Here is a 57,671-nt window from a genome sequence, read left to right on the forward strand (position 1 = left end):
CCTTCTAGATAAGCCAGGACTGCTTCTAGTTTCTCCTCGGTTGAGTATTTAGCCAAAAAAACTGCACCTCCAATTGTTAGACTGTGTCTAACAATTGGGGTGCAGTTCACGATGCAAGCTCCACCTCTATCGTTCTTACATTAGTTTAAACTTTTACAACTCTATATTTTTTCAATTGGGAAGAATAATGACAATACTCCTTTATTATTTTTAGGATTGTAATATTCTTGAATTGCTCCAACGATTTTGTAATTATTAGAAGGTAAATAATCCGAAATTATCTGTTTTAAAGTTTCGTTATACGAGTCTTGAGTACATTTGACCACGACATATTTAAACGCAGGTATGACCCATTTTGTCCATCCATTCGGTGCGATTGCATCATCAACAACTTCGCATCCTGCTAAATATTTCCCTTCATCCTTCCATCTTTCAAAGTTATCATCAACATCGCTCATAGCACCCCAAATCCCGATAATATTGCCTTCAGCATCCAATTTCGCCAAGTTGCTTATCTCAATAAAGTTACTATTTGCTTCTTGCCATAATGGCAGTATCCATTTTGGTCCTTCATTAGCAAGTCCCTTCCCTGCTTTACCAATAACCGAAAATTGCTGTTTTTCAACGATTTCAATCACTTTTTCTCCTCCTATATCCGTAGGAAAATTATAACATCATGCAAACGTGTGTTCCTGCGATATTTTACCATTACCTACATTAAAAAAACAAGAGCTACTGAAGAAATCTGCCCGTTACTTTAACGAGGCTGCCTATTTATGCCGGCAGCCTCGTTCTGATTTCTTATTGAACAAACGTTCCCGGACTCGTAAAAATCATGGTCCAGTTCCATCCGCAATCACACGATAACCTAACCTATTTTTCTTCACCCAAATATAAGATCTGGATACATCACCTAAATAGTACAATTTTGCTCCCCCAAAAGAAGTACTTCCCGCCCCTTTAATTTGAGCACTGAAAACCTTAATAGGATGGAGAGAGAAGAATAAATGCTTCCTAACCGCTAATTCCGCTGTTGGAGTGGGAAAGAAAAACAAATAAATCACTAACAATGTCGTGATAGATATAACCCAATTCTGCTTTCTCTTCGACATCGACATTGTATCATCCTCTCGTACATTATTATCCTGGTTTTAAAGCCTGTGCAAAGGTCTGCACGAGACAGTCCTATTGATATTGAACTATTGTTCATCGTTAGTTGAGCGACTAGACGGAGTCATTAGGTGCGGATTTGTCTTCGCTATATTTACTACTCCTCCCCAAAAAATCCTCTTTTGAAAAGTGTACATGAAAACTTAATATAATTTATCTGAAGTTGGTATTGAAGTCGTTTCATATTCATCTTTTACATCCCCTGTTAGTTAGGTTATATAGCTGCCTTCAAGTCTTTATCAAATGTTGTGATGTTTTTGACGACGAACATGTTTCCTGCATATCCTAAGAAAAAACTCATCCTGGGTCTTAAAGGAGAAATACATTTGGATATTGTAGGTAAAAGAAATGAAAGCTGATATTGCATCTAACGTATTTTATGATTTGTTTCCTCAGATCACCTGTCTCGAACAGGCGGCCACCGGATTTATTTTTACCGAGGGTCCAGCTTGGGATAAAACGGACGGCTCGCTTGTATTCAGCGATATTAAGGCAAACACGATTTATCGCTTGAAGGAGCAGGACCATCGCTCCGTAGTGCGGCGTCCAAGTGGAATGTCGAACGGACTGGCGTTTGACGCCGAACAGCGGCTCATTGCTTGCGAACATGCTGGTCGAAGGCTCTCTTTATATTCCCTGTATGATCCGATTGGACCGATCGTTACGCTGGTTGACCGCTATGAGGGAAAACGCTTGAACAGTCCGAACGATGTGATTGTAGCTTCGGACCGCTCCATTTACTTCACAGACCCCAATTACGGTTTAGTGAATGAATTGCAAGCACCGAAAGCGCAAGAGCAGTTTTTTCAGGGAGTCTACAGGTTATCTCCGTCAGGCAAACTGACACTACTGATCAATGACTTTGCTGGTCCTAACGGTTTAGCGTTATCGCCTGATGAACGAAAGCTGTATGTCAGCGACACGGAACGTCAGCATATCAGAGTGTTCGATCTTGATGAGCAAGGCCGAATGGTGTACGGCAGACTGTTCGCCAAGCTGGACGTGAGCAAGGGAGAGGGCGTCGCCGACGGCTTGAAGGTGGACGCAGAGGGGCACGTGTATTGCGCAGGACCGGGAGGAGTATGGGTGTTTGAACCAGACGGAAGCGTTATCGGATTGTTGAAGATTCCTGAAATAACTACCAATTTAACGTGGGGAGGAGTATCAGGACGGACCATGTATATTACCGCCACTTCCTCCGTATACAAGATACCCGTTGGGGTCACTAAAGCAGGATTTTGATCCGAAGCGAATAAGGAGAAGCTAGTACCCTTTCGAACCTGACGAATCCGTTAGTTGAGCTTTGACTGCACAGGAAAGCGTTACTGCATCTTCCCATTGTTCCGCCGCTACAATAATTACCTATCCAATCCATAAAATGGTATCATCTGTTTTAGAAGCTAATGGTAATTCTTTAATAAGCAAATCAATCCTAGTGCCCTTATATTCCAAATCATTATTCTTAAGATTAGATTGTGCCCATATTCTCAAATTTTCTAGCTCCCGAAGTGCAGATTCCAACTGCTCTTTTCTTAATTCTATTCCATTCTGAATCTCAGAAATTTTTGACTCTTTCATAGCTGGTTGCCAAAACTTTGTAAAGAATTCTTCGCGAGATATTGGTATTTCAAAACCTATTTCAATCCCAGGCGTCATAAGCAAATGCGTGTATGCGAATCAAATGAGGATATAGGCTTTTTATTGCATTACTGAAGTTTAGTAGTCTTGCAGTATCCGAAATCTCTTCCAATCCCTTTTCAACCGCATGATCGAAATCCTTCGAATTTCTTTGATCAATCATTCACTCAGTCCCCCCTTTTTCCTCTAAGTAATTCGATTGTTGAACTCTTGTTTCGCGTTAGCGAATGACTTGTGATGCGTTATAACGGATCACAAGTTTCAACTAATCTCGTTTTATAAATTCTTATACCTTTGAAAGGAGTGATTTAAGTGATTGTTATAAGTGGTGTTAAAACGTAAGATTGAGTTTGATCTGTGTTAATTTGTTTTGGTATAACACATTGTTCTCATAACTATCTCTCAGAGTAATGGGACTCAAAATATAGTGGGCGTTCGCCCCAACTCCCCATAAAGTTCCGTCCTGCATGAGAATCAAGGATTGCCGTCTGCCAGCTTCCACTAACTTAACTGAGGATAGGTTAGGCACCTTTGCAGGTTGTGCTATGTGATCCCCGAACACCGTGCTTCCGAGTTGTCCATACTCGTTATCACCCCACGAAAACAGATTGCCGTCTCGATCCACTGCTAGAGCATGGTCATGACCCGCATCAACCTGAATGATATTCGTAAGACCTTCGACACGTATCGGTTCAGGATTGTCGACGTTTCCGACACCGAACATGCTCTTAACACCCCATGTCCATACGGTGCCGTCATTCTTGAGAGCCACTGCAAAATTATTGTAGTTTGAAACAGCAATGATATCATGTAAGGTACTCAATTGCTTTAGTTCAGATTTGGTTTGTTGTGTTTGCCAGACAGTACCGTCATTTTTGAGCACCACCGTGAATTCAAAGCCTGGGCTAACAGATCGGACATTTGCCCAGGGCGTCTGATAAGGTTTCTTATAGATGATCTCGCTAATCTTGTACGTTTTCCCCAGTTTACCGTTGAAGTTCGATCCCCATGCGAATACGTGGCCTTCGCCATCAACAGCAAAAATACCTGAGTGCTTTATTTCTACAGAAACGATGTCTTGGAGTCCCTCTACTTGTCTAGGTAAGACGGTTGTTTCATATTTTTGTTCTCCGTTGCCCCATAAGCTCGCGTTGTTGAAGCCCCAGACCCAAACTGTACCATCCTTCTTTAAAGCAATACCAGCATCGCTATCCACTTGGGCGTCAACGACATCCTGAAGAATACGGGTCGGCTTCTCGTAAAACTGCCCCCACGTCCATAAATCACCTTCGGCGGTCACCAACACAAGGTCGGTGGTAATGATGTTCATTTTTTGTATTGAGACGGGGCGAATAGTTGCTTGCTTTGCCCAGAGACCCTTGTTTTTCTGTATTGCATCGGCCTGTAACGGGTCTAGTATGCTAGCTAACCCATCTTTTTGAAGATCCAGACTTTTCGCCGCATATCCCTCTTCTACAAGCTTTGCATTTAAAAGGGTGCCATCCTTCAAGTACACATTTACATGTAGGTGCTTGTTCCGATCGCGTTCACCCCGAATTTCAATTGACACCGCGACACTATTCGGGAGCAGCGACCTAATATATTCTGTTACCTCTTGACCGTTATGAATAGGGGAAATGCCAGCAAAGCGCACGGTATCTTCGGTTCCTTCTTTGGCCCCGTCGGTGTAGCGGATTGTAAGATACATCCCGTCTAAAACTTGCTCGACTCGGATATTACGCCTCACGGAATAATCTATGGATACGGTACGACTAGCCTCATTCCATTCAACCTTCGCTCCCATGGCTTCCGCAATAAAGCGAACTGGCACCAAGGTAGAGCCCTCGACAATTCGCCCTGGTGTTTCCAGTCTGAGTTCGGCATTATTCTTATAAGCGACCTTTTTTCCGATTGCATAAATGAGTTTGATATCACCAAGTTGAGCCACCACAGTCTGAATCTCCGGGCTCCATTCGATTACTGCCCCCATTCCCTCCAAAATGCCTCGCATGGGTACCAAAATGCTACCGTTGTCCTCAATTGGTGGGGTTTCAAAGCTAAGGGTCTTTCCGTTTAATAAGACTGATAGGGGGCGTGGTATTTCGGAAGCCTGTGATTTCGGGAATGGAGATCCTCCGATCAGAAGAATCAAAACGAAAATGAAGATTCGAGTTTTCATTGTAGCACTCCTAAGATATTTTGGGTAAAAATGTATTATAGTATAAAATACTTCTATGAATTCTTGGAAATACCTTTCCTCTCTACGTCAATATAATTTTATCTATCCTGCCGTTCTATGTGCTGTCGGCAGCCTTCTCCTGATGTCTATTGAGCTATAGTTTCCGTTAGCTTAATGAAACGACTGTATTCGTGAAACGATGACCAAGATCCAAGGGTTAATGATAGTGGCAAAAAACTAGACAAAGGGGTGAGCATGTATGAGGGGTTTGCTCGATGCTGCATTACAAATATTGAACATAGATAAGAATGATATCGAAATTTTAGGTGAGGGATTTGGGAGTATCGTTATTGAACAGAAAGACGGAACTGTCTTTAGAATTGCTAAAACCATAGAAACCGCACGTCAATACACAAAAGAGGTTCAGATGCTACCTCAGATCCGTGCATTTCTAAATATTGAAATACCATTGCCTATTTCGTATATGTTTGATCCGTCTATCACTCCTTCGGGAATCATGGGATATAAAAAAATGAAGGGAACCCCTCTTAATCCGGATGTGCTCATCTTCAAAAATCCAAGTGTTATTGCCAAACAACTAGCGAAATTTATTATTAAGTTACATCAAATACCAATCAATATGTTAGATAGCAGTTGTCCGCAAGAATCAAACAACAAACTCTTTATAAAGATATTACGTGAAGATACACAAGAAATATTAAACCAGGTTTTAACCGTAAAAGAGCAACAGAAAATGGATAAATGGTGGGAGGAAGCATTAGAAGATAGTACGTTTTTTTTCCATCGCTTCGTTTTGTGCCACGGAGATTTATGGTATGGAAACATTTTGGTTGATGATTTATGTTCAGGTATAACGGGAATTATCGACTTTAGTGATATGACTATAGGTGACCCTGCAAAAGATTTGGCAACGCAAGTTTATCTGGGAGTGGACTTTTATAATCAGATATTAAGTGAATATAAACATTCATTTCCAGAAGACACGACCATTGAACATAGAGTAAAAAAACATCAAGGACTGCGGGAATTAGGTGGATTACGGTACGCGATTAAACATGATATTTCCGAACTCGAAGATTCATTATCAAAAATAAGAACTGTAATATTTGCATCAAGTGACGGTTAGAGCACGATTTCCGAGATCACCCCTTTTATCATATCATGGTTTGTTTCGTTTATTTGAATATTGCTGCATAAGATATATGTTCTTAGCACAAATTTTTTTTTGTTTATCCTTAGATGCTCATCGTTTTTTTAGTATGCCTTTCAGGTATTACAGAGTGTTGTCGGCACTGTAAAAACAAAAAACGCCTGATTACTCAGGCATTCTCTTATAATTCATAATCAACCAATCTCCTCAAGCTCATATAGCGATGCTTCCCTGTTGCGAATAATTCGCCGTAGCAAGGATGCCATATCACGCGTGATGTCTCCTCGCTCGAAAAACACTTGCACCGCATCGCGCTCCGCCTGTATGGCAATCCAGTGGAGCTCGCGTCGGCAATCGTTGAATGACGCATCCTTGCGCCGCGAGCCGAAGGTGAATCTGCGCAGCCTATCCAGCATTTGCTGGTAATAGTCCAGCACGCCTTCGGTTGCATCATCGCTTTGGATGGCGCAGCGTTTGGAGAATTCATCGACGACGGCTTGGCTGCATTGCATTTTCAGCGTGCGAATCGCAGTGATATCAGGTTCGATGTAACTAGTCACCAGATGAGGCTGGGAGATGGACGTCATCAGCATTTTTAAGCGTCGCCAGATGTTCTTGACGATGACTTTGCCTAGATCCAGTTTATTGGCTAGAATGAGCTCTACTTGCTCCAGCATTTTCAAATAATAATTTGCCTGTTCACGGCTAACTTGCCCGTTCTCCAAACGTTCGTTCACATATTTGCGCTCTATATCCAGCGCCAGCAGGCGTATTCCTGCTTCTTCCTGCTGAAAACGCGGGAGTCGTTTCCATTTGCCATCCTTTTGTCCAAGCTGCTGCATCATGAGTTTATAGTCGCCAATCACAGTGTCTACAGCGACCTCGTTCTTCTCGGTGCTGGTCTTCTGGAGTGCCCGCACAGCGGCAGCCATGACCTCGATTTGCCACTCGCGCTCCATACGTTCTCTCTCGGCATCACCCGCTGTGCTTTTCTTCTTTGCAAGAAGCGGCAGAACGATACTCGCCGTCAACAGTGAGAATAGAATGACGGTCGCCGCAAGAAAAATAATGAGATCTCTCTGAGGAAAGGGAGCGCCATTTTGAAGGACAAGCGGAATGGAGAACGCACCGGCCAACGTCACCGCTCCACGCACACCGGAAATAGCTGTTAATGTTAGCATACGCAAGCTGGGCACCTCTTGATTCTGATTCCCAAACCAGCGCCCTCCTCTAGCGAACAGAAGCGTCCACACAAAACGCAGCAGTAACAACAGTACAAAAATGAGAATTGCATAACCGATGACTTTGAAATTATCGAAATTCGGGTCGCTTAGAATCGTCCGGGATACGCCCGGGATTTGCAGACCCAGAAGGACAAAGACCAATCCATTTAGGACAAACAAAATGACAGACCATGTTGCATTAGATACATTTTGGAGAGTCGGCATCGTAAACGCCATACGTTCGTTCTCGATCGCATGCACCAGACCTCCCGCTACAGCCGCCAAAATTCCTGATACTCCAAGCTCCTCGGCAATCAAATAGAGCAGAAAAGGCGTCAAAATTTGCAGCAGCATGTGCATCGTCTCATCCTCAAGTCCTGCTCGGCGCAGCAGCTGACGAATGCCGATAATAAGAAAAGCGACCAGAGCTCCGATCACTAAGCCCCCAATGGAGATGACGAGAAAGCTTAGACTTGCCTTCGGTAGAGAAAAAACACCGGTGACCGCCGCGGCTATGGCGAACTTGAAGGCAACGAGACCCGATGCATCGTTCATCAAGGCTTCTCCTTCTAACAGCCGCTTCAAGCTTTTAGGCAAATGAATCCGCCCGGCTAAAGAGCTGACTGCTACGGCATCTGTTGGAGACAGGATGGCGGCTAACCCGAATGCGGCTGCAAGAGGGATCGAAGGAATCAACCAGTGAACGACATATCCGACGACGCACACCGTTATGAAAACTAGACCCACCGACAAAAGAAGAATCGGAGCGCGCAATTTCCAAAGCTCATCTCGCGGCGTATGCTTTCCATCGTTATACAACAACGGGGCAATAAATAAAAGGAAGAACAATTCCGGTTCCAGGTGCAAGTGAATGCCAAGAGGAACGACCACCAGTATGGCACCTAATGTAATCTGGATAAGGGGGATGGGAATGAATGGAACGAAGCGGTTCACGACATTCGATACGCCGATCAGAACCAATAGAATGAGAATAATAATAAAAACGTTCAAGCGGTTATCTCCTTCCCCGAATAATTCAATAGATTTCTAAGAAATCACTATGGACATATTTTCCATCAGAATACGATGTACTTTTGTAATATTTCAATATTTCCCAAAAGAATCCTTCTCCATCCATGCAACAACGACAATCGATCAATAGACCAACTGCTGTTCGGGAAGGTGTTGGACAAATATTTGAAATTCATCCTGCATTTTGGTGAAAGTGTAGCCCAACTGAGTTTACGATTATCTTTTGAGTGCCAACTACTTTGCGAAGTTTTCCTAAATACGAATCATGCCAACTACCGCCATATTTATCACCATTTGGATTACTCTATATGATATTATTATAACGCTTTAAACTTATCTACAAAATAATTAAATTTAGATGGGTTAGTTCTAATATACTTACACGGACCTCCCTCGGGAATGAGATAGTGTTCTTGTCAAAATCGGGAATGAATAAAGTTCTTGTCAGCTGACAATAAAAAACAAACACTGCCATTTTTTCGTTTGGCCGTGTTTGTTTACAGTAACATAACGCTCTGCTAACATCGACGTTAAATTTAAAACCGCTTGTGGTAGACCCCCAAGCGGCAACTATACTATATTGTTTCATCTTTTCGCTCATCAGATGGTTAATGATTACATATGGATAACTTGACCTCCGTTAGCTGCGCTCTTCCAAGCCGCTTCCGTCAAACGCGCAATTCTTAAACCGCAGCTGGACGGTGCAGCGGCTTCGTTCACTATGCCGAGGATGAGATCAACAAAATCGCGATTTGGATCACTGGATGCCGGAAGCTCTTCCGATACTTCGACAAGTTCACTTTGCCCTTCCTTGGCAACGAATATTTTATTATTACGGTACAATACGGTTCCCTGATCGCCGTGAATAGATACATCCTCATGCCAACCGATGCTGGCGCTGCCGACAACATTGAAAGTCGCAATTGCGCCTTCCCGAAAGCGAACGGTGACGGCCGAGTCGATATCGACTTGCGATCCACGGTTGTCGATGAAAGCAGACACGTTTGCCGGTTCGAGACCGGTAACCCAAAGGACAACGTCAAGAAGATGGCTTCCGGAATCATTCAGCTGCCCCCCACAGGATAATACAGGGTTTTGCCTCCAGGAACCTGTCGTACCTTTCAGCCAACTTTGTGCCTGATAAGCGCAAATGTAATTGATTTTTCCCAGTTTTCCACTTTGGATCAACTCGCGAATATAGATGTACGGGCCCATCAAGTGACGCTGGTAGGCAACAGCGAGATGCTTGTTTACACTTGCCGCATGGGCAATGATGCGTTCCGCGTTCTCGGATCCGTCAACAAACGGCTTCTCCATCAGTACGTGTAAGCCGCCGTCCAAGCATGCCATTCCTTGCTCAAAATGCATGCTGTGCGGCGAGACAATAATGGCTGCATCTGCTTTTGCCTGTGAGATAGCCTCCCGATAGTCCGTATAAACCGCTACAGTCTTCAACTCGGTAAAATGCTCAGTCACTTGTTCAATTGCTGCAGCGGAAGGATCCGCCAACGCTACAATTTCTGCTTCGGGAACTTGCAGCAATCTTCGAACGTGCTCTCTTCCCATTCCACCAACGCCAATTATTAAGAAACGAACTTTTCCCATGTAATTTCCCTCCACAAAAGTACTGAAATGTTTATTCGAAATACTAAATTTCGATATGGCAAAAGCTAGGTTTGTATGGGCTCCAGCCGTTATTTGAAATACAGAGCCAAATGCTCCGCTGCCTTGACGATTCCTTCCCGCTCCTTCTCCAGCGTTCCCCAGAACCTGTGATCCTCTAGCTCTATGCTGACTGCTCCTTGATAGCCCAGACGGTCAAGTCTCACGGCGACTTTACTCCATTCCACCGCGCCGTGTCCAGGAATCGTATACCGCCACGAGCCTTCGGAGAATCCGTATTTCGCGCCGAATGTCGCTGGCAAGACGCCGCATTCGTACAACTCGTCATGCAGAATCTCCGTATCTTTCCCGTGGCAGTGGTTGATACGCTCACCGAATTCTGTCAAAGCTCTTAAATAATCGATACCGAGCCGCACCAAATGGGAAGGATCGTAATTGAGGCCGAAATGCTTTGAAGGTATCGCTTCAAACATAGACCGCCACATCTCCGGCGTACATCCTATTGTCGAATAGTGGGGAGCAGGTCCCGGCCAGCCCTCGATGGCGATGTAGACCCCTTGGCGTTCAGCGTGACGAACCAGCTCCGGGAAAGTGTCCTTCCAGATGGCGAAGCTCTCCTGACGAGGAGTCGTATGATCTTCAGGCACAAGACACATGAACATCACCTTTGCACCGAGCGCTGCTATGTCGGTCATCTGCTGCTTGACCGCTTCCGCTGCTGTCTCCCGTCGGGCTTCATGTTTACTCAACAGCGCGGCAGTCTGTGCCGCATCGACGGAGCCGATGCCAATTCCCACTTTGTCGCACACTTGCTTGACTTCCAGATTCAGTTTCGGAACGTCAAGCACGTCCAGGCCTGAACTTATTGCCCATGCGGCAACTTGTTCCATTCCTTCAGCACCGATCTTAGGCGGAATGCGCATTCCGATTTGTACGTTCATATTGTTCTCTCCTTTTGTCGGTTCATCCTTCTATTCAATAAGGTTTATACCCAGCCGCTTGATAGATCATTTCAGTGAACTTCACGACTTTCAGAGCTATTTAATTTATTTAATACCTGAGAAAGTAATTCCACGGATAAATGCTCTTTGCACTAAGAAGTAAAGGACGATTATCGGCAAAGTAATCATGACAAGCGTAGCCATCATCATCTGCCATTCTGCCCCGTGTTGGGACTTGAACCCCTGCATACCGAGCATTAGTGTATATTGGCTCTCATCCGACAGGTATATCAGCGGTCCCTGATAGTCCGTCCAACTGCCCATGAACTGGAATAGTGCAATTGTCAATAAAGCGGGACGACATAGCGGAAGCATGATTTGCCAATAAATTCGAATTTCAGAGGCACCGTCAATGCGGGAGGCGTCTTCTAGCTCCCTAGGTAACCCCATGAAAAACTGACGGAGCAGAAAGATGAAGAACGGAGCACCGAAAAAGGCCGGCAACCATAGCGGAATATTGGTCCCTACCCAGCCGAATTTTTTGAATGCGATAAAAATAGGAATCATCGTCACCTGGTAGGGCAGCATCATAACGATGAGCGTAATGGCAAAAAGCGGTTTGGCCCCCTTCCATGGAATTCTGGCTAAGCTATAGGCGACAAGCGGGCAGGAAAATAATACGGCCAAAGTCGATAGACCTGCAATGGTAAGTGTGTTCGACAAATATTTGAAAAAGGGAATATAATCTAGTGCGGCAGGATAATTGCTCCATTCCATAACGCTTGGTATCCACACTGGCGGCCAGAGAAACAATTCGCTGTTTGCTTTAAGTGAGGTGGAAACCATCCATAGAAACGGCGACAGAAAAAAGGCGCCAATTACAATTAACACGACATGAGCAAATACTTTTTGAACAGTTCCAAGTCCAGTGCTTCCCATGACGATTCCTCCTCCCTATTCTTTTCCTTGATAATGAACCCAGCGTTTCTGAGAGACAAAGATTAACGCCGTTAAAATGACCACGAGTAAGAAAAGAATCCAGGCCATAGCAGAAGCATATCCCATCTTTAAATAGCCGAAACCGTTCGTGTATAAATACATCACATAAAACATCATTGAATTAGCCGGTGTACCCTGTCCGTTCGAGAGTGTGTAAGGCAGAACGAAATTTTGCAGAGCGCCGATCGTGCCCATAATCAAGTTAAAAAAAATGACGGGTGTTAACAGGGGCACTGTAATGGTCTTCGTCCGCTGCCATGCGTTAGCTCCATCCACTTGGGCGGCATCATAGTAATCTTGGGGGATATCCTGCAGACCCGCTAAATAAATAACGACCGCTTGCCCTGTCCCCCACAAGCTCATTAGAATTAAGGATGGCTTAGACCAAGCTTCACTTCCGATCCATGGCGGTCCGGAGATGCCGATCTGATCCAGCCAATAGTTCACAAGCCCAAATTGCGGGTTTAACAACCAGAGCCAAATGATCGTCGTCGCTACGGGCGGCACCAAGCTGGGGATAAAAAATAACGTTCTGTAAATGCCTTGACCGCGTATTTTCAAATTCAGAAGGAGGGCTAGTCCTACACCCATCACTATGCTCAGCGGGACAAAAATCACCGTATAGTACAAGGTATTATAAATACTGATCCAGAAGACCTTATCTTGAAAAAGTGTCGCGTAGTTATTGAATCCTACGAATTCCCCCGGCTCCAGGATGCTGTAGGAGGTTAAACTATAGTAAGCTGACATGAATAACGGAAAGGCGTGAAAAAGAAGCAAACCGACAATCCAGGGCAACGCGAAGATGAGACCGAACAAGCTGATCTTTTTTTCGAATCGGGTTTTCCTTTTCTTGTCCACATCAACTAAAACAGTCATTTTTTTTTCGGAAGTTTCAATCGCAGGCAATTCTATTACCTCCTTTTTGCATGTCTATTCTATGAGATAAACTTCTTTCGAGGTCTTTTGAACATGTAGTAAAAGAGGGAGGGCAAAGCTATCCACCCTACCCTCTATATGTTCGCTTTCATGCTTGTTATCGGAATCAGTTTTTCTGCTTAGCCAATTCCGCATCTACATTCTTTTTCACTTCATCGAGAAGCGCTTGTGCGTCCCCTTTACCATGAATCGCCAAATCTTGTACGCGCATCGTTTCGTTCCAAAGAAAGGCACCTGCCGGTGAAACCGGTCTGGTGAAAGCTGTCGGCATTAGATCCAAGAAAACTTTCAGATTTGCATTGTCGGCAAGTTTCAACTGTTCGTTAACGGCCGGCAAAGCCGTAATATCGTTACCAGCATTCGGTCGTTTCGCCCAGAGCAATGTGCCTTCTTTATGAGCTACGAATTTAACGAATTCCCAAGCTTCTTTCTCATGCTTGGAGCCCTTCGGAACGACATATGACCAACCGCCCGCCCATGTCACCGATTTATTGCCTTCAGCCGCCGGCATCGGAGCTACGCCCCAATCGAAGTTTAGCTTGTACTTCGCCAAATCGTTCAGGATCCAGTTGCCGTCGAACTCGAAGCCAACTTTTCCCGTCCAGAATGGATTCATCCCCGTTTGTCCCATAGCGTCAGAGAAGCTAGTCAAGTTGCCAATATCATACTTCTTGGCGTAACCGGCCATCCAAGCAAGTGCCTTCACATTCTGCGGATCGTTGGGAGTCAAATTATGACTGCCATCCTCCCATTTGCCTCCCCAGTTCCAAGCTTGCGTATAGAGAAATCCCTGGTTCATCCATGGAATGAATCCTATTTGCGAGTACTTGTTGTTGCTTCCTTTTTTGAAAATTTTCTCGGCCATTTGATCCAATTCTTGAATGGTTTGTGGCGGCTTGTTCGGATCAAGTCCCGCTTCTTTCATCAACGTCTTGTTGTAAAACATACCACGATTGTCGGTACCCCAAGGCAAAGCGTATACCTTGTCTTTATAGACAGTTTCGGCCCAAAGTCCTTTATAATAATCATCCGTAGAAATGCCGCTGCTCTTCACATAGGCCGTCAAATCCGTCAGGGAGCCTTTCGCCGCCCAGGAACCGATCAAGAATCGGTCGAACAAAGCGACGTCGGGAGGATTGCCGCCTGCGATTGCTGTAAGCAATTTATCGGAGGCCTGTGTCTGGCCTGTCGTCTCCACGAATGTCATTTTCACTTTTATGTCAGGATGCTGCTTTTCGAATACGTCGACAACATTAGCTTTGAAATCTTTTTGGTAGTCTCCGCCCCACGGAAACCAGAAATCGATCGTAACGGGCCCGCCCGAATTGGTAGAACCTTTAGTGCTGTTGTTATCCGTACTTTTGGCATCCGTTCCTTTGCTGTTAGTGCTGCTGGTTGTGGTTGCGGTGTTAGTCGAACTGCAGCCGGCTGCCGTTAAAGCCATTGCAAGTGTTGCCGCCAAAGGTAGTACAACAAGCTTTTTGCTTTGCCAGCCTATCCGTATCTTTTCATTGTTCATATTTTAACCTCCTCTTTTAATATACTCTTTCTGAGCACACCCTTATTGTATCCGTTTTCATTTGTCTCCCGAAACGAGGGGATTTTTGTTTTTAGTGTGTTATTTTTGTGTGTTTATCTGATAACAGCAAAAAACACCTCTCTTATTTGGTAATAGGAAGTGACGAGCAACCATCTAGCCAAAGAAAGGTGTTTAATTTCGTTATCTAAGTGGAATGACCAACGTGACTTTAGTACCGACACCAAGAGTGCTGTCTATGAAGAGCCCGTACTCCTTGCCGTAGGCTAATTTGATTTGTGTATTAATATTTCTCAGCGCAAAATTTTGTTCCCCGACTACCTCGTCGATTTCCAACACTTCCGTCAGCTCCGCCAATTTTTCGGATTCAATCCCAATGCCGTCGTCCTTAACTTCAAAATAAAGGATTTGCCCTTCCATTCTCCAACTAATGTCCAACCTGCCGCTCCCTCGCTTATTTTCCAAACCGTGATAAATCGCGTTCTCCACCAGCGGCTGAAAGACGAATTTCAATACCCGATAGTGCAGAATCGACGGATCCATCTTCATATTGACCATGAATTTGTCCTGATACCTCACCTTTTGTATGGACAAATAACTTTCCAGCAATTCGGCACTTTCCTTGACGGTAACAAAATCGTTTCCCTCACTTAAACTGATCCGGAGATATTTGGACAAACCGAAGATCATCGTACTGATCTCATCAACTTTATAAATACGGGAAATCCAGTGAATCGAATCCAGCGTATTGTACAAAAAATGAGCGTTAATTTGAGACGCCATCATCTTCAATTGGGTTTCTTTTTTTAATAGCTTCTGAATGTACACTTCATCGATTAAATCTTTGATTCTCGTGACCATCGTATTAAAACTGTGAAATAACATGCCAAATTCGTCGCTTCTCACATCCGTAATTTGTACGTCGAAGTCGCCTTCTCTCGCTCTGCGCATGGACCAGAACAGCGTCCTGACAGGCTTGTGCATTTGCTTGGCAAACACTAAGGCAAGCGCGATGGCCACAACGCTAAATCCAATGACAAGATAGACGGTATAGTAACCTATTTCTCTCGAATCGCTGACCAGGTTTTGAATTGGTGCCATTCCGACAAACTTCCAATCGGTTATCTTCGATTTATCGAAGACCACCATCATTTCTTTGCCATCCACCAAGTCGGTTAAAAAACCACTTTGTTCGGAAGGAAGATTCAGCCCGGAAGGCTGCATGAGACGGGAAGCATTCGAATCGGCTACAACCGTGTTGTTTTGATCGACGATAAACGTAGTGCCTTGCGCTTGAAAATCGACCTCGGACATAAAAAGCTGTATCGGTTCAGGATCAAACTCCATGATTAGCACACCTATGTTCTGATTTATATGGTCGAAATTTTTGAGCGCCCTACCAAGCACAAAAACCGGTTTATTATCTTCGTTGTTATTTTGTTTTATAAAAGTCGGACGAATTCCGTACCATACCACCTGACCGTCCGCAGCTATAATTTGCTTGTACCATTCTTGAGCTTGATCATCTTTACCAACCATTGGAAGCTCCGCAAAGCCATTGCTTGACAACCGATAGGAAGCGTTGCCTTCACCCATCAAATAAATATTCAAAGTGTCGTTTTTCACGTTAACCAAGTTGGATAAAAACTTAGCGATTTGCTGATTGTTGTAGCTTTGATCGTAGCTTTCCCGATATTCTCCGAGAATGCCTTTCTGGATTTCCCTATTACCGAAAACGATTAGAGACCGGTTAGCATACTCGTTCATTAACAATTCAAGACGTCTGTTAGCCTGCTGAACGGTTTGCAAAGCAACCTGCGATACTTTGGAACTAATAATGTCATTGGCTTTATGATAGGACAGATAACCCATGATCATAATGGAAATTGACATGCTGACAAAAAATATAATAAACAATTTGTAGCCTACTGAACGCCATTTTAAATGTGCATGAAGATTCAAACCGGCTCCCCCTCGGTCAGGTTACAGTACGCCCAAATCCCTGTACTGGGCAGGGGTCATCCCCTCCTGGTCCTTAAACAGCTTGGCAAAATGCCGGAAATCCTGGTAACCTACCTGTTCAGCGACCTCGTATATTTTAAGCGTCGAAACTTTAAGAAGGTTCTTGGCCTTTTCCATCCTGAGGCGAATTAAATATTTGCTGAAAGTTTCACCTGTTTTCTCATGGAATATTTTACTGAAATAAGAAGGATTCAAAAATAGATGTCCGGCAACCTGGTTCATGGTAATCGCTTCCGTACAATGCACTTCCAAATACTTGATTGCCAGTTCGATGGACTTTTTTCGATTTCCGTAGGCGTTGTGGACTTGTTGGTATTGGCGGACAACCATCAACAGTTCGTCTTTCATTTCCGACAAAGTACAGTAAGGAATGAAGAGTCTATTTCTGCTTGAGGATTTCTCTGAGGGGTGACTTGACTCCAGCTTTTTTTCAATTTCATTAAGCAGAGCTACTAATCCGTCTCGCAACTGATGAGGTGGATATTTCTGTCGACACGTTTGTAAATGTGCAATCAGCTCATCAATCAATTCACTAAGCGCCGCATCATCGCCCAGTTTCACCACATGCACGAACCGATTATCCCAACCGTTAGGCCCTGTAAATTCCTGAGCCTGCAAAGATTGAAGCTGCTCCAATCGCTCTGCTTCGTAAACCTTCCCGTAACCGTCATATAATGCGTAAGCGCCTGCGTGAACAGCCTCTTGGAAAGATGCATGAAGGTTTACGCTTTCGCTCAATTTGCTTATCCCAATATTGATCCCGATCCCCAAGTGCCGTCGGCAAGCTTCAACGAAGGATTCCATACCTTGTTTGCTTCCGTCGTCCCCCTCATAGAATGGGGACTGTAATATAACGAGATCCGTATCTTCATGATGATCCAAAGGGCACGTTATCAGTTTTCCCGCTGCATTTCCAATTCCTTTAGCTATATTACCTATGGCATAACGAAGTAAATAGTGCTCCTTCGGATTATTTGAATGCGGTCCCCAATCATATACTTTTACACATATCACTTTCAGCCGATTGGGATCCAAATGGATGTTAAGCCGATCCCAAAGAGTCCTCATATACTGATTCGAAGCGCTTTCATTCATTAACAGCGTTTCAAGATATCTCTGTCGGGCCAGAGGTAAGCTTTCTCGAATACGTTCTGACATCTGAACAAATTGACGATGATCTTCATTCTCGCGCTTGATTTGTGTGATACATTTACGCACAACATCCAGCATCTGCGTTTCTTCAATTGGTTTAAGCACGTAGTCGGACGCCCCGTATCTCAGGGCCTTCTGGGCGGAACTAAAATCACTGTATCCACTAATAATAATAATCTTCGATGGCAGATTGCGATTCTTGACCGCTTCAATTAAAACAAGACCGTCCATTCGGGGCATTTTGATATCCGTGATGATTATATCCGGTGTCCGGGTTTGAATTAATTTTAAAGCCTCTTCTCCATCCTCCGCTTCACCAAGCACTTCGATACCTTCTGCTTCCCAATCAATGGTTGAACGTAAACCTTGACGAACCCATCTTTCATCGTCAACGATCAATAAAGAATACATAAGCACTCTCCTCTTGTTTAATACATAAGAGTTTGATTCCATATGCATATCTTGTCTTCTACCATACTTAATAAGTATATTATACTGGATTTGAAAGAAACAGAATCTTGCATATCGTCTAAGATTAATCGTCAAAAGTCAACATAAAATGGTAGGCTTCGAGGGATGCTTAACATGCATCTTAATTGAGGAACTTGGCGGAAAGCTGGATTGGCTGGATAGCGAGAGAAAAATCATGATTCAAGTGAACGGTACGAAAATCGAGTTATACTTCCTATAACTCAACACTGGTCCTTTATTTCCCTCTGAATTCCACGTTAAATTAATTTTTTAGTCATAATGATTTCCATCGGCTCATTTTCGAGTAATAAACATCCCGCATCCTTATATCCTAAATTTCTGTAGAAGTGCTGTGCCTCTTCGTTAGCCTGAGTAGACGTCATAACCAATTTAAAACCGTTTTGTTTCATTTCTTCTTCCCATAAGAGGACAACTTTCATCTTGGTTCCGTAGTATGTATATTTCTTTTTTCTTTATTTTTGGCAATATTAAGTTCTCTAAAATATGATGGTCACGTTCTCGTATGTATCCATAGTCTGAATCAGTTGCAACAACTATCTTCATCTTTCCTCCCCATATGCCTACCCCGAGCTTCATATTTCCACATAAAATGGTTCTGATTGCGGCTTTATCCCTTATTGGCTTATAGGGTTTTATTATCAGGGTTTGCACTGACATACTCCCTTTCGATATTGGAGACATGTATCACTGGAAATATTTTACCACATTTCTGTGCACACGTATTGCACTATCCTCCCGTTAACTTAATGAAGGCCACAGATCAAATCGGCAGCCTTGTCCTGGGTTTTCATTCAACTATAGTTTTTCGTTATTGAACGAATTGGCAGAAAAAGTTATATAGAAACCCAGAGAAATCCGAAATCCGTCTCTATCGCAATACGATGCGAACAGAGCCGTCTTTTTATCATTGTTCCAAAGTAGCTAAATTGCTGCCACGACGGAATTTGGGAGAATATCAGACTTGAAATGTTGTGGATATTAACATTTTCTTATTATCGAAGGAGCGAAAATAAAAGGAATACATGTCGATTTGCGTCGAATTATGAATGAATAACAGTGAAAAGGGGTTGTGACAATGAGAATATCAAAGATGAGAATTTCTATGATCTTAAAGCTGATGTGTGTTATTTTTCTTTTGCTGTCTGTCTTAAATGGCATTAGCGTGTATTTTCTGCAAAAAGACATTAAACAAGAACGGCTGTCCTTGCAAAGACAATCAGAATTTAAACAACTGGGTACAGATCTGGCTAATGCTTCAGATTATTTGACGAATGAAGCCAGAAGATACGTGCAATTCGGGGAAAAAGAGTATTTTAATAATTATTGGAAAGAAGTTAATGAGACTAAGACACGAGATCATGTTGTCATGAAATTAAAGGAATTAAATGCTCCACAGGCAGAATTGGATCTCATAGAAAAAGCAAAGCAAAACTCGGATGCATTAATAAAAACAGAAGATGAAGCCATGAAAGCAGTTGCGAGTAAAGACTTCGATAGAGCCAGGAAGCTAATGTTTGACAAAAATTATGATGATAACAAGAAGATCATTAGGGATCCGATTGATGAATTTCAGACAAAAATGAATGCAAGGGCTGAAAAAGAAGTAATTCAAGCAAGACAACAGGCAAGCAGCATGTTGAACCTTGCAGTTATATTGTTAATTATCACATTCCTAACATTCTTCGCTATGCTTTATTTCATCATTGTTAAGCTGAAACCTTTAAAAACGGTGAATGAAAAAATAGCGGAATTAGCAAGTCAGGGTGGAGATCTTACGACAAGACTATCCGTATCTTCTAAGGATGAAATCGGAGAAATCGCTTCCTCATTAAACGCTATGCTGGATAGTTTGTTGGCTATGGTCCTAGATATATCGCAAGCTTCTAAGAATGTGTTTCAATCCACAGAAAATTTAACTTGCAATACCAAAGAAACTGCAACTGCAACAGTGGAAATTGCCAGAAGTATAGAAGGAATCCAACAAGGAGCAACAACTTCCGTACAAAATACATTAGACGGTGCGCGAGCAATAGAAGAAATGGCCAAAGGTGTACAGAGAATAGCAGAATCTGCTAATGAGCTATCTGAATCTGCTGGAGACACTGAAAGTGAAGCTGTAGAAGGTTTTGGACATATGGAACAAGCACAGCAGCAAATGCATTCGATTGATGATTCCCTTAAATCTTCCCTAAACATTGTCACCAAGCTTAGTGAACGGTCATCACATATTGAAAAAATCGTTGGAGCTATTATGGAGATAGCCAATCAAACCAACTTGCTTTCCTTAAATGCTTCAATTGAAGCTGCGCGGGCAGGCGAGCATGGAAAAGGTTTTTCAGTTGTCGCATCGGAAATTAGAAAGTTAGCTGAAGGATCAGCTTCTTCGGCATCGGAGATATCAGATTTATTAAAACAAATTAGAAGCGATTCTACGGAAACTGTAAAAGCTATGCATAGAGTATCTGAAGAAGTGGTGCTTGGAAATCAAAAAGTCCTATACGCGAGAGACTCCTTTCAAAAAATCTTACATTCCGCAAAAGGTATTGCTGTCCAAATCCAGGAGTTGTCAGCCGTTTCAGAACAGATGGCTGCTGGCTCCGAAGAAATTTCAGCCTCCGTATCTGAGATGGCACATGTATCTCAAGAATCGCTAAATGGGGTGAAAATAGTGAATGATAAAACAATCATACAGACTAATTTGGTAAAAGAAGTATCTTCACTGTCAGATTCACTTAGTAAAGAAGCGGAAAAAATGGAGAGAATCATTCAGAAGTTTAAAGTTATGTAAGTTTGACTAAGAAATCTCCGACTTTATTATCTACGGAGAGATTCAAGTTAGGTATACTTAAACCTCGAAGCAAAGCGGATTGACCCAATCATAACAAACAGCGGTAGCCTTAGGCGAAAGAATAGAAGCTTAGACTACCGCTGTTTTATTGAACTATAGTTCCTCGTTAATGACCCTTCTCAATCATTGACTCGTCATAACTGAGTTTACAACCTACTAAAATAAATCTGTAACGGCCCCTTTGGAAGCAGATGAAACTAATCTCGCGTATTTACTAAGAACACCTGTGGTAAATTTCAATTGTGGTTCAACCCATTCATTCTTGCGTTTCGCTAACTCTACTTCCGAAATTTCAAAGCTAATTTCTTGCGTTTCACTATCAATGGTAATGTTATCACCCTCTTGCAGAAGAGCTATGGGTCCACCTACTTGTGCTTCTGGTGCAACATGACCAACTACAAAACCATGTGAGCCACCTGAAAATCTACCATCAGTAATGAGAGCAACTTCTCCACCAAACCCTTTCCCAACGATTAAAGCGGTAACTGAAAGCATTTCTGGCATGCCTGGTCCGCCCTTCGGTCCACAATACCGAATAACTAACACATCTCCTTTGCGGATCTGGTTTTGTAATATTGCCTCAGTAGCTGCTGCCTCGCTATCATATACGCGTGCAGGACCAGTGAAACGAGACTTTTTCATCCCTGACATTTTGGCAATTGCGCCTTCTGGAGCCAGATTGCCCTTTAGGACGACTAACGGCCCACTCGTCTTTAAGGGATTATTAAACGGGCGAATAATGTCTTGATTTTCAAGCAACGGTTTTGATGCTGCCAAATTTTCTGCTAAAGTTTTACCGGTAATCGTCATACAATCACCATGGAGAAGACCTTGCTCAAGAAGAAGCTTCATCACGCCGGGAACCCCACCAATATCACTTAGATCCTGCATGACATACTTCCCGCTCGGCTTAAGATCTGCAATGTGAGGCACTTTTACACGAATGCGTTCAAAATCATCATAGGTTAACTCTACTTGGACAGAGTGTGCAATCGCAATTAGATGCAGGAAGGCATTGGTAGAGCCCCCCAATGCCATTACAAGTGTAATCGCATTCTCAAATGCTTTCTTTGTCATAATATCGCGCGGATAAATTCCCTTCTCAAGTAGTTCGAGTACTCGCTCACCTGCTTCTTCACATTCCAATGCTTTTTGAGGTGATATCGCTGAGGTAGAGGATGAACCAGGAAGACTCATGCCTAATGCTTCTGCAGCAGATGCCATTGTGTTAGCTGTATACATTCCTCCACAAGCTCCGGCCCCAGGGCAAGCGTTGCACTCTACCTTGTGAAGCTGCTCATCACTTATTTTACCATCATGATACAGCCCTACTGCTTCAAAAGCACTGACAATATCTACGTCTTTACCGTCTAACTTCCCAGGCTGAATTGTTCCGCCATATACATATACCGCAGGCAAATTCAGTCGGCCGATAGCCATTAAACACGCTGGTGTATTTTTATCGCATCCGCCTACAGCAACAAGTGCATCGAAACGCTCTGCGTTCGTAACAATCTCAATGGAGTCTGCTATAGCTTCACGGCTTGGTAATGAGTACAACATCCCGTCATGCCCCATCGAAATTCCATCTGAAACCGTAATGGTGTTAAAAATCAGAGGAGCGCCGCCATGAAGCTGAATTCCCTTTTTCGCTGCAAGCGCTAAGGAATCAATATGCATGTTGCATGGGGTTACTTCACTCCACGTACTCGCCACGCCAATCATCGGCTTCTTGAAATCCTCGTCTTTAAAACCGACAGCCCTCAGCATAGCGCGATTAGGGACGCGATTAACTCCCTCACTTATAACTTTGCTCCGAATTCTTAAATCTTTTTGACCAGACATACTCATTCATCCTTTCACTATTAGATTAGGGCATACAGTTCATGCATAGGTCTTATTAAGTTTTGTTTCATATATGCTGAGGCTTTTTCAGTGTCTTTCTGCTCCAAAGCTAATATGATAGATCCGTGCTCTTCCGCAGAGGTAAGTGTTCCTGTGACTGGTTGCTTAAGAAAGACATATTTAAACCTTCTTATATGAATTTGCAGTGATGTACTAAATGATGCGATGTACGCGTTATCCGATACATCTACAATTAAATTATGAAACTGCTCATCAAGTTCCATAGCTTGGTAAGTCTGTCCACTCTGGATGGCTTGGGCGAATTGCTTATTTATTTCTTTCAAGACCTCGATCTGTTCCAGTGAAATGAGTTTTGCTGCATATTCTGCAGCCAAAGAATAGAGCGCAGCGAGCGTTGGGTACATCTTAAGAATATCTTCTTTTTCTATGCTCGTTACTCTCGTTTCTTTACCAGGAAACATCGAGACAAGTCCTTGCATTTCCAAAAGCTGAAAAGCCTCCCTGATTGGAGTTCTACTAACAGCCAAAGATTCCGCTAGTTCAGCATCAATTAATTTCTCGCCCGGCACGAGTGTACCCTCAATGATCCATCTTTGGATTTGAGTTAATGCTCGTTCTTTAGCTGATATACGAGTTGGTGAAGAAAAATTGGGAGGTACTGGCATAAGCAATCTCCTCTTCAATATTGCATGTATATGCAATATATCGCATTCTAGAGTTCAATGCAATGAGTTTATATAATAATTTATTGTCTCAACTTCAATTGATCTATCACTTTTTTTTCGTATCAGTGTATATTTGCGTCGCTGGACATCTCAGATCACGAATCTACCTACATTAATGAAACAAATTTCACCTTATTTTTACTCCAGCGCCGCCGCTGATTCATTCATTAAAAAAGACCCGCGTCGTAAACGACCGGGTGGATTTAAGTTTCTAACATATCTTCCTTGCGGGTTTTAATATCAATACGTTTTGTTTAAACCCGTTCCCATAAGGACCGGGCGATCCTTGCAAACAGCAGCGCTTGCGTCCAGCGGTCGCTCACCTCGCACTGCTTGTTGTGCAGGCCGCTCACAGTGATCGCATAAGGTGGCGGCCCCAGCTCGCAGACAAACGGCAGCACCTCGCCTTCCTGTGCCACTTGACGCCAGTTACGCATCCCTCCGAGCCACCAACGTTGAAAATGCTTCAACATCGGGTGTTCGAACTCGCGATCAGCAGCACCCTCCTCATCCGCGCTTCCAAGCATGGGTAAGTCGATCTGCACCTGTTCCCCGTTTGATACGCGAGCGTGTATGCTCTTCGTCCGGGGGAGCAGCGCCTGAAGCAGTTTTTCTGCGTCATCCGACACGGTATGCATTTCCCCGGCAACGACATAATGTGAGAAGTCAATTGTCAGCTCAAGCCCAGGCAAGCGGTGAGCATACTCTACCGTTCGCAGCAGATCCTGCGTAATCGTACCGCGGTGCGTTTCGATATATGCCGGGATGCCCGCAGAATGTGATAACTCCGCCATGTCCGCAAGCAGTTGCACTGCTTGCTCTCCGACTAGAAACGGCCTCATCACCTGTACGTTGACAAAATCAACTCTTCCGAACGATTTTGCCTTGCAAAGAAACACGTCCAGCTCCTCCACCGTTTTCGGATAAGCATTTACACTGTATGAAAGGTTGTATTGATCCAGCAACCGGTGCCAACGATCGGCCTCCTTGTCCTCCGGCAGCATGCCGTTAATGCCGTCGTAGCCCGCCTCGGCGATGTGCCGCACCTTCTCCTCCATGCTCCATTCGTCACCGACGCCATTTTGAACTCCTTGTCCGTTCATCCCCCACCAGGACATTAGCACCTCGAGCCGCGGCTCACGCTTAGTGGACATATGGTGTATCATACTCAACGCCGCATGGTCCTCCATTCGGATTGATCGCCAGTTCCACCGGCGTGCCATCGGCACGGAACAGAGGACGATAATGCGCAGCAATTCGTGTGGCCGAGCTGTTGGCATAGTGACAAATGAACGAGCGGCGGAAACGATCTTTTGTCTTATTTCGGTACGAGCCGTGAATCAGATTTCCATTGAAAAAGAGCACATCACCACGCTCCATCACAGCCGGAATTGCCTTCTGATCCTTCGGCGGCTTCACATAGTGCGTAGTAAATGATTCCTTGGAATCCGACAGATCAGGACATACGATATCATACGAACTCGTCTTAGGCACAACTAACAGCCCGCCGTTCTCCTCATCCGCAGGATCAACAGCCGTCCAAGCGGCGATGCAGTTGCCCGGCTCGACCTTTAAGTAGAAGTTATCCTGATGAAGCGCCTGTCCCCGTGCACCCGGAGGCTTGAAATAGAACATGCTTTGGGCCGCCAACGGTTCTTCCTCATACAATTCAGCAAGTACATCCATTATCGGTTGATGCAGCATATAGCGTTTGGCTGTTTCATTAAACCGGTGCGGATGCATGACCCTCGGATAACGTTTTAACGGGTCGGTCGTTTCCTGCTGCAACACTGGCTCAAAATACCCCGGGGTCACCTGATGACTTATGTCCTCAAAGGTTCTGTCAATCTCCGCTAGTTGCTCCTCTGTAAACAATCCTTTGACTATTAAATAACCTTCCGTTTCAAACTGCTGTTTTTGCTCATCCGTTAACAAATGATGCTTATTCACCATGCTTTACCCTCCCCTATTTCTGCTAGAAGTGTTATTTATCACATTTTCATTATACAGTCGGAGTCCTGTTTAGAAGAAGAAAGCATCCTGCTAATTAATCATACGATTCTGCTATTTTACCCTCAAGAACACTTGTGAGCCGCCGCCATTTAGTTTTAATGAGATACTGTTCTTCTCACGTGACAATAGCGATTTCCTCTCTAATCTTTGCATTCGAATGATCTCCATTTAAGTTTTCCTGAGTTATCTCTTAGTCTATTTGCATCTTTATTGGTACATCTAAGCGTTCTCTCGGTTATCACAAGTGTTTGTCTCGAGAAATAAAAAATCCGCAGTTTATGCGGATGCCTTATCGGTCTATATTCATTGAGATTTTTCAATTTTGATAATTAATAAACTTGCGTACCGAAATCAAATTGCTTTGTTCTTTTAAATACGTCTGCCGTTTCTGTACGATATTTTTCATTTACTAGAGTTTGTTATATTCTTCATCGGTTACGGGTTCTAACCAATCTGTTTGTCCTGGTGTAAGAGCTAAGTGTACAAACCAGCTATCTTTCGTTGCTCCATGCCAATGTTTTTTGTTTGGTGGTATATTGACCACGTCACCTGTTTTAAGTAATTGGGCTGGTTTTCCTTCTACTTGATACCAACCCTCACCGGCAGTTACTAACAACACTTGCCCCGCATGATGAGAATGCCAGTAATTACGGGCACCTGGAGCAAAGGTTACATTCCCGATAGCGGTATTGAGTGGAATTGGATCGGTAAACACCATTTGTACGTAGGCGTCACCTATAAAGTATTGTCCTACTTTTTGACCCAACGGAAAGATGGTGCTATTGCTTAAGTGTTCGTTCTTCATTTTTTACTCCCTACTTTCTTTTGTTTTTATTACTAACCAACTGAGCTGTGGGACGAATAATCATCTCATTTATACCCTCGTATCCTTGTCATTACCCATATTCAGCCACATGCGCTTTGACTTGATTTTCACAACCGCCAAGGCTACTTACGATGCAGAGGGTAAGCAGCTCCCGCGTCTTCAAATCAATAAAGGTTTGATTTGTTGTAGCAATGTAGATTTTCCAACTATTGCTCATGTATTCCCCCTATTAAGCAAGGTAACTATACGAATATTCCCAAGTAAATAGACACACCGGTGTAGGCGTGCCCCTTCAATTTTACTAGGATTAATATTTATTCATTTCCCATCGTGCTGATGTCGATTACAAATCGATATCGGACATCTGAAGCTAGCACGCGCTCCCAGGCTTCATCAATAAGATTGGCGGAAATAACTTCGATCTCAGGGGCGATGTGGTGTTCAGCGCAGAAATCAAGCATTTCCTGCGTTTCGCGAATTCCACCGATCATCGACCCAGCAAATGACCGACGATGACCGATAAGGGAGAATACGTTAACGGACAACGGCTCCGCTGGCGCACCGACGTTGACCATTGTACCGTCCAACGCCAGCAGCGAAAGGTAGGCACTGATATCAATCTTCGCGCTCACGGTGTTCACGATGAGGTCAAACGAACCAGCCAGCTTCTTAAACGTCTCCGGATCGCTTGTGGCATAATATTGGTCCGCGCCAAGCCGCAAACCGTCTTCTTTCTTCTTTAGTGACTGTGATAATACCGTTACCTCCGCTCCCATGGCATGAGCGAGCTTCACCGCCATGTGTCCAAGCCCACCAAGTCCGACAACCGCTACCTTCTTGCCAGGGGCCACTCCCCAATGGCGCAGCGGTGAGTATGTTGTGATACCGGCACACAAGAGCGGTGCGGCGGCGTCAAGCTCAATACCGTCAGGAATTCTAACCACGAAATCTTCGGTTACGACGATGTGAGTGGAATAACCACCTTGCGTAAATTGCCCATACCGATCAATAGCACCATAGGTACCCGTCATTCCATTGAGGCAGTACTGCTCCTCTCCCTTATAGCAATTATCACACTCTCTGCAGGAGTCAACCATACAGCCTACTCCTACTCGATCGCCAACTGCATACTTGGTGACTTCCGAACCAACCTGGTTGACAATTCCGGCGATCTCGTGACCTGGAACGAGAGGGTAGTTAACCGGCCCCCACTCGCCACGAGCAGTGTGAATGTCGGAATGGCAAATACCAGCGTACTTTATTTCAATGAGGACATCATGCGGCTGAAGGTCCCTGCGCTCGATCGTGGTTAGTTTGAACGGACCTTCCGGACTGAATGTAGCGCGTGCATGAGCAGTAATCATATATAACCTCCTGTAGTCTATAATTAAAATAAACACAACAAAATTAATCAACACCTGTCTATAATTATAAATTAAATCAAGATGCTATCAATGGTTAAAAGAGCGTAATTCGTTGTTTATTAAACAAATTAATAGATATTGTTTATTATTTTTAAAGGCGCTCTGGTGACAAAAGATGCCAAAAGTAGACAGAAGAATAAAAAAAAGCAAAGAAGCCATAAAAAGCTCTGATCAAACTAATGTCTAAAAAGAGCTTCGATGACATTACCATTCAAGATATTTCTGAAAGGGCAATGGGGAATTTTCCGTGGGTCGGCTACTGAAAAGAATTGTGTCAAGTCGACAGTACACTCTATGAAATACTTTGAGCCTAATCATTTATTCTATTCGACGATGTTAGTAAGTGAAGGGGCCCCTTATGTTGGCAGTTGTTTCCTTAACTTTAATTTCAAAGAGTTTAGAAAGATGTGTGAAGAGTTCATTGTGCAAATTGTTGCAATTGCCCACTTAGAAGCTTGTGGATTGGTGGCTAAAGAATGGAATGCCTTATCCACCTCTTGTTATGGCAGAACAAGATTTGTTGGAGCGGTTTTTATAATTATTACCATCATAAAAAGGCTAGGTAATTTGTATATACCTAGCCTTTTTCATACATTCAATCACTGAGGGAAAACATAACCTTTACATTCCCCCTGCCAAGTGCCGACGCGAGACCGGTGACATCCTCAATATAACCAATCCTGACGTACCCGCTGTACGAATTGGAGAACGTATTATAGAAAAGTACAAGAGAATTAGAAGACCAACACATAATCTCACCCGCACGAATGGTTTCAGGCCGCTCCGTCGATTCGACGGGCAAGTCTTTTGACAAATGATAATATTTTTCTGTGTCATTCAACTCAGTCATATCGACCATTATTGGTAGTTGTAACATGAATGCCTTTGTTGGTTTGTTATCATATAGCTTTGCTATGAACACAGTACTGCCAACCAAAATTTTCAAAGTTTTCATCTTCTCCGCCTGGGATTTAATTGTGTTTCCCTGAAAACTTAAAGCATTGCTGCCACTTAGCCTCGTGTGGCGCAGCCGCTGGGACTTAGCTGGTCTCCACAGCAAGAATAATGCCGCTTGCTGTTGCCAAACATAGGGTATCTATCGAGTAAATTGATCCAGCTTGCGTTAGAATAGACTTCCCAAGCGACTCTGTTTTTTACGACTACTCTTCCTCGAACAGTCTTTCGCCGCGGTACAAACGCCAAGCAATCTTAGCCGTATGCGGCAATTCCCGCGCACTTGGGGCGTGGGCTGCCAAATATCGGGTACAGGCAAGCAGGCAAGTCTCCTTGGCTTGCTTTGCAAATGCATCAGAACGTACATCCCAATGTTCATATTCGGTAACGGCAGCTTCATAAAGCTGAAATGAGTGAAATTCGGCGTCCTCACGAAGCAAACTCATGCCCAGTGTGCCAAGCAGAACCTGAGGGTCTCGCTGTTCGCTAAGATATCCCGCTACCCAACTCGCGGCCTCATCCACCTGCTGCCTGCGGTCTAGAAGCTCGAGCAGCTCCTCCGGTGCGTAGCTGCGGCCATTAGCGGGTTTCGGCTTCGGCGCTCGCGGCACATTAAGAAAACGGTCATGATAAATGGCCATCGCCCCGTAATACAGCGACCGATTGAGAAGCGGCTCCTTGGAGCGGCGCAGCCGTTCGTGTACGGCGTGAGCGTAGGTGAAGGCATGCAATACCGCAACCCAATCGCCGAACTCGTTTTGGGTATGAAACCTAACGATCCGCTCGGCCGCTGCCAGGCAGATCAGTTGGGCTAAGCGTTCAGGCGCAACTCCGTCCAGCAAAAGCCGGGTTAACTGATCGACCGTCTCAATCGCCTTATCACTAAGGAGTTGTTCCACAAAAGCTTGTTCATCAAGCTGGACGGTTTTTATCGAAGGTACGGGATGCTGCAGCTTCTCGAAAGCGTGCTGAATCGGGGTTACGAGATCGACCGGCGCCTGCCAGTGATGAAGTTCTTCGCTGCGGGTAGGCGAGCCGAGGAGCGGGACAAGCGAAGCGAGGATAGGCTCTGTGAGCGAAGCTCCCAAGCTTACCAGCGCCTCAAATGCTTTGTTATGAAAGTCGAAAGTATGGCCGCCATCCAAATAAAAGTGGTCCGTTACCGAAATCAGCATCATGTCGGCGAGTTGTTCGGATGAAGCGCCATTGGCTATTGCAGTCAGCAGTACCTTCTCCGCGCCTTGAGTATCGCGCACCTCGACACAGTTCCGATACCACTCCATCAGTCTTTCCGTAGAAGCCGGCGAGGAAGGCAGAGCCCCGAGCAAGTGACGGGGAGCACGTCCTGAGCTGGCTCTGGATACTTGAACCAATCCGTGGTACAAGGCGAGAATTCGACCGGTTGCATCGAGCTTGGGCAGCACGTTTCTCATCGCGGTTAGGATGGTCAAACCCGCTCCCCAACCATTCCCTTGCGACGTACCGAATGTGACGCCGATACGGACAATTTCATCAGCCGGGACTCCGGATTCGACCAACCCTATCACAGCCTTGGCGATCACAATGCCGATGTTCTGCTCAAGGCCTTCCCGCAAGCGGTGTTTAAGCTTTTCGGCATTGCCAATGTTCCTTGGTTTTGAGCTAACCCAGACTTCCTCACTCTCGACCTTGACGTCGTAAGCGGGCGCGTCGTCCGCCCAGGGATCCAGCGTCCCGCCACTGCAGATGTCGAAGCGAGCATGGTGCCAGTGACATGTCAACACGCCGTTGCAAACGCTTCCCAAATGAAGCGGAAAGCCGAGATGAGGACATCGATTATCTATCGCTCTGACCTCATCCTCGTGGTAAAAAACGGCGATACCACCTTTGATAACCTTAGAGCCTACTTGCTTCAATTCCTCCAAAGTACCCGCATGAATCCATTCCTCCGTGCTCATAACGTCGCCTTCCTCTCCTTGTATATTCCCTTACAGTATATAGTATTTGGGTGACCCTTAGACAATAGATGACTTGCGAGAAGGACTTCATTATCTTTGCTAGCTCCCAGTCTCGCAATTTCTCCAGGTTTATAGATTGAATCTAATCATAGTTTGATTCTGTATAGTTTATCGTCATTATCCTGTGAAGTACCGCGCCCGTCCTTATTATTTCTAATGAAATAAAGGTAATTATCTTCAATCAGCACATCTCGGATTCTGCCAAAGCCGGTTACGATCGCACGTTGTTGACCTGTTTCAATGTCAAATTCTAATACGGCGGATCCCCTAAGTGCCGCAACGTATAGTTTGCCATTATCATAGGCCATTCCTGATGGTGCCCAAGTTGTGCCATCGCCGGAAGTGAATAGCGGTGAAATCATCCCTTCTTGTTTCTGAAGGCCTTGAATGGTTGGCCAACCATAATTTTGGCCGGCACCTATTATATTTATCTCATCATTTGCAGTATTACCGTGTTCACTTGCATATAGTTTGCCGTCGTATGACCAGGTAATTCCTTGAGGATTGCGGTGTCCATAACTATAAGTGTAGGAATTAGGTAGCGGATTATCGCCCGGTATCGATCCATCCAGATTCATTCTAATAATTTTGCCACCTAACGAAAGAGGATCTTGCGCTGTCACCGTTTTATAGGCATCACCGGTTGTTGCATAAAGCTTTCCATCCGGCCCAATCTTAAGTCTTCCCCCCTGATGCCAGGAACCGCTTGGGATATGATCGAGAAGTAAGCGCTCTTCCTTCCAAACATTATCCTCCAAACGGAGCGATACAATTCGATTAAATTGTCCGGAGCTATCTTCATACGTATAATAAGCATAAGCTCGTTCGGTCTCGGATAATTCAGGGGCAGGCACAAATCCTAACAAACCTGCTTCTGAAGCTGTCGATAATTTTTTCTCAAGTTCTACATTTTGTCGGTTTAGTTCTCCATTTTCAATTTTAACGATGGTTCCGGGTCTTTCTGTTATATAAATGATATTCTCATGTTTAACAATCGACCATGGAACCTTTAGATTATTGGCTATCACTTGTTGTTGCTCCATAGAAACGACGGCCATTTGCTGCTGTTCGGCTGCTGAAATTTGTTGTTCATTTGGTGTGCATCCCGCCAGTAGAAGTACTGCCAACAGGGATATTGTTAATAGCTGCATTACTATATTCACCTTTTACCTTTCACCGATCAGGGCAGTACATTTAGTCTATTTTTTGAATGGATACCGTAAAATCATCCTGCATATCTTGAAGCTTTTTTATAAACTCTTCGAGCCCAGATTCGATCTTTCCTAATTTGACAAGTCCGCTCGAATAACTCCAGTCTTTATAATACATATTCACATCTTTCCATGGAGCGAAATAACCGAAATCCCCAACTTCCGGATCGCTTCCTGGCGGCGCATCTTCTGTGGACAATCCTTTTTCCAGGATAGTCAATTTTTCGAAGCCGCCAAACTCCTTAAATGTAAGTGTCAACGGGAGCCTTGACAAAAAGTCCCGGCTTGTCGGATTATCATACATCTTTACAATGAATTCTTTATTATCAATCGTCAATTTTATCCTTACATCTTCAGGGCCTTGATTATCTTTGTTCGGTGAAGCAGAAGGTTGGTTAGCTGGGTTGTTCGTTTCACTAGTTTTGCCAACTTCTGTAAAGGTTGCGTTATTGGTCGCATTATCATCTCTTTTGAAATTGGACGCATCTTTACCGCCACAAGCAGCAAGGGAGAAGGCCATCACCAAAGCGAGAATCAGAGATACTACTTTTTTCATTCTGTTGGCATCCCCCTAATTCAGTTTTTTAATGGTTACCGTAAAATCATCATCCATACCTTGAAGCTTTTTTGTAACTCTTCGAGCCCCGAATCGATCTTCCCTAGTTTGACTAGCCCGCTCGAATAACTCCAGTCTTTATAATACATATCGGTCCCGATTAGTGTATCTGCGCTATTATTACTAGCCGATGCGAATGCCGTTTGTCCGCATATGCCCGCTGCCATGAAGATAACAAGTAGTAACGTAATTAGTTTTGATTTTTTCCCAGCCCCATGGAAATTTCCCTCCAATGTTATTATTCAAATAAGAGTTTTTCATTACCAATCGATTGGTTTTCCATCTCTGAAGAATCCTCCTTGGGGTCCCTCAGGTCCAATCGTCCCTAACCAAAGGAATTGTAATGTCCTTTTCAAAATGATGTTATAGGTACTTAGGAGGCTCCTCCCCTATCTGATTTCCTTGTAATTCCGAGGATATCCGAGGCGCAGCTGTAATTTCTACACCTATTCATTCTTATATGCAAGTGATAACGAGAGCTCACGGTAGGCATCGACTTCGGTCTGGAGTTTTGCGATCTTTTGTTCAGCGACGCCCATGGCATCTGCACCCGCAATAAAGCGGAGAGGTGGTTGGTTCTCGTTAACAATTCTAATCAATGCTCGGGCAAGTTTTGTTTAAAATAGTTTGCGTATTACGGCTTGAAGCGATTACTCTGTGACCGGCAGACAAAGCTGCCTTTGCAATATCCACACCCAAACCACGACCGGCACCTGTAATAAACCAAGTTTTTACGTCCATCACTCTTAAATCCCTCCCAAATTTTTATTACATAATTTTGAAACAAACACCTTTTCTTTAACCAACATGATTTGATTATTCAACTTACGTCTATTATTATATAAGTACGACTTAGATTTTCAATGGTTAAAGAAACGTGATATGTTGATTTCTCAACACAATAATCGAATATGTTAACTATTTATGAAAGCTTGGTGGATATTTACAATGGCAAAAGTGGATCGGAGAATTCTAAAAACACAAGAAGCTATGAAAAAGGCTGTCATTGAGCTGATGACTGAAAAAAATTTCGATGACATTACAATTCAGGATATTGCTGACCGGGCAAACATAAACCGTGGTACCATTTATCTTCATTATCAGGACAAATATGATCTATTGGACAAACTCATAGAAGCACACATTAACGAATTAAGAGAGATGGGTGAATGGGCTTGCAGACTGGATTGGAGCAATGCTCTTTTACCTTTTTTTGAATATTTCGAGAAAAATTATTTATTCTTTTCGACCATGTTAGCGAGTCAAGGGGCCCCTTCTTTTAGAACGCGGCTTTTTGATTTTGTTACGATAGGATTCAAAGGTGAGATTGACAAAGAAAGCGGAAGAAATACGGATTTAAGCGAAGATGTTATGCTTCAGTATACGGGGATCGCTTATGTAGGTGTCATAGAATGGTGGATTAGAAATGGAATGCCATCCCCACCTCAAGCAATGGCCAAACAAGTTGGAGCCTTGTTAGAGAGAAGCCTGTAGTCCATGTAAATCAAGAGCGTCCCGCTAAATGGTCAGGGCGCTCTTGACATCGTGCATGGATTACCCGACATACTTGGACCGAAAAGTAAAGTTCCATTCAGCAAAATTATCCAAAAAAGCCATTAGTTCCTTATCTAGAAAGTTGTTGTATGTGGGGAGACATGTAACTTCTTAATAGAATGATTACTGAACTTAATATCAATGAAAGTAATCCCACGATTACAACGTATTGTGTACCCATTTCTGAAATAAATAACCCGCCTATGGCCGTACCAAAGGTTGTCCCTAAGTTTGCTGATGTTAAAAACAAGCCATTAGCGAAATCAGGTGCTTCTGGAGCTGCAGACATCATTAAATATTGATTGATATTACCTCCAATACCCGCTAATATGCCCCAGATTAAAGTAATGATGGCCACGGGAACGCTAAACTTTCCAAAGAAGAACAACATGATGTAAACAGCTCCCAATACAAAAGGAAAAGCTACGGCAGATCTGATGGCACTATTCATAAGCAGTTTACCTGCGACCACATTTCCAATCAAATTGGCTCCACCGTACATGAATAACATGAAACTAATTGTATTCGAAGACATATTTGTCACTGTTTTCAGATACTCCGCAAGATAACTATAAACTCCAAAAACGGATGAATTTAATAAAATGACGGCCGCAATGGAAAGCCAAGTAATTGTTTTTTTTAATACGGACAATTGAGCCCCGTAAGAAGGTCTATCCTCCACAGGCATAGATGGTATAAATAGTAATGTAGCAAGGAGTACCACAAGATTTACAACAGCAAAGAATACCATCGCCATTTGTAAAGAAGCTGCGCTAGCAATAAAACTTGCGATGGGTACACCGATTACCATACCGGCCGATACGCCAATAAAAACTTTTGAAACTGCTCTTGGAGCTTCTTCCTCGTTAACCGAATCAGCAGCTACTGAAAAGGCCAATGAACAATAAACAGGATGAAAAAAGGCTGGTATTACACGAGCAATTAATACAATGGTAAAATTTGATGCAAAAATAGAGACCACGTTCCCCACAACGAAAACACCAAGTACGAGTAACATGACCTTTTTCCGATTTATCCCCGAAAACAATAACGGCATAGTTGGACCAGCCACTGCTACAGCTATGGCAAATAGACTAACCAACCAACCTGCTTGGGAAATACTTACATTATAGCGTTCCGCAATGGAAGGCAATATCCCGATAACCCCCATTTCGGTATTTAAGATGCCGAAAACTCCAACGGTCAAAATAAAAATAAGCAAATGGTTTCGTTTTTGCAAAATCCCAGCCCCCCCTTCATTTCCATTCAACCAAGACATATCCGAGATACATCCAAGCCAGTATTTCCAAATTTCGTATAATCCATTTCATTTTCCCTCCCTTTAGGCACGTACATAGAGGGAGTCTCCAACCACAACAGACCAAATCCAAGTCAGGGTGCCGTAGGTTACTCCGTCTTCGCGGAACGGCGAGATGTTTAGGTCATCAGCTTCAGCAATCTTGTGCAGTTCTTCTTTCGACCATGTATCCATGAATTGCATCCTCCTTAAAACTCGATATTGATTTAAAGTCGCCAATACTCCTTTTTAAAGGGGCATCAAGCTCTGATATAATATTTCCAATAACCACAAACGAAATGAACATTGATTGTTTAATCAACTCACGTTTATCATTCTAAACGTAAAAAAAATGCTTGCAATAATCAATTCCTCACGATGTGTGGATTACTCAACAAACCATCAAAAATTGTCGATTATCTAAAAGGCTATTGATACAATAACGATGGTCCCTTAATAAGTTTTTTCTTAAGTAGCCACCGATGGATAGAAATGCTGCATTGTTTTCAGAAAGATACTCCTCAAATAGCGGATAGTTAAAATCTTAAAACGATTTGGAAAAAATTAAAAAAACGCCATTAGCGGTTAGGCCAATAGCGTCTTTATGAGATTTCTGAACAACGGTCGGAGATTTCATCTTCTCTTCGTAGATTGTTCCAATTCATCCATCAGAAAGAATAATAAGAATTGCGATGCACATGATCCAATAACGACCCAAGGCAACCAAGGGGCATTCAAATTGCTGGAAAGAGAAATCAGTAGAAAAACCGTCGCAATCCTACCTGCATCCCAGCAAATTTCACGGACGACCATCGACTCTATTCGCAGCTTGCCCTTCAGAGGTAAGGTGCCAATTAACCGATAGAAATAGGAATCAAATGCGTTGGACTTCAGAGGTCCGAACAGCGTTTGCAGGATTATAAAGCTGATTACAACAACTGGCGACAGTTTGAACAACAGAAGAGAAGCCGCAATCATATAGCCAATGACGGACCAAAGTAAATATTTTCGCTCGTGACGTTCCCTTGCCAGTTTGGCGAATAATATATTGATTAAAATAGTCAGCATCGAGAGGAAAGCTCCAAAATAACTGACGAAAGACTCTTTTTGAAAGACGGCTATCAGAAGGATCTGCGGCAGAAACAAAAAGACACCCTGCATAATTCCTGTGATTAAATTGCCATACATCGCTTTACGCCATGTTTTGTTTTTACGCAGCAGCAGCCCCATATGTCCGAGATAGTAAGCTTTGCGGTGGCTTGGAGCTTTCGGCACCAGCAGACTCAAGACAGCCGTCAATAAAAACACAACAAAGGCGATACCAAATACGATTGTGTAGCCGCGCAAGCCTCCTACCGCGTTGAAGATCACCCCCGATAATAGCGGCCCGGACATCGCAGCAGCAGTCGAGAACGCTGAGCTGAGACCCAAGAACCGCATGCGGTTCCCATCGTTCGAAACATCATATAGCAGTGTCCAGTAACCTATCCAATAAAACCCGCCGCCAATCCCGGAGAATACGGCGAAAAGTATATAATATTCGGCTACATGCTCCTTCGCCAGCAGGATACAAAGGTAAAACAAAGCAATGAGTGTGATTCCGATTCTGTACACGACCATACGGTCAAATTTCTTTGCCAATTTCCCCCCGATTACGAAGCATACGGCAATGAAAGCATTGGAAACAATGTTGTAAATCCCGTTAATCCATAAACTTTCCGTCAACCGCCACAGATACAGGTTTAGAAAAATGCTGGACAGTGATGAACCGAAGGTGAATAGCGACTGAAGAACTAAGGTGATCGATGCCTCTCTATCCAGACGTTTATCTGGTGGTATGCGATTGAACAAAATGGGAATCGCCATGTCGGTTTAAACTCCTACTCGAAGGACTTGAGTGTTATGGTCGCACTGGAGAACCGTCGGGAATGCGAGAAAGCGTCCACTCTGGCAGACGATTATGGCAGGGATAAAGCGATGCTTTGCTCTCGTCCAGATCGACGCCCAAACCAGGCTTCTCATTCAGATATACATAGCCGTTTCGGACCACTGGACAGCCCGGAAACACTTCGCGCATTTTGTCGGAAAATTCACTCCACTCCTGAACGCCAAAATTCGGGCTGCTCAAGTCAAGATGAATATTAGCAGCCTGCCCCACCGGAGAGATATCATTCGGTCCATGCCAAGCTGTTCTTATACCAAACGCCTCACATAGCGTCGCCAGCTTCTTGGCGGGCGTCAGGCCGCCGATGGCACTGATGTGGCAGCGAATGAAATCGATCAATCTTTCTGTCACAAGCGGCATCCATTCCGCTGAATGGACGAACAGTTCGCCCATAGCGAGCGGTGTGGCGCACTGACTGCGGATTTGCCGGAACCAATCCAGCTGCTCGGGCGGAAGAGCATCTTCTAAGAAAAATAATCGATATGGCTCAAGCTGTTTGGCCAACCGTACCGCTTCGATAGGTACAAGACGCTCATGAATGTCGTGCAGCAGCTCAATTTCATTACCGAGCTTGCTGCGCAAATGCTCAAACAACCGCGGCACACTTCGTGTGTAAGCATCTGGATCGAAATAGGACCCTAGCTGCGCGTTCTCCGGTGAATGAAACTTATGGCCTTTCCCGCCATACCCACCCATTTGACAGCGCAGGATACGGTAGCCCTGCTCGATATACTTGCGTACATTCTCTTCTACTTCTTGTTCATCCCGACCGTCAGTATGCCGGTAAACGACCGCCGCTTCCCGGAGCTTTCCGCCAAGCATTTCATACACGGGCATGTTCGCGAGCTTCCCCTTAATATCCCACAGCGCCATGTCCACACCTGAAACAGCGTTATTCAACACCGGTCCGTTGCGCCAATAGGCACTGACCATTGAGGTTTGCCAAATGTCCTCGATTCGGAGAGGATCCTTCCCAATGAGGAATGGTTTCAAGTATTGATCTACAGCGGTTGCTACGGCCAAATGACGCTGTGTAAAGGTTGCACAGCCCAAACCGTACAAGCCGGGCTCATTCGTTTCTATTTTAACGACAACTAGGTTAACACCATCTGGTGCAGTCAAAATCGTCCGTACATCTCGGATTTGTAATTGTGACATGTTTGGCGCATCTCCCATTTCTGAAAAATATATATGAGCTGATTGCTGTGGTTTAAATCACCTTTAGCTCCACCCGAGACCTTCCTCTGTTTCTGGCATCCCTGGCAGAATGAGTCCGCCATCGACGCGAATGGTCGTTCCCGTTATATAGGACGCCTCTTCTGAGGTAAGCCATACAGCGGCCTTTCCAATATCTTCTGGTGTACCAGGACGTTCTAGAGGAATTCGCTGACCGAACTTGCGATAATAGTCACTTCGATTGTCATTTGTTTGAATCGCCCCTGGAGCTATGCAGTTCACGCGGATCCCATATGGCGCCAAATCCAGTGCAATTGATGCTGTTACTCGAGTCAGCGCCGCCTTGACACCGCCATATACAGCATCTCCCGGATAGGCCCTCTCTCCCCGAGTTGAGGTGATATTGAGTATGCTTCCACGTACTCCCTGTTCGATCATGTGACTGGACACCGCCTGCATAAGCAGTAATGGAGCACGTAAATCTAGGTGGAGTAATCGATTGATTTTTTCTAGCTCCATAGTGGCCGCATTCTGAAAAATCGTAACTCCGGCATTATTAACGAGAACGTCGATATGACCCAGCGTTCGAATGGCTTCCTTCGCTAGTTTAAGAGGCTCATCCTCCTCCTCTAAGTTCCCTTCAAATACAACGCATTGGCGGTTTAGTTGGTTTTCAATCTCCCTTGCCGTGAGATGAGCGTTATCTGCATCCTTCCAATGACTAATCGCGAGATCATAACCCCTGGCTGCCATGGCCAGCGCAATGCCGCGGCCAATTCCACGACTTCCCCCTGTAACGAGTGCTGTTTTCCCGCTCATCTGCCCGTCCTTCCTTCCATATCGTGCTCGAAAAAATCAAACTGCCTTACCCAACGAATCGTTTGACCCGAAAGCGCGGCAATCTCCATAAATACCTCCGGCGAGATCACATGAGCGTCCCCCCAAAGCGCGATGAATCCAGGGGAAAAATCAACGGATTCACGCATCCCCACACCGGACTTATGCGTCAATTCCCATTGCAAACCTGGAGGAAAAGGTCCACTTAAGCGTGAGTAAAACGGTTGTTCCGGCGTATAAGCCCAGGTCATATCCCCATCCTTGAAATCTAAAGGAGAACTAGGCTCGCTGGATAACGTAGGTGTCTTTGGCAACTTCAACCGATAGTCTGGTCCGAGAGGATTTCCGTTTAATGCTACGAAATTATGGCAGTATTCATGCGTTATAATTGTTTTTTCACCCAAATTGGCTAACTCGTACGCAATGGAAAGCAAGTTATCTTTCACAGATAAGGTTTTAACGAGTTTCGCCGCGTATCCATTGCATGAGTGTTCGTGAACGGTGAACGTCACTTTCGAATCGTCTGCCTTTGTTTCTATGAAGGAAGGTTCAACCATGTACGGACGGGAGAATTTATAGCTCGCTTCATCCGGACGGGTCAAGAGACCGACACCCAGCTTCGGAAACTGCCCACCTGGAAGCGCTTCCTCGTAACCGATTGGCTGAAAAATGCCAAATTCATTGCAGAGTCCAGAACCACCCGTTCCCTCACCTGGCATCAACGATTCATCCGTACAAAAAGTGTGGCGGTTGTGCAACATAATGCTAGAGACCCAACCGGTCCAATCAAATCTCGAACCGTTGTAGTTGGTACCTGGCTTTCGAACCGTGACCTCCAGACTATGGGAGCGCAGCACGATCGGTGCAGCTTCTACCATATCGCGTTTAACATCCAGATCGCCAAGGATTCGAACTGGATGCATCCTCCCTCGGCAAAAACGCTGATTCCTAAGCTTTGTGGATCTGGGTAAATACGGAAGGAAGCCGTCGTTTGACCGTCGTTCGCGAATAGCTCCAAAGAGGAACGATCCAGGAATATTTGCAGCTTCAGCTTTCCATTCGCCGCCGGCATCAACTGAATAGCTCTTATGCCTCCGTCTACAATACCCGATCTCGTTCGATCCACTATCAGTTCACCGTTCGTCAGACAGCAGGTAACAACCGTCTCTTGTGAGCTGTCTGCAGAACACCGCAACCGAAATCCGAAGCGATTGGCATCGCTTTCATTTATATGTATAATGGCTACTATTTCAAGACAATCTCCCTTAACCTCATCGAGCAGATCCGTTTGCTCAGGAGACAAGCGGAAGGCACCAAATTGTTGCTCGTTGCTTCGAAGTTGCTGAAGCTCTGGCGCTGGCGTGAATGCAAGCTTGCCATTCCCGTCAAGTGTAACGACACGCGGAATGGTCATAGCCCCCGTCCATCCGTAGGCTTGTGTCGGCATCGGATTCCACCACATATCCATCCAACCGAACAGGATAACTCTACCGAGGTCGTCAATCAAAGTCTGAGGTGCATAAAAGTCAGGACCGAGATCTATATCCCCATCTGAAACTTGTGTAAATCTTCCCGTCTCATAATCCATTTGGCCAATCATGTAAATATTGGTGCGGATATCCCGCTCTGTTGGCGACACTGCTGGGGAAGCAAGAAGTACATCCACTCCGTCCAGCCGGAAGAAATCTGGGCAGTTCCAAATTCTCCCTTGTCCATCAAGGCCATTGGCCATTATGCCGACATAGGTCCAAGCCGTCAGATCGGCTGACTTGTATAAGAGTGCATTCGCACGCCCATCCTTTCCTGAACCGACAGCCATATACCAGACACCCTCATGCATCCATACCTTTGGATCTCGGAAATCCTTTGAACCCTCCTCGGGAAATTTATCGATAACTGGATTGCCAACATATTTCCGAAAATAAATACCGTCTTCACTAGAGGCGACGCATTGTACTTGTACTTTATCCGGGCCATTCATATTACCGGTATAAATAATCGTCATCGTTCCATTGTTATCAACCGCACTGCCTGAGAAACAACCGTTTCGTTCAAATTCTTCGGTGGGTGCAAGAGCTATAGGCAAATGCTCCCAATGAACAAGATCTCGGCTTTTTGCGTGCCCCCAATGCTTCAACCCATTTTGAGCACTAAACGGATGAATTTGATAGAACAAGTGATATTCTTCGCGAAAATAAATCATTCCGTTGGGGTCGTTTATCCAGCAGGATGGCGAAATAAAGTGATAGGCCAGCCGGTGAGGATCGCGGGATACCCCTACTGCTAGCAAATCGATCGATTCCTGCGCTTTTCGGATCGCTTCCAGGTGACGGGTTTCCAAGTGTTCGGATGTAAGCATCATCAATCTCCTTCCTGTTTTAGAGGGTTTTCGAAAGATTATGAAGGATCTTGGCTGTTGATTTCATTATAACCTACATAATCCCAAAATTAATAGTGGCATTTCGTTGTTTATTGATCAAAAATTTGTGGGAATTCGAACGATTCACTTAATGAGCCAAAAGAAAAGAAACCACGTTCTTCGACTTCCATACATTATTCGATAACACCATCAACACGATTTCTTACTCCTTTTGTTGATCTACCAACAATTATTGAGCTTAATTATGTAAATTTTTGTAATGTCATATGTAAAATGTCGTTATCTTTACAACTAGCCTGCACGTTGAGAAGGCTGCCGTTTAATGCTCTCGGCAGCCTTTTCCTGATTTCTATTCAACTTACTTAACATATACGGCCATTACAATATTTCGATATACCCTTCTGTTCCATGCACACGAATTCGTTGCCCATCTTTAATCAGTTTGGTTGCATTTTCTACCCCGACAACGGCCGGTAAGCCATATTCTCGTGCGATAACAGCTCCATGGGTCATCAGTCCACCAACTTCAGTGATGAGTCCTTTAATGGATACAAACAAGGGTGTCCAACCTGGATCAGTAAAGGATGTGACTAATATGTCCCCCTCTTCTAGATTCGCATCTTCCATGTTTAAAATGACACGTGCACGTCCTTCGATCACTCCTGAAGAAACAGGTAGGCCTACAATAGCTTCAGCTGGGAGATTTTCGCGGTTGTATGCACCTGAAATGATCTCACCATCAGACGTGATTACACGTGGGGGAGTTAGTTTTTCAAAAAATTTGTAATCGTCCTTTCGCTTGCTGATGATCTGGTAATCCAGTTTGTTTGTGCGTATGACTTCGTGAAGCTCTTCAAAAGAGAGATAAAATATATCTTCTTTTTCAAGAATGACACACGCTTGTACGAGCTGTTCAGCTTCTTTCAGTAACGCCTGCTTATACACGAAATAGCGGCTAACCCATCCGTATTTGGGATATTCACGATAACCGATGAAATTCCGAATACGGCGGATCATTCTTTTTGTCTCTTCAGCTTTTTGTTCACCATCTGGCAATTGGATTAATCGAGCTAGTAACTCTTGTTCTTTTTCCAAAGCTTCCTGGCGCCCTTGCTCAAATTTTCGATGGCCTTCATTAGGCTCAAAGGCTTTGATGTTACCCAGAATCATGGGAACCAGTGTAATTGGTTTTTCACTCCAGCGCGTTTTAGAAATATCGATCTCTCCGGCGCATCGCATTCCGTATTTATGGAGATAACCATAGATTGCGTCATGAGCTTCCTGCCCACCCTCGAACTTAACCAGTTCATCCAAAAAGATATCATCTTTTACTTGCTGTAAATAAGCAATGACTTTCGGATAAGGGCGAATTCTATCTGCGACAGCCATTAATGCCAGACCCATTTCTGACGTAATATTGTAGGGTACCGATTGAGAAAGCGTATCTGCTGCGTTTTTTTCACCTAACCACTCGTTCATTTTTTCATTGATCCATAATGAAGCATTGATGGCAGTCATAAACACAGCCGTACTTTTTGGGTCAAATAAGATCTTCTTTAAGTGCTGGATATCTTCCAGAATAAAATCTAATACATGGAATCCTGATTTTCTTTGGATGTTTCGTTGTAACTCTTCTACCGATGCGCGATTACTCGCAATCAAATCTGAAACGATGTTCGGATTTTTTTCAATTTCTTCTAGCATGTCTGTATTACTTCTGCCTGGAATCGGTGCTGTTTGCTCATTGGGTACCAATTTTATAAAATCTCGCTCTATGATGGTCATAAGTGCCCCTTTTATGAGCGGATCAGATCCGATGGTATTTAATAACGTTTCCCGGTCGACAGGTTTAGCCAGCCTAGGAGCAACATCAATAAACAACCTCCCACCAGCTTTACGCATAGGGGCAGGAGTAATTAATAGGTAAAAAGACAATCCCAATGGTTTGATGGGATCTGTCATCATTTGTTGATGACCAACAGATAGATAGACGTGATTTTCTTGATCATTGGCTTCAGGGATCGGGAATAAAGTCGTGATTGGACGACTCTGAACAATATAAAATGTCCCCTCGGCCAAACACCATTCAATATCTTGTGGACTGCCAAAATAAGCTTCAATCTGTCTGCCAATGAGAGCTAGTTGTAGAATTTGTTGGTCAGTAAGTGTTTGAGACTTTTGCTGATCAGGGTCGAGTTGTTTGGTCTCTGTTCCGCCATCTTCTCGCCCATAGATAGCTAATTTTTTGGTTGCAATCACCTTATTGACGATTTTCTCATCCTGTACGGTATAATTATCTGCAGATACCAAACCAGAGACCAACGCTTCTCCAAGGCCAAAACTGGCATCAATGGATAATATTTTTCGGTTGGAAGTTATCGGATCCGCGGTAAATAAAATCCCCGAAGCCTGTGGGAAAACCATCCTTTGAACGATAACAGCCAGATGCACTTGACTGTGATCGAAGCCATTTTGCATACGGTAAATGACCGCGCGATCTGTAAATAAAGAAGCCCAACATAGGCTAATATGCTGCAAGATGCTATCTATGCCAATGAGATTTAAATAGGTGTCTTGTTGACCTGCAAAAGAGGCATGCGGTAAATCTTCTGCGGTCGCACTAGAACGCACGGCATATGCATGTTCATTACCAAACTGGGAGAGATAGTGAGTAACCGCTTTGACAACTTCGGAAGGTATTTCTACGTCCATAATGATTTGTCGTATCTGTTTGGTGATTTCACCGATTTGATCGCGATCATCTGCTTTTAGCATGGTTAGTCGATCCAACAAAGTATGATAGGATTCGTTTTGACCGATTGCTCTTTGATACCCTACTGTTGTGACAGCGAATCCTTCTGGGACTTGGAGACCTTCAATTCTTGAAAGTTCCCCTAAATTCAACCCTTTTCCACCAACGAGCAGCAGCTGCGCTTTATTCATTTCCTGAAACCCGAGAACCAAAGAACTCATTCAATATCTCTCCTATCCATTAAATTGAGAAAAAGCATTTGACAAGAGTTCACCGGCATGGTAAAATCAAATTGTAGGATGAAATATTTATGTCAATTTAACTCGTCAAAGTCGTAATCTGATTATATCATCGTGTCTGTTTATATGCAATATAAAAGAACCTGATAAAGCTAACCAGGTTTTTTTTTGATTCCCCGCTATCATTAATGACATCAAAAACCATGCTTCGAGCCGAACCCCGTCTCTTCATAATTCCCTAACGGTCCTATACAGCTTAACTATTGTTTTTCGTTAGCTTTTTCGCCAATTCAATAACTGATTGAATGAATGGTGCTTTCTGTTGGGTATATGTCGTTCTATCTTCTGTATATAAGGAAGCAAGCTTCTTAAGTTGCGCATACTCTACTACTTTCTCCGGATGACATCTGAGGTAATTCCGGAATAGAAGGTTATTGTTCCATTCGTCACTGCTTAGTTCATAAACGTGAAGGTGATGTGTTCCCTTTCTCCATTCTCCTTTACGAAAAAACCTACGATTGGGAAATTCCACTTTTGGAACATATTCGTAATGCCGCGCAGTTCAGTCTAATCGATAATTCAACCCCTGATATGCTAATGTTGTTCCATCCAAGTTGCTCCCCCATCTGTGGTATATAGGTTGATAAAACGGGAATAAGCCCTTCCTTCATCCGGACTTGAAAAAATTAGCCTCTGAACATTTTGAAAAGATGGAGATGAACCAAGAAACTGCCATTTCTTACTGCCATCTGTAGTACGATACAATTCACCTAAATCATTATCAAGGATCCATATTGTGTTGAGATCATAGGCGAAAATCGAAAGATTCACCCTATTCCGCCCCACTGAAGGCATCTTGGCTGCTATACTTTCATAAGTCGATACCTGACTTGTCCAGCTAATTCCTCCATCCGTGGTTCTGTACCAAATGATCCCTTCCAAATCATTGTCTTTGCTGAATGAAAAGGCAATAAGCCCATTTGTATGATCGGGTCCCCAGAACATCGGACTTGTTAACGGATAAGTGGTTGAGTCTAACGCCTGCACTGGTAATTCCAATTTCACTTGTTCCCAAGAACGACCATTGGTAATGGACTTAAATATTATGGGGTTTCCGTTATCCGTATTGTTGTAAGTGATCCAGGGTTCTTTGAAATCCCGAAGAACCATACCGTAAGGCATAGCATAGCCGAGATCCTCTTGATTCGTAATATCTTCGCTGAGCACAGTCCAATGTCGCCCGCCATCTGTGGTCTTCAAAAATAAACTTTTACGTTCCTTCACCATACCCGGTTCGGCATAAGCATAAAGGTATCCAACATTTTTATCTGCAAATTGTGCCCCGTACGATGTAACCGCAGGGTGAATGCCCCAGTGACCTTTCAGAGGATGCTCTAATTGCTCCCAATTATCCCCACCATCCGTAGTGAGATATACGGTTTGTTGGCTCAGGTCCAATTCAGCGTTATTATTTGTGATCTCCCCTCCTCCAACCTCTTTCGGATGAAAGAGGGTCAACAACGTGTTTTGATCCACAATATCAAGAAAACCAAAGGATCCCCCTACCTTAGGAGGTGTACGATCGACCCATGAAATCCCTCCATCCATCGTTTTCCATACTTTTCTACCAGCTGCCCAACCATAGCTGGTGTCAGTCATATAGCTATTGCCAAAGATATCCCTATGGAATGATGCGGGTGGTTCTTTTGGAGCCCGAGCCCATAATGGCCCAAAAAACTCCCCTGTTACTTCCTCAATTTTGCTTTCTTTATCAGCCCCACGATAAGCTAACCAGAAACTTTCGGCCTTACCATCTTCCCATCGGATTAAGAACTGAGCATGTATGCTACCATCTTGCATGCCTGTTTCATCAGCCCATTCTTGAACATTCTGAGTTGCAATCGGATTAAATCCCTCTTTTACCCCGATATCATATCTCCATAAAGTCTCTGTGTTAGTTTCAGAATGAGTTTGAACTTCTTTGTATTTATTCCCAAGATGTCTCACTACATCCTCCGGAAGCATGCTTGGTCTCATCACTGAACGGATATAGCTAACAGCAAATGGTGGGGCCATGGTTTCAAACTCTGTTTTCACAATAGAAGGATTCGATGTTGTTGGTGTTGGCTCTGTAATCATCGTTTCGTCTGAAGTACAGCCTGTCATACTGAGGATGAACAGGCAGCTAATCAGAGTGGAAGTCCCTTTTTTGGGGATAGAAACAAAGCGGCTTATATTTGAACGAATATCTTTTATTAACAATGGGCCCACAGCGATTACCAACCTTTCAATTATTACTATACATTTCCTCTTCAACTACTCTTCTTTCGAACCAATCTTATACCATATATTTACAATATAAATTCAATTTTAGTTCCATTCTCAATTGCGTAATACTGCCCGTTACTTCAACAGGCTGCCGACTACCGACAACAAATTGGTAGGATATGTGTATATAAACTTGATTTTGTGAAAGCCTATCCATAAAAGGGGGCAACAGAGCTATGTCGGATGAGCAAAAGGAAGCACTCAAGGAGTTGTCAGACCGTATATCATCTGTATCAAATGATTGGTCGACGTACTGGAAAACATACTCAAATATAGATACATGGCAATTTTGGGTAATGATAACATTTTTTATCGTGCCTTTGATTGCCTTAGTATTTATGATTGACAGAAAAAAAGCCTTTCGGATTGGCTTTTATGGTCTAGTCGTTCATGTATTTGCTATTTATAGTGACTTGTACGGCACAACACATAAGCTATGGGATTACCCTTACACATTAACACCTTTTTCACCATCAAGTTTTGGTTTGGACGCTTCTCTAATACCTGTTACTTATATGTTAATGTACCAATGGACGGTTAATCATCGCAAAAACTACTATTTATATATTGGTTTATTAGCTATAGCTTTCGCATTTGGATTTAAGCCCTTTCTTTCCTCCATTGGATTGTTTCATTTAGTGAGAGCAAGTTATGGCTACCTTTTCTTATTTTACCTAGCAGGAGGCTTTATTAGTAAATGGATGACCGACTTATTTAAACTTGCACAAGAGCGTGCTTAAACAACCCTTGGACAGACAAAAATGTTTCCGGACGCAACAGAGATTGATCGGTTATTGTTAGGATGACGGGACGGTCGGGACTGCGTAAAAGACATGAGTCTCCTCCTCATTGCCTCTAGCGATAGACATGGATATGCTTCCATTATATTCTAAATGTTAGCATTTAACGATACAGAACAGGAGTCCAAGTTAAAGTTCGGATTCTAATATCTACTTAGGGACGATACTTCTCATCGCGAAACCATAATTGTCGGACCCCACCCATCATTTCGACTAAAGAAGTGTGCAAACAACGGGAATTATAAATTCAATATCGAGATCCGAAGATTTTTTAGACATTCCAAAACGATATGTTATCAAAAACAAGTCCTACTTTTACTTATGTGTTATTTAACAAAAATTTGAATTTGACTTGGCCCTGTACGCTTCATCACCCGATACCCTTCCCTTGATGGGGTTGCAATTCCCTCATTATTAGGTTTGCAATATCCCTTTGGCTGACATGTTCCATCATCTCGTACAAGAAGTTTCCCAACTATACCAACAGCCACCCATTCCATTCTTTTTAAACGTGGAGTATACTCCTTTGAAGAGTCCCATTCAGGGTTTAATAGGGGTTCAGTTTTTGTAAATGCTGGTTGAACAACTCTTCCTTCGTTATCTTTTATTTCTGGTACAACAACCTCATGGTATTGGACCCTACCCCATTCATCTGTTACGAAAAGGTTGTGCCAACGTAAATCACTGGCATCTGCAATTATTGCTGGGCTTGCACTCACTACCCCGAGGATATAATCATCGTTAGCATTCGCTTTTCGTATTTTGTCACCGTCACCGTCACCGTCTAAAGTTACAAAATATCCTGCGTCAATCTTGTTCCCATCCATCGTTTCAAACATTTCAGCAAAGTCAGCGGCCGCAGGAGAGATGACAGCACCGTCTAGGTAGAGATTTCCCGTAAGTCCTTCAATTACGGCGGAATTTAGTGTCGGTCCCACAACGAGACCGTTGGCCAGATGCCAGGAAAAGGGAAATCTTGTGACGCCGGTCTGTCCCATGATATGGGAACCCATATCAATAACATTTACAACGGTATTTAAACCCTCGGAATGGGAAAAGTCCCCAAAGGCAACGGTATTTTGGCCTTCCGCGTGGGAAGCAAAACCACTTGCACTTGTAAGCCGACCTTCCGCATGCGAAGCAAAACCACCAGCGGTTGTATTTGCTCCTTCTGCATGGGAAGCAACACCTACGGCGAATGTTCTTTCGCCCTCCGCATGGGAGTTATCTGTTAATGCTTTGGTGAAGCTCCCCTCTGCATGGGAGACAAAACCACTCGCTGTTGTGCTCAGTCCTTCCGCATGGGAAAAAAATCCACTTGCAATAGGACCAGGCGCTAATGTTACATCTGCTGCTCCCCCCTCAGCGTGAGAGGCAAATCCGCTTGCAGTTGTGCCGACCCCTTCTGCGTGTGAACTGAGCCCGCTAGCCAAATTAGGAGCAGGGTTACCAAGCGGGTCTATTCCGCCCCCTTCAATATGGGATGCCCTGCCACTCGCCGTGTTTCCTTCTCCTTCTGAATGAGCATAGATACCGGTGATAGTTGTTTGATTGTTAAATCCCTCCGTGTGTGAGCTGTCTCCGGCTGCTGTCGTTTGTGTTCCTTCCGCATGAGAATATAGTCCACTAGCTGAGGTTGCCCCGCCTTCCGCATGAGAACCGATTCCGCTGGCAAGGGAATTATATCCTTCTGCATGTGCTGCATTTCCGCTGGCCGTTGTAGAATCTCCTTCTGCGTGAGCCGTATCTATAGTCGCATTAGTAAGATGTCCTTCGGTGTGTGAGGCATCACCAGAAGCTATTGTTGTATTTCCTTCAGCATGGGCAGTATCTCCACTTGCGTTAGTTAGGTATCCTTCTGAATGAGAAGCCGTACCGCTGGCAGTTGTATTTAATCCTTCAGCATGGGCAGCGAAACCGCTGGCCGTATTACCATTCTGCTCGTCAACCATCATGAATCCTTCTTTCCTCTAAATGTAATATTAATATGTATAAATACAAGACATAGTTACTTCGAATGTTGGGTAGTTGAAGTAATGACCTTACCTCAGAATGCTTTGATAGCGGATATTAAATCCGATAACTCAGCATTAGACTAAGACAGCATAATAAAACAACAGCAGCTTAGAACTTGAAAATAAAGTCCTAGACCGCTGCTGTTTTCCGCTGAATGAGCCAGTCGTACATATCGGGAATGTAAGAATGATTATGACTTCTAACAAAGTCGTGAAAAAGGATTGCCTACTGGGCAGCATTCTTAAATTTATTAATATACTCCAGATAAACTAAAGAATAGAGATAGGACCCGATTTAAAGTTTCGTGATCATATTTTTGTTTTTTTAAATTTGCTTCTAGTATTTTATGTGCCCATGCAAGGCATTTTGAATAATGTACGAAATCATGAACGCGAATCTTAAAGTCAGAGAAATCTAAATGTAACTGGTACTCTTCCTCCGTTGGAAATAAATCAAGTTGATGCAATTGATACATTCTAATGGCATTTGCATTACGATCTTGTACCCCCTTCGAGGCTACAGATACTTGATTGTTATGCTGTCTGAGAATCATTAATACTTCGGGTAAATTAGTAAGCTGGGTAAAATCCGCAAGACGGTTCCAAATATCATAATCCTCCGCGTGTTTATAAGGGAAATACCTTACTCCGTAGGTATCAATAATAGACTTTCGAAGGATAACGCTAGGATGCACAAATGTACAGTGAAAAAGCTGAAAACATCTGATTTCCTCATGACTTAGTGGCGCCCTTGTTATTTGATTCTTCCCCATGAACTGGGCTTGCCCACCACAAACTCCAATATGTTGATTCATGTCCATGAAAGCTACTTGACGCTCTAATCTATGCGGCAAACTAACATCATCGCCATCCATTCGTGCAATATATTCTCCCGTGGATAAGGAAATACCCTGATTTAAAGATTCTACCAATCCCATGTTAGTAGAATGAACGATTAACTTAATTCTGCTATCATGATACTTTTGAATTTTTTCTAAAGTCCCATCCGTTGATCCATCATCAATAATAAGAAATTCAAAATCCCGGAAAGTTTGCTGCAATATACTAGAAATAGATTCATCAATATATAATGACACGTTGTAAACAGGCATTAGTACAGTTACTCTAGCCATAGTCACACCTCCCACTTGTTTATCAATCTATTTATTTTATGTGAGAGAGTTGTAAATCGATATGTATAACTGTCATATCGGACTAAAGAAATTCACGTTTGAGATTTCTGTTTAAATCCATGTATTAAACTATGTTTTTTTTCTCAAACGTGTAACAAAGATGCATCCGTTTAAATTCTTCGTTCAGCTGACAGTCAATCAGACCTGGCTTGGAAAGTTACAGGGAGCTTATGTCGCTATTCTGCCCGTTAATTTGGGGGAGTACCAGCGAAGCTGTTATCACCTGCAAAGCAGATGGATTATTGAAGTATTTCCGATCCCGAAATCAAATACATCCGACATAATATAAAAACAGATCACTTGATTGGCAACTGATACCATGAAGTGATCTGCTTTATGGTGTTGGGACATTTCACTAGCGTACCCATTAATTTAGCATGGGGGAAGGAGATGTTTTAGTACCGAATGCGGTTATTGTTCCAACACCTTTTCAAGCTCGCCGCACCATTTACCCCAGCCATACTTAGCTCCACCCAGTGCTTGAGCATTTGAGATTCCGGTTTGTTCGAGATGAAGGTTAACCTTTGCGTCCCCTAAATCCTGCAGCGTCCAGGTGACCGTGTGCTTCTCTCCTCCACTGGCCCAAGTATAGGACAATCGGTTTGGTGCGTCCACGATAAGTACTTCGCCGTCAACAATTCCATCCCACCATTCGGTCGGCTGAGTACGAAACTGAAAACGATGTCCTACGACGGGCTTAAAGTCATTTTCCATCGCTTGACCGGTGTGGATGTTAACCACCCACTTGCCAAGCTTGCTTGAATCGGTTAAGGCGGACCAAAGCTTCTCAATCGACGTCTTGTACTGAAAATCCAAGGTTAATACTAAACTCATTCTTCTTCCTCCTCTAATAGTTGGTTCAAGCGCAACATATTCGTACGCCAAAAATTGCTGTAGAAAGCCACCCAATCTTGAATTTCTCTGAGTGGAGAGGCGTTTAGCCTAAATCGCGTTTCTCTGCCGACTTTTCGGTCAAGTACCAATCCAGCTTCTTTAAGGATTGTCAAATGCTTGGAAACCGCTGTACGGCCCATTTGAAAATGTGCCGTTAATTCATGAAGCGGAATCTCCTCTGCCTCTGCTAACAGACGAATTAGTCGGCGCCTAGTCGGATCTGCAATCGCGTCAAAAACATCCCGCAATTGGTTGTTCTCGCTCATAACGCCCCCTCCTTCGCTTTTTGTTTATTCCTCAATCATACACTTTAGTAGAAATCTATTGGTGGTACGAAGGGACAGCCGTTAATTTCACCACCTCCTTAAAGTTTACGGCTCTTCGGACGTAGCGCCCACGAGGCGATATTTAGTGCAGCATATGAGAGCGGAAGGATAATATTAAACCCGTAATCACCAAAATCGTTAGCAAACGCATGAGATAAAGCCGCACCGGTCATTAAAAAGAAGATTCCAGCGTGAACCCATTCTTTAAGCCGAGGAAAACCTGGCACGACGAGAGCGATGGCTCCAAGCAATTTCCAAATCCCGAGAATGGTCAAGACGTATAATGGGTAACCAAGATTTTTAACTAACTCGATGTTTCCCCCATATTGCATCAGTTGCCCGATACCACTTAACACAACAGCTACTGCGAGTAGTATGGTAACTGACCAATAAGCAATCATTTTTCCTCGGGACTGGGTTTCTAGTTTCGCGGTTATTTCCGTACGGATAATTTTACTCATTGTTTTCCTCCTCATAATTGTTTCAAGCGAAACCTATTCAGGTTCCAAACTTTCCAATTGGACACCATTTGGTGACTATTTTATTATAGGTCACCATTTGGTGTCATGTCAAGCGGATTTAGCTTAGAAAATTACAAGGAGTTTATGAGAAGCAATACATATTCTTGTCCTATTTCGGAAAACGAGATATGTACTTGTCACTGGCTTTTGACAAGAACATATCTCGTTAAAATGAAAAAAGCCGCAACTGAGCGGCTTCTTATCCATATATATTCTTGTCAGCCTTGCACAACTGTTCGGCTGTCCATCGTTTGGACCTTCAGGCAACGAACGCGCTGAAGCCATTTATGCCATGGTCCTCTTCCTACCCGAGTCTCTCATTCACCATACTCTATCTTCCATCTGATTACTAAGTAGGGGCTATGGACATCTATGATGGTAACTTTCTGTTTACTCAGCTATGTCTCGTATCGATTGTTTGTTTCTGAACTGACGGAATATTGCAGAAATACACATCAAAACTCCTGTTGTAACAAAGACACCTACTGGAAAACCCCAGCTCCCCCATACTGGGAAAATAAGTGGCATCAACGAGACACCAAATGCAACAGGAACAGGTGTTTTAAACAAATTACAAAGAATGAGTGTAAGCAAAACATTAACGACACCAACCCAAATGATCGAACCTGCCAACAATTGATAGACTCCGACTGAAAGAATGGCCGTTATCGTCAATACCGCTAAACGGGGTGGAATCAATTTCCAAGTGAATTTCTCATCATGAAACACCTCGAAAATCAGGGCAAATACAGGTGGAACGACTAAAACTTCTAGTCTTGTTGTGAAAGCCAGCCCAATCCAAAGAGCTAAAACAATGGTTATGATAACCGTATCCGTTTTCTTCCGAAAATTCTCCGGACCACCAGGCAACTTTTCTGGATTTCTCAATCTAAAAGCAGCCAACATAATCACAAACGTAAAGACAGCAGTTGTGATTGCAAAAACATAGTCATGTAGACCTAAAAAGATCGGCAGCAATGTAGCAGGAATCGTTGGTCCAAAATTGACGCGAAATATATGCATTAGAATGACAATAATCACAAGACCAAACCATATTTTCGGTAGAGGCATTAGGGATAAATCGTTCAAAGAGGTGCCAATGAATGCACCTAATGTTGGGGAAAGCCACAGGTGAACCGGCTTCTTCATCCAATGCGGTACAGGAAACACCATAACCCCTATGGCCATACCAGCAATTTCTGGGAAAACTATATCCTTTTGTTGTAGAACTACAGCAGCAACAAGCATGAGAATGACTAAAATGTATGCTGACAAAAAACTTCTGGATTTTAGGATATTCCAAATCATTTCAATCGTTCTCCTTTTCGAGACAAGGCCACTACATGACGGATCATCTCTCTAATTTTTTTATTATTCGTTTAAGGATGCATTTTATACGCCTTTGTATAACAACTCAATCTTTCCGATATTAAGTAGACTCCCGACTGTTATCACTCGATTCTTAAAATCCTTGAATAGATTGTCCATAATTCCTCCATCCTTCGGGAATCTCCTTACTATTTTTACTATAAATGGCCTGTAAATAACGGGACAAGTTCGTTACTTTCTCTTCCACAAGGACCTCGCGTATTTCAGAAGGTTTTGATGGCACATCATTTTCCCGCACAATCTCGAATTGGTCTAGTGGCAAAAACATTTGCAAACTTTTTTTATAGGAACAACGAGTTGGGTAACGAGGTGAGCTTCCCGAATCGTACTTAGACAACTTAACAGTGTCATAGAAGTCACAAAGCAATGAATGTGCATCCAATTGAAGGATAGCAAATTCTTCATCTGGTTCTCTTCTTGAATAAATCTCCAGCATTTTTTGACAATCTCTTTGCGTCGGCCAAAAAAATACGTGCTGATCCAGATAATTATGAAATTGCTGATGAGTTGTTTTTGCATCCATAACTTGATCTGCAATTCGTAAATGTGCGTTTGCTACAAAAACATTTCCGTGAAAATGAATTTCTCTTCTGACTATCCGTCTTTCTTTTGATAAGTTAGGATCAACATGATTACATGAATACAAAGAATTAAGGTGTGCAATTGAAGGCAAGTTGCGGACTCTCGTAAAATGAAATAGTGACTTCCTTTTTGAGCTGTTCGTTATTTTTTTTACAATTGAATCGTTCATACTATGATCTCCCTTTTCCTCTCATTGCCATAAAACGTAGATACGGCAACGCCGTAAAGCGCCCAAAATCAATTAAATTTATAAGTAAGACCAATGTAGAAATAAACAAAAGTCCAAAGATTCAATCAAAAATCTTTGGACTTTTGTTTGGTTTTTCGTCGGTGTAACGATAAGTTTTAGTTTTTACCCACCGTTATTAATACCATCTTCAAAATAAGCCATGTATATCTTCTCAATCAATGGAAAAGACTGATTAAATCTTTCATGAATGCACTACTGCTGGCTTCACAGTTTTAATATGATGAATATAGTCTTTACTGCTCTTTGCTAGTCGCTCTTCCGTGACGTCCGAGGTGTCGTTTAGCGAAAAGTGAGGCAGGTATGTGGCACTAATAAAATGAGCAAGTGCTTCTACTGGTCGCAATATTTCTTGAAGTGTAAAGCGATTAGACCCGGTTGCTTGATACGATGCTTCAGTACCATATGTTGAAATTGCAACACCTATTTCTTTCCCTTTTATCTTAGTAGCGTCCGGTCCATAAGCCCAACCATAAAGTAATACTTGGTCAAACCACTTTTTGAGTAATGGTGGCGTACTGTACCAGTAAAGCGGATATTGAAAAATAATTCGATCATGCGACTCAATCAATTGCTGCTCTTTAGAAACATCTATACTTTCATCAGGGTATGTTTTATAAAGCTCATGAATGGTGATATCATCATGCTTTTGTAACTCCTCCACCCATGCTTTATTCCAGTTAGATGCTTCGATGTTCGGGTGAGTAACAATTACTAAAGTTTTCATTTTGTTCGCTCCATTTCATATCATTTATTTGGGAATATTTTTAAAACTAAGGAGGTCGTAGTTTACCCTATTATTATCTAAAAAGAAGCCCCAAACTATTCAATACCAGCTAGAAATTGATGGGCTTGTACATCAGCGTATTACAGGTTGACGGCATTCAGCGAATGCATGTGGAGCAATTCATGATTATCCTTTAAGCAGACTCCCATTAAATAGCACCTTTATTGTTCGAATAAAGAGAACGACCACAACGATACTGAGCAAAGCCAGAATGATTGCGGAAATGACGATTAACAGCCATGAATCCACGAACATCGCATATTTTAAAGCGGCATTGCTGAGAGCAGCTATTGGAAAGCTTACACCCCACCAAGAAGCGCCAAACGGGATGGACTTTTTGAATACTTTGAAGAACAAGACAGTGAACAAGAACAGACCAAAGTAAAACAAAATGGAGGCGAACTGATCAATTCCCTGCTCAAAGTTCGTATAGCCAAGAAAACCAACCTCAAACGGTGCAATCATGATTATCATGGAAGGCGTTAATCCTGCTGGCATTGGAGCGTGATGAATCAATCTGGATAGGATCAACGTGAAGTATACTAAAGCCACGGTTCCACCGATTGCAAGGGAAAATAAATTAAATTCATGCGCCCATGGGAACGGCATTGTCCCCCCGGCAACCGAAATATCAAGGGTCCCTACCACAGGAACCAGCGAAGCCGGGACCTTGTTAAGCGGCTCGTGATTCCCGTTCAACAAGCGTGCAACGAAAACAAAACAAAGAGCTAATGCCAATACTGCTCCGATGATCCAAATCACTTGCCCCGATATTTGACTGTAGATGCCGATCACGGAGGAAAGCAAGAGTATAGCAATCGTGATCGTACCGAAAAAATTACCCACGATGGGATGCATAAATTCAGTTTTGACTTTCTCCGGGTATAAAACCCATTTTGAAATATAACCTATGCTTAAAGCGATAAAAATTACAAATGCAATAATTCCTATAATATCAGCAATGACGGTGGAAGTGCCGAATAGCTTGCTTGCTTCTCTCCAAGCCAATGATAGACCTGAAATTCCCATTACCGACGCAAATAGGTTAACGGGCAAAAATTGAATTGAACCGATGCTTTTTTGTTTCTGTACGGCAGTTATGCTTTGCATGGATGATAGTCACTACTTTCTTTAATAATTATTTGTCATGCTTTTAAACGTTTTTTACAAATCTCTCCCGAATGCCGCAATAAGCACAACAGAGCCACGTTTTACATTTCAATTGCCGTAGTTTTTCCAATTACGCTGCTTCCACAAGTAATTACTACCACTTTCCCTTGAAAACTCATTTTTATCGCCCCCTAATTTACCTATTAAAAGGTAGTTTAATCTGCTATTATTTGCTTTAATTTTTGGTTAAAGCAGATATTAATTTTTCTTCAAACCGACTTAAATTCTAAAAAACTTCTTGCAAGTAATTGCGTCTCTTGAAGCGATGCAAGAAATTAATGTGCTTGCACTTTGAAGGTATAAGTTGTATAAATGATAAAATCACTCCTTTATCTAACCTAACTATCATTATTCATTAATTGATGAAAAGTATCAATATTCGACTTTCTATTGTTATCATTAATTATATTGATCATTTACTTTTTCTTTTTTACAAATAAGGAGTATTTAGAAATACTATTTTTTTACATAGTACATACTACAATTTGTCTAGATGAACATAAAAGTGAGGTATATCAATGGAGTTTCGTCAACTGGAATATTTTTCGGCAATTTGTGAAGAATTGCATTTCACAAGGGCTTCAGAGAAACTGGGTATGAGTCAGCCGACGTTAAGTCATCAAATCAAGATGCTAGAAGAT

49 protein-coding genes and 3 pseudogenes (1 of these 52 running past the window's edge) are annotated in these 57,671 nt (G+C 43.3%); 7 read left to right on the forward strand and 45 right to left on the reverse strand.

Annotation, left to right across the window (positions count from 1 at the left end; all coding sequences use genetic code 11):
* Positions 1–161: 161 nt before the first annotated feature.
* On the reverse strand, positions 162–638 hold the full coding sequence (locus tag AC58U0_RS22325) for a GyrI-like domain-containing protein (protein WP_497381156.1): 477 nt from the start codon (positions 636–638) through the stop codon (positions 162–164).
* A 195-nt stretch (positions 639–833) separates the two neighbouring features.
* Positions 834–1,118, reverse strand: coding sequence for a YjcN family protein (locus tag AC58U0_RS22330; protein ID WP_497381157.1), 285 nt, complete (start codon positions 1,116–1,118; stop codon positions 834–836).
* 400 nt (positions 1,119–1,518) lie between these two features.
* Between AC58U0_RS22330 and AC58U0_RS22335 the strand changes: the two genes are divergently transcribed.
* Entirely contained in the window at positions 1,519–2,412 is an 894-nt protein-coding gene (locus tag AC58U0_RS22335; RefSeq protein ID WP_497381158.1) for an SMP-30/gluconolactonase/LRE family protein, read from the forward strand.
* Between the two features lie 120 nt (positions 2,413–2,532).
* Here AC58U0_RS22335 and AC58U0_RS22340 read toward each other — a convergent pair whose 3' ends face one another.
* The 3 genes from AC58U0_RS22340 to AC58U0_RS22350 all read right to left on the reverse strand — a co-directional run bounded on the left by AC58U0_RS22340 (position 2,533) and on the right by AC58U0_RS22350 (position 4,987).
* A complete protein-coding gene (locus tag AC58U0_RS22340) occupies positions 2,533–2,826 on the reverse strand; it encodes a hypothetical protein (RefSeq protein ID WP_497381159.1) in 294 nt (97 codons plus the stop codon).
* Positions 2,810–2,971 carry a hypothetical protein gene (locus AC58U0_RS22345; RefSeq protein ID WP_497381160.1) on the reverse strand — a complete coding sequence of 54 codons (162 nt, stop codon included), beginning with the start codon at positions 2,969–2,971 and terminating at the stop codon, positions 2,810–2,812. Before AC58U0_RS22345 ends, AC58U0_RS22340 begins: the two co-directional genes overlap by 17 nt.
* Positions 2,972–3,139: 168 nt before the next feature.
* Positions 3,140–4,987, reverse strand: a complete 1,848-nt coding sequence (locus AC58U0_RS22350; RefSeq protein ID WP_497381161.1) for a stalk domain-containing protein — start codon at positions 4,985–4,987, stop codon at positions 3,140–3,142.
* Between the two features lie 259 nt (positions 4,988–5,246).
* On the opposite strand from AC58U0_RS22350, the gene AC58U0_RS22355 reads away from it, so the two are divergent.
* Positions 5,247–6,134 (forward strand): phosphotransferase family protein, encoded by an 888-nt coding sequence (locus tag AC58U0_RS22355; RefSeq protein ID WP_497381162.1) that lies wholly within the window; start codon positions 5,247–5,249, stop codon positions 6,132–6,134.
* Between the two features lie 218 nt (positions 6,135–6,352).
* On the opposite strand, the gene AC58U0_RS22360 is transcribed toward AC58U0_RS22355, so the two are convergent.
* From AC58U0_RS22360 to AC58U0_RS22400, 9 genes and pseudogenes are all read right to left on the reverse strand, one after another.
* The gene (locus tag AC58U0_RS22360) at positions 6,353–8,392 is read right to left on the reverse strand and encodes a Na+/H+ antiporter (RefSeq protein WP_497381163.1); all 2,040 of its coding nucleotides are present in this window, start codon (positions 8,390–8,392) and stop codon (positions 6,353–6,355) included.
* Positions 8,393–9,028: 636 nt separating this feature from the next.
* The gene (locus tag AC58U0_RS22365; protein ID WP_497381164.1) at positions 9,029–10,018 is read right to left on the reverse strand and encodes a Gfo/Idh/MocA family protein; all 990 of its coding nucleotides are present in this window, start codon (positions 10,016–10,018) and stop codon (positions 9,029–9,031) included.
* A gap of 89 nt (positions 10,019–10,107) precedes the next feature.
* Positions 10,108–10,977 carry a sugar phosphate isomerase/epimerase family protein gene (locus AC58U0_RS22370; protein WP_497381165.1) on the reverse strand — a complete coding sequence of 290 codons (870 nt, stop codon included), beginning with the start codon at positions 10,975–10,977 and terminating at the stop codon, positions 10,108–10,110.
* A gap of 105 nt (positions 10,978–11,082) precedes the next feature.
* On the reverse strand, positions 11,083–11,916 hold the full coding sequence (locus AC58U0_RS22375; protein WP_497381166.1) for a carbohydrate ABC transporter permease: 834 nt from the start codon (positions 11,914–11,916) through the stop codon (positions 11,083–11,085).
* 15 nt (positions 11,917–11,931) lie between these two features.
* A complete protein-coding gene (locus AC58U0_RS22380; RefSeq protein WP_497381167.1) occupies positions 11,932–12,885 on the reverse strand; it encodes a carbohydrate ABC transporter permease in 954 nt (317 codons plus the stop codon).
* 136 nt (positions 12,886–13,021) lie between these two features.
* The gene (locus AC58U0_RS22385; protein ID WP_497381168.1) at positions 13,022–14,434 is read right to left on the reverse strand and encodes an ABC transporter substrate-binding protein; all 1,413 of its coding nucleotides are present in this window, start codon (positions 14,432–14,434) and stop codon (positions 13,022–13,024) included.
* A gap of 201 nt (positions 14,435–14,635) precedes the next feature.
* Positions 14,636–16,414 (reverse strand): cache domain-containing sensor histidine kinase, encoded by a 1,779-nt coding sequence (locus AC58U0_RS22390; RefSeq protein WP_497381169.1) that lies wholly within the window; start codon positions 16,412–16,414, stop codon positions 14,636–14,638.
* A gap of 21 nt (positions 16,415–16,435) precedes the next feature.
* Positions 16,436–18,037, reverse strand: a complete 1,602-nt coding sequence (locus AC58U0_RS22395) for a response regulator (RefSeq protein WP_497381170.1) — start codon at positions 18,035–18,037, stop codon at positions 16,436–16,438.
* A gap of 317 nt (positions 18,038–18,354) precedes the next feature.
* Positions 18,355–18,661: pseudogene (locus AC58U0_RS22400) on the reverse strand (N-acetyltransferase).
* Between the two features lie 532 nt (positions 18,662–19,193).
* Between AC58U0_RS22400 and AC58U0_RS22405 the strand changes: the two are divergent.
* On the forward strand, positions 19,194–20,906 hold the full coding sequence (locus AC58U0_RS22405; protein ID WP_497381171.1) for a methyl-accepting chemotaxis protein: 1,713 nt from the start codon (positions 19,194–19,196) through the stop codon (positions 20,904–20,906).
* A gap of 216 nt (positions 20,907–21,122) precedes the next feature.
* On the opposite strand, the gene ilvD is transcribed toward AC58U0_RS22405, so the two are convergent.
* The 7 genes from ilvD to AC58U0_RS22440 all read right to left on the reverse strand — a co-directional run bounded on the left by ilvD (position 21,123) and on the right by AC58U0_RS22440 (position 27,760).
* Positions 21,123–22,811, reverse strand: coding sequence for a dihydroxy-acid dehydratase (gene ilvD, locus AC58U0_RS22410; protein ID WP_497381172.1), 1,689 nt, complete (start codon positions 22,809–22,811; stop codon positions 21,123–21,125).
* Positions 22,812–22,831: 20 nt separating this feature from the next.
* Positions 22,832–23,497, reverse strand: a complete 666-nt coding sequence (locus AC58U0_RS22415) for a GntR family transcriptional regulator (RefSeq protein ID WP_497381173.1) — start codon at positions 23,495–23,497, stop codon at positions 22,832–22,834.
* A gap of 314 nt (positions 23,498–23,811) precedes the next feature.
* The gene (locus AC58U0_RS22420) at positions 23,812–24,675 is read right to left on the reverse strand and encodes a sugar phosphate isomerase/epimerase family protein (RefSeq protein WP_497381174.1); all 864 of its coding nucleotides are present in this window, start codon (positions 24,673–24,675) and stop codon (positions 23,812–23,814) included.
* Positions 24,676–24,700: 25 nt separating this feature from the next.
* Positions 24,701–25,510 carry a phytanoyl-CoA dioxygenase family protein gene (locus tag AC58U0_RS22425; RefSeq protein WP_497381175.1) on the reverse strand — a complete coding sequence of 270 codons (810 nt, stop codon included), beginning with the start codon at positions 25,508–25,510 and terminating at the stop codon, positions 24,701–24,703.
* A 469-nt stretch (positions 25,511–25,979) separates the two neighbouring features.
* Complete coding sequence (locus tag AC58U0_RS22430) at positions 25,980–26,375, reverse strand: cupin domain-containing protein (protein ID WP_497381176.1); 396 nt, start codon at positions 26,373–26,375, stop codon at positions 25,980–25,982.
* A 91-nt stretch (positions 26,376–26,466) separates the two neighbouring features.
* Positions 26,467–26,613 carry a hypothetical protein gene (locus tag AC58U0_RS22435; protein WP_497381177.1) on the reverse strand — a complete coding sequence of 49 codons (147 nt, stop codon included), beginning with the start codon at positions 26,611–26,613 and terminating at the stop codon, positions 26,467–26,469.
* Positions 26,614–26,710: 97 nt separating this feature from the next.
* Positions 26,711–27,760, reverse strand: a complete 1,050-nt coding sequence (locus tag AC58U0_RS22440) for an NAD(P)-dependent alcohol dehydrogenase (RefSeq protein WP_497381178.1) — start codon at positions 27,758–27,760, stop codon at positions 26,711–26,713.
* Positions 27,761–27,935: 175 nt separating this feature from the next.
* Here AC58U0_RS22440 and AC58U0_RS22445 point away from each other — a divergent pair.
* A pseudogene (locus tag AC58U0_RS22445) lies at positions 27,936–28,358 on the forward strand (TetR-like C-terminal domain-containing protein).
* A gap of 57 nt (positions 28,359–28,415) precedes the next feature.
* Here the strand turns inward: AC58U0_RS22445 and AC58U0_RS22450 are convergent.
* The 5 genes from AC58U0_RS22450 to AC58U0_RS22470 all read right to left on the reverse strand — a co-directional run bounded on the left by AC58U0_RS22450 (position 28,416) and on the right by AC58U0_RS22470 (position 33,342).
* Positions 28,416–28,775: a cyclophilin-like fold protein gene (locus tag AC58U0_RS22450; protein ID WP_497381179.1), complete on the reverse strand. Its 360-nt coding sequence runs from the start codon at positions 28,773–28,775 to the stop codon at positions 28,416–28,418.
* Between the two features lie 205 nt (positions 28,776–28,980).
* Positions 28,981–30,711, reverse strand: a complete 1,731-nt coding sequence (locus AC58U0_RS22455; protein WP_497381180.1) for a Rieske (2Fe-2S) protein — start codon at positions 30,709–30,711, stop codon at positions 28,981–28,983.
* A 146-nt stretch (positions 30,712–30,857) separates the two neighbouring features.
* Positions 30,858–31,922, reverse strand: a complete 1,065-nt coding sequence (locus AC58U0_RS22460) for a PQQ-dependent sugar dehydrogenase (RefSeq protein WP_497381181.1) — start codon at positions 31,920–31,922, stop codon at positions 30,858–30,860.
* A gap of 43 nt (positions 31,923–31,965) precedes the next feature.
* Positions 31,966–32,538 carry a cyclophilin-like fold protein gene (locus AC58U0_RS22465; protein ID WP_497381182.1) on the reverse strand — a complete coding sequence of 191 codons (573 nt, stop codon included), beginning with the start codon at positions 32,536–32,538 and terminating at the stop codon, positions 31,966–31,968.
* Between the two features lie 651 nt (positions 32,539–33,189).
* Positions 33,190–33,342: a hypothetical protein gene (locus AC58U0_RS22470; protein WP_497381183.1), complete on the reverse strand. Its 153-nt coding sequence runs from the start codon at positions 33,340–33,342 to the stop codon at positions 33,190–33,192.
* Between the two features lie 204 nt (positions 33,343–33,546).
* Between AC58U0_RS22470 and AC58U0_RS22475 the strand changes: the two genes are divergently transcribed.
* Positions 33,547–34,092 (forward strand): TetR/AcrR family transcriptional regulator, encoded by a 546-nt coding sequence (locus AC58U0_RS22475; protein WP_497381184.1) that lies wholly within the window; start codon positions 33,547–33,549, stop codon positions 34,090–34,092.
* Between the two features lie 130 nt (positions 34,093–34,222).
* On the opposite strand, the gene AC58U0_RS22480 is transcribed toward AC58U0_RS22475, so the two are convergent.
* The 10 genes and pseudogenes from AC58U0_RS22480 to AC58U0_RS22525 form a co-directional block, all read right to left on the reverse strand.
* Positions 34,223–35,392, reverse strand: coding sequence for an MFS transporter (locus tag AC58U0_RS22480; protein WP_497381185.1), 1,170 nt, complete (start codon positions 35,390–35,392; stop codon positions 34,223–34,225).
* 102 nt (positions 35,393–35,494) lie between these two features.
* On the reverse strand, positions 35,495–35,644 hold the full coding sequence (locus tag AC58U0_RS22485) for a DUF2255 family protein (RefSeq protein WP_497381186.1): 150 nt from the start codon (positions 35,642–35,644) through the stop codon (positions 35,495–35,497).
* A gap of 438 nt (positions 35,645–36,082) precedes the next feature.
* Positions 36,083–37,315 (reverse strand): MFS transporter, encoded by a 1,233-nt coding sequence (locus AC58U0_RS22490; protein ID WP_497381187.1) that lies wholly within the window; start codon positions 37,313–37,315, stop codon positions 36,083–36,085.
* A gap of 34 nt (positions 37,316–37,349) precedes the next feature.
* The gene (locus AC58U0_RS22495) at positions 37,350–38,552 is read right to left on the reverse strand and encodes an enolase C-terminal domain-like protein (RefSeq protein ID WP_497381188.1); all 1,203 of its coding nucleotides are present in this window, start codon (positions 38,550–38,552) and stop codon (positions 37,350–37,352) included.
* 63 nt (positions 38,553–38,615) lie between these two features.
* Positions 38,616–39,389 carry an SDR family NAD(P)-dependent oxidoreductase gene (locus AC58U0_RS22500; RefSeq protein WP_497381189.1) on the reverse strand — a complete coding sequence of 258 codons (774 nt, stop codon included), beginning with the start codon at positions 39,387–39,389 and terminating at the stop codon, positions 38,616–38,618.
* Entirely contained in the window at positions 39,386–40,330 is a 945-nt protein-coding gene (locus AC58U0_RS22505; protein ID WP_497381190.1) for a hypothetical protein, read from the reverse strand. Before AC58U0_RS22505 ends, AC58U0_RS22500 begins: the two co-directional genes overlap by 4 nt.
* Positions 40,279–41,766 carry a glycoside hydrolase family 32 protein gene (locus tag AC58U0_RS22510; RefSeq protein ID WP_497381191.1) on the reverse strand — a complete coding sequence of 496 codons (1,488 nt, stop codon included), beginning with the start codon at positions 41,764–41,766 and terminating at the stop codon, positions 40,279–40,281. The genes AC58U0_RS22505 and AC58U0_RS22510 overlap by 52 nt, the downstream gene beginning before the upstream one ends.
* A gap of 399 nt (positions 41,767–42,165) precedes the next feature.
* A complete protein-coding gene (gene ppsA / locus AC58U0_RS22515; protein ID WP_497381192.1) occupies positions 42,166–44,760 on the reverse strand; it encodes a phosphoenolpyruvate synthase in 2,595 nt (864 codons plus the stop codon).
* Between the two features lie 274 nt (positions 44,761–45,034).
* Positions 45,035–45,328, reverse strand: a pseudogene (locus tag AC58U0_RS22520) (GrpB family protein); the annotation flags it as partial.
* 44 nt (positions 45,329–45,372) lie between these two features.
* Positions 45,373–47,049 carry a WD40/YVTN/BNR-like repeat-containing protein gene (locus AC58U0_RS22525; protein WP_497381193.1) on the reverse strand — a complete coding sequence of 559 codons (1,677 nt, stop codon included), beginning with the start codon at positions 47,047–47,049 and terminating at the stop codon, positions 45,373–45,375.
* Between the two features lie 233 nt (positions 47,050–47,282).
* On the opposite strand from AC58U0_RS22525, the gene AC58U0_RS22530 reads away from it, so the two are divergent.
* Positions 47,283–47,846 (forward strand): CBO0543 family protein, encoded by a 564-nt coding sequence (locus tag AC58U0_RS22530; RefSeq protein ID WP_497381194.1) that lies wholly within the window; start codon positions 47,283–47,285, stop codon positions 47,844–47,846.
* A 386-nt stretch (positions 47,847–48,232) separates the two neighbouring features.
* On the opposite strand, the gene AC58U0_RS22535 is transcribed toward AC58U0_RS22530, so the two are convergent.
* The 9 genes from AC58U0_RS22535 to AC58U0_RS22575 form a co-directional block, all read right to left on the reverse strand.
* Positions 48,233–49,861 (reverse strand): peptidase G2 autoproteolytic cleavage domain-containing protein, encoded by a 1,629-nt coding sequence (locus tag AC58U0_RS22535; protein WP_497381195.1) that lies wholly within the window; start codon positions 49,859–49,861, stop codon positions 48,233–48,235.
* 311 nt (positions 49,862–50,172) lie between these two features.
* Complete coding sequence (locus tag AC58U0_RS22540; RefSeq protein WP_497381196.1) at positions 50,173–51,054, reverse strand: glycosyltransferase family 2 protein; 882 nt, start codon at positions 51,052–51,054, stop codon at positions 50,173–50,175.
* A gap of 471 nt (positions 51,055–51,525) precedes the next feature.
* The gene (locus AC58U0_RS22545; protein ID WP_497381197.1) at positions 51,526–51,948 is read right to left on the reverse strand and encodes an SRPBCC family protein; all 423 of its coding nucleotides are present in this window, start codon (positions 51,946–51,948) and stop codon (positions 51,526–51,528) included.
* A complete protein-coding gene (locus tag AC58U0_RS22550) occupies positions 51,945–52,274 on the reverse strand; it encodes an ArsR/SmtB family transcription factor (RefSeq protein WP_497381198.1) in 330 nt (109 codons plus the stop codon). The genes AC58U0_RS22545 and AC58U0_RS22550 overlap by 4 nt, the downstream gene beginning before the upstream one ends.
* A gap of 98 nt (positions 52,275–52,372) precedes the next feature.
* Positions 52,373–52,795 carry a DoxX family protein gene (locus tag AC58U0_RS22555; RefSeq protein WP_497381199.1) on the reverse strand — a complete coding sequence of 141 codons (423 nt, stop codon included), beginning with the start codon at positions 52,793–52,795 and terminating at the stop codon, positions 52,373–52,375.
* 450 nt (positions 52,796–53,245) lie between these two features.
* Positions 53,246–54,163 carry a hypothetical protein gene (locus tag AC58U0_RS22560; RefSeq protein ID WP_497381200.1) on the reverse strand — a complete coding sequence of 306 codons (918 nt, stop codon included), beginning with the start codon at positions 54,161–54,163 and terminating at the stop codon, positions 53,246–53,248.
* 154 nt (positions 54,164–54,317) lie between these two features.
* The gene (locus AC58U0_RS22565; RefSeq protein WP_497381201.1) at positions 54,318–54,995 is read right to left on the reverse strand and encodes a DUF7002 family protein; all 678 of its coding nucleotides are present in this window, start codon (positions 54,993–54,995) and stop codon (positions 54,318–54,320) included.
* Positions 54,996–55,257: 262 nt separating this feature from the next.
* A complete protein-coding gene (locus AC58U0_RS22570; protein WP_497381202.1) occupies positions 55,258–55,800 on the reverse strand; it encodes an NAD(P)H-dependent oxidoreductase in 543 nt (180 codons plus the stop codon).
* Between the two features lie 186 nt (positions 55,801–55,986).
* Positions 55,987–56,970 carry an SLAC1 anion channel family protein gene (locus tag AC58U0_RS22575; RefSeq protein WP_497381203.1) on the reverse strand — a complete coding sequence of 328 codons (984 nt, stop codon included), beginning with the start codon at positions 56,968–56,970 and terminating at the stop codon, positions 55,987–55,989.
* A gap of 578 nt (positions 56,971–57,548) precedes the next feature.
* Between AC58U0_RS22575 and AC58U0_RS22580 the strand changes: the two genes are divergently transcribed.
* Positions 57,549–57,671, forward strand: partial view of a LysR family transcriptional regulator gene (locus tag AC58U0_RS22580; RefSeq protein WP_497381204.1) — the 5' portion only. Its footprint extends 789 nt past the window's final position; the window shows 123 of its 912 coding nt (coding positions 1–123); it begins with the start codon at positions 57,549–57,551; its stop codon lies beyond the right edge, outside the window.

Source organism: Paenibacillus sp. J31P190, assembly GCF_059692075.1.

Bases quoted from the DNA above. Each gene is read 5' to 3' on its own strand.
- AC58U0_RS22535 (WP_497381195.1), bottom strand. From the start codon at position 49,861: ATGATGGTTGACGAGCAGAATGGTAATACGGCCAGCGGTTTCGCTGCC.
- AC58U0_RS22405 (WP_497381171.1), top strand. From the start codon at position 19,194: ATGAGAATATCAAAGATGAGAATTTCTATGATCTTAAAGCTGATGTGT.
- AC58U0_RS22555 (WP_497381199.1), bottom strand. From the start codon at position 52,795: ATGAGTAAAATTATCCGTACGGAAATAACCGCGAAACTAGAAACCCAG.
- AC58U0_RS22450 (WP_497381179.1), bottom strand. From the start codon at position 28,775: ATGAAAACTTTGAAAATTTTGGTTGGCAGTACTGTGTTCATAGCAAAG.
- AC58U0_RS22465 (WP_497381182.1), bottom strand. From the start codon at position 32,538: ATGAAAAAAGTAGTATCTCTGATTCTCGCTTTGGTGATGGCCTTCTCC.
- AC58U0_RS22440 (WP_497381178.1), bottom strand. From the start codon at position 27,760: ATGATTACTGCTCATGCACGCGCTACATTCAGTCCGGAAGGTCCGTTC.
- AC58U0_RS22385 (WP_497381168.1), bottom strand. From the start codon at position 14,434: ATGAACAATGAAAAGATACGGATAGGCTGGCAAAGCAAAAAGCTTGTT.
- AC58U0_RS22340 (WP_497381159.1), bottom strand. From the start codon at position 2,826: ATGACGCCTGGGATTGAAATAGGTTTTGAAATACCAATATCTCGCGAA.
- AC58U0_RS22560 (WP_497381200.1), bottom strand. From the start codon at position 54,163: ATGATTTGGAATATCCTAAAATCCAGAAGTTTTTTGTCAGCATACATT.
- AC58U0_RS22575 (WP_497381203.1), bottom strand. From the start codon at position 56,970: ATGCAAAGCATAACTGCCGTACAGAAACAAAAAAGCATCGGTTCAATT.
- AC58U0_RS22420 (WP_497381174.1), bottom strand. From the start codon at position 24,675: ATGTCCTGGTGGGGGATGAACGGACAAGGAGTTCAAAATGGCGTCGGT.
- AC58U0_RS22335 (WP_497381158.1), top strand. From the start codon at position 1,519: ATGAAAGCTGATATTGCATCTAACGTATTTTATGATTTGTTTCCTCAG.
- AC58U0_RS22460 (WP_497381181.1), bottom strand. From the start codon at position 31,922: ATGCAGCTATTAACAATATCCCTGTTGGCAGTACTTCTACTGGCGGGA.
- AC58U0_RS22490 (WP_497381187.1), bottom strand. From the start codon at position 37,315: ATGGCGATTCCCATTTTGTTCAATCGCATACCACCAGATAAACGTCTG.
- AC58U0_RS22355 (WP_497381162.1), top strand. From the start codon at position 5,247: ATGAGGGGTTTGCTCGATGCTGCATTACAAATATTGAACATAGATAAG.
- AC58U0_RS22565 (WP_497381201.1), bottom strand. From the start codon at position 54,995: ATGAACGATTCAATTGTAAAAAAAATAACGAACAGCTCAAAAAGGAAG.
- AC58U0_RS22495 (WP_497381188.1), bottom strand. From the start codon at position 38,552: ATGTCACAATTACAAATCCGAGATGTACGGACGATTTTGACTGCACCA.
- AC58U0_RS22350 (WP_497381161.1), bottom strand. From the start codon at position 4,987: ATGAAAACTCGAATCTTCATTTTCGTTTTGATTCTTCTGATCGGAGGA.
- AC58U0_RS22510 (WP_497381191.1), bottom strand. From the start codon at position 41,766: ATGCTTACATCCGAACACTTGGAAACCCGTCACCTGGAAGCGATCCGA.
- ppsA (WP_497381192.1), bottom strand. From the start codon at position 44,760: ATGAGTTCTTTGGTTCTCGGGTTTCAGGAAATGAATAAAGCGCAGCTG.
- AC58U0_RS22550 (WP_497381198.1), bottom strand. From the start codon at position 52,274: ATGAGCGAGAACAACCAATTGCGGGATGTTTTTGACGCGATTGCAGAT.
- AC58U0_RS22485 (WP_497381186.1), bottom strand. From the start codon at position 35,644: ATGGATACATGGTCGAAAGAAGAACTGCACAAGATTGCTGAAGCTGAT.
- AC58U0_RS22365 (WP_497381164.1), bottom strand. From the start codon at position 10,018: ATGGGAAAAGTTCGTTTCTTAATAATTGGCGTTGGTGGAATGGGAAGA.
- AC58U0_RS22540 (WP_497381196.1), bottom strand. From the start codon at position 51,054: ATGGCTAGAGTAACTGTACTAATGCCTGTTTACAACGTGTCATTATAT.
- AC58U0_RS22505 (WP_497381190.1), bottom strand. From the start codon at position 40,330: ATGCATCCAGTTCGAATCCTTGGCGATCTGGATGTTAAACGCGATATG.
- AC58U0_RS22415 (WP_497381173.1), bottom strand. From the start codon at position 23,497: ATGCCAGTACCTCCCAATTTTTCTTCACCAACTCGTATATCAGCTAAA.
- AC58U0_RS22425 (WP_497381175.1), bottom strand. From the start codon at position 25,510: ATGGTGAATAAGCATCATTTGTTAACGGATGAGCAAAAACAGCAGTTT.
- ilvD (WP_497381172.1), bottom strand. From the start codon at position 22,811: ATGTCTGGTCAAAAAGATTTAAGAATTCGGAGCAAAGTTATAAGTGAG.
- AC58U0_RS22375 (WP_497381166.1), bottom strand. From the start codon at position 11,916: ATGGGAAGCACTGGACTTGGAACTGTTCAAAAAGTATTTGCTCATGTC.
- AC58U0_RS22395 (WP_497381170.1), bottom strand. From the start codon at position 18,037: ATGTATTCTTTATTGATCGTTGACGATGAAAGATGGGTTCGTCAAGGT.
- AC58U0_RS22570 (WP_497381202.1), bottom strand. From the start codon at position 55,800: ATGAAAACTTTAGTAATTGTTACTCACCCGAACATCGAAGCATCTAAC.
- AC58U0_RS22545 (WP_497381197.1), bottom strand. From the start codon at position 51,948: ATGAGTTTAGTATTAACCTTGGATTTTCAGTACAAGACGTCGATTGAG.
- AC58U0_RS22435 (WP_497381177.1), bottom strand. From the start codon at position 26,613: ATGAGCAATAGTTGGAAAATCTACATTGCTACAACAAATCAAACCTTT.
- AC58U0_RS22455 (WP_497381180.1), bottom strand. From the start codon at position 30,711: ATGAGCACGGAGGAATGGATTCATGCGGGTACTTTGGAGGAATTGAAG.
- AC58U0_RS22370 (WP_497381165.1), bottom strand. From the start codon at position 10,977: ATGAACGTACAAATCGGAATGCGCATTCCGCCTAAGATCGGTGCTGAA.
- AC58U0_RS22475 (WP_497381184.1), top strand. From the start codon at position 33,547: ATGGCAAAAGTGGATCGGAGAATTCTAAAAACACAAGAAGCTATGAAA.
- AC58U0_RS22330 (WP_497381157.1), bottom strand. From the start codon at position 1,118: ATGTCGATGTCGAAGAGAAAGCAGAATTGGGTTATATCTATCACGACA.
- AC58U0_RS22345 (WP_497381160.1), bottom strand. From the start codon at position 2,971: ATGATTGATCAAAGAAATTCGAAGGATTTCGATCATGCGGTTGAAAAG.
- AC58U0_RS22500 (WP_497381189.1), bottom strand. From the start codon at position 39,389: ATGAGCGGGAAAACAGCACTCGTTACAGGGGGAAGTCGTGGAATTGGC.
- AC58U0_RS22430 (WP_497381176.1), bottom strand. From the start codon at position 26,375: ATGAAGAACGAACACTTAAGCAATAGCACCATCTTTCCGTTGGGTCAA.
- AC58U0_RS22530 (WP_497381194.1), top strand. From the start codon at position 47,283: ATGTCGGATGAGCAAAAGGAAGCACTCAAGGAGTTGTCAGACCGTATA.